This window comes from Bacillus sp. V5-8f, from assembly GCF_002863565.1.
Lineage (GTDB): Bacteria > Bacillota > Bacilli > Bacillales > DSM-1321 > Peribacillus.
The window spans coordinates 173,015-230,685 of record NZ_PGUW01000001.1; the positions used below are offsets into that span (position 1 = coordinate 173,015).

Annotated in this window: 61 protein-coding genes; 7 read left to right on the forward strand and 54 right to left on the reverse strand. The window is 43.4% G+C overall.

Translation table 11 applies throughout. From position 1 onward, the window contains the following. Positions 1–277 precede the first annotated feature (277 nt). A complete protein-coding gene (locus CUU64_RS21790) occupies positions 278–421 on the forward strand; it encodes a hypothetical protein (protein ID WP_180954415.1) in 144 nt (47 codons plus the stop codon). 153 nt (positions 422–574) lie between these two features. Here the strand turns inward: CUU64_RS21790 and CUU64_RS00695 are convergent, their stop codons facing one another. Both CUU64_RS00695 and CUU64_RS22410 read right to left on the reverse strand, forming a co-directional pair. Beyond that, the gene (locus CUU64_RS00695) at positions 575–916 is read right to left on the reverse strand and encodes a hypothetical protein (protein WP_101631355.1); all 342 of its coding nucleotides are present in this window, start codon (positions 914–916) and stop codon (positions 575–577) included. A gap of 234 nt (positions 917–1,150) precedes the next feature. Beyond that, a complete protein-coding gene (locus CUU64_RS22410) occupies positions 1,151–1,279 on the reverse strand; it encodes a hypothetical protein (protein ID WP_257985340.1) in 129 nt (42 codons plus the stop codon). A gap of 199 nt (positions 1,280–1,478) precedes the next feature. Between CUU64_RS22410 and CUU64_RS00700 the strand changes: the two genes are divergently transcribed. The 3 genes from CUU64_RS00700 to CUU64_RS00710 all read left to right on the forward strand — a co-directional run bounded on the left by CUU64_RS00700 (position 1,479) and on the right by CUU64_RS00710 (position 7,248). Further along, entirely contained in the window at positions 1,479–2,393 is a 915-nt protein-coding gene (locus tag CUU64_RS00700; RefSeq protein ID WP_101631356.1) for a helix-turn-helix domain-containing protein, read from the forward strand. A 246-nt stretch (positions 2,394–2,639) separates the two neighbouring features. Beyond that, positions 2,640–4,259: a hypothetical protein gene (locus CUU64_RS00705; RefSeq protein ID WP_101631357.1), complete on the forward strand. Its 1,620-nt coding sequence runs from the start codon at positions 2,640–2,642 to the stop codon at positions 4,257–4,259. Beyond that, on the forward strand, positions 4,252–7,248 hold the full coding sequence (locus CUU64_RS00710; RefSeq protein ID WP_101631358.1) for a DEAD/DEAH box helicase: 2,997 nt from the start codon (positions 4,252–4,254) through the stop codon (positions 7,246–7,248). Before CUU64_RS00705 ends, CUU64_RS00710 begins: the two co-directional genes overlap by 8 nt. Positions 7,249–7,331: 83 nt before the next feature. Here the strand turns inward: CUU64_RS00710 and CUU64_RS00715 are convergent, their stop codons facing one another. Beyond that, positions 7,332–7,793 (reverse strand): hypothetical protein, encoded by a 462-nt coding sequence (locus CUU64_RS00715; RefSeq protein ID WP_101631359.1) that lies wholly within the window; start codon positions 7,791–7,793, stop codon positions 7,332–7,334. 326 nt (positions 7,794–8,119) lie between these two features. Here CUU64_RS00715 and CUU64_RS00720 point away from each other — a divergent pair, with 326 nt between their 5' ends. Beyond that, positions 8,120–8,518 carry a helix-turn-helix domain-containing protein gene (locus CUU64_RS00720; RefSeq protein WP_101631360.1) on the forward strand — a complete coding sequence of 133 codons (399 nt, stop codon included), beginning with the start codon at positions 8,120–8,122 and terminating at the stop codon, positions 8,516–8,518. A 218-nt stretch (positions 8,519–8,736) separates the two neighbouring features. Here CUU64_RS00720 and CUU64_RS00725 read toward each other — a convergent pair whose 3' ends face one another. From CUU64_RS00725 to ssb, 7 genes are all read right to left on the reverse strand, one after another. After that, the gene (locus CUU64_RS00725) at positions 8,737–9,636 is read right to left on the reverse strand and encodes an ABC transporter permease (RefSeq protein ID WP_101631561.1); all 900 of its coding nucleotides are present in this window, start codon (positions 9,634–9,636) and stop codon (positions 8,737–8,739) included. A gap of 21 nt (positions 9,637–9,657) precedes the next feature. After that, positions 9,658–10,662, reverse strand: a complete 1,005-nt coding sequence (locus CUU64_RS00730; protein ID WP_101631361.1) for an ABC transporter permease — start codon at positions 10,660–10,662, stop codon at positions 9,658–9,660. A 236-nt stretch (positions 10,663–10,898) separates the two neighbouring features. Further along, on the reverse strand, positions 10,899–12,497 hold the full coding sequence (locus tag CUU64_RS00735) for an ABC transporter substrate-binding protein (RefSeq protein ID WP_101631362.1): 1,599 nt from the start codon (positions 12,495–12,497) through the stop codon (positions 10,899–10,901). Between the two features lie 56 nt (positions 12,498–12,553). Further along, positions 12,554–13,522: an ABC transporter ATP-binding protein gene (locus CUU64_RS00740; protein ID WP_101631363.1), complete on the reverse strand. Its 969-nt coding sequence runs from the start codon at positions 13,520–13,522 to the stop codon at positions 12,554–12,556. Next, a complete protein-coding gene (locus CUU64_RS00745) occupies positions 13,519–14,508 on the reverse strand; it encodes an ABC transporter ATP-binding protein (protein ID WP_101631364.1) in 990 nt (329 codons plus the stop codon). The genes CUU64_RS00740 and CUU64_RS00745 overlap by 4 nt, the downstream gene beginning before the upstream one ends. Before the next feature lie 316 nt (positions 14,509–14,824). Then, the gene (locus CUU64_RS00750) at positions 14,825–15,187 is read right to left on the reverse strand and encodes a hypothetical protein (protein ID WP_101631365.1); all 363 of its coding nucleotides are present in this window, start codon (positions 15,185–15,187) and stop codon (positions 14,825–14,827) included. A gap of 28 nt (positions 15,188–15,215) precedes the next feature. Continuing rightward, entirely contained in the window at positions 15,216–15,587 is a 372-nt protein-coding gene (gene ssb / locus CUU64_RS00755; RefSeq protein WP_101631366.1) for a single-stranded DNA-binding protein, read from the reverse strand. 343 nt (positions 15,588–15,930) lie between these two features. Here ssb and CUU64_RS00760 point away from each other — a divergent pair, with 343 nt between their 5' ends. Beyond that, positions 15,931–16,371, forward strand: coding sequence for a YwpF family protein (locus CUU64_RS00760; protein ID WP_101631367.1), 441 nt, complete (start codon positions 15,931–15,933; stop codon positions 16,369–16,371). Between the two features lie 184 nt (positions 16,372–16,555). Here the strand turns inward: CUU64_RS00760 and CUU64_RS00765 are convergent, their stop codons facing one another. From CUU64_RS00765 to spoIIQ, 8 genes are all read right to left on the reverse strand, one after another. Then, positions 16,556–16,912, reverse strand: coding sequence for a hypothetical protein (locus tag CUU64_RS00765; RefSeq protein ID WP_101631368.1), 357 nt, complete (start codon positions 16,910–16,912; stop codon positions 16,556–16,558). Between the two features lie 400 nt (positions 16,913–17,312). Further along, positions 17,313–17,738 carry a 3-hydroxyacyl-ACP dehydratase FabZ gene (gene fabZ, locus CUU64_RS00770; RefSeq protein WP_101631369.1) on the reverse strand — a complete coding sequence of 142 codons (426 nt, stop codon included), beginning with the start codon at positions 17,736–17,738 and terminating at the stop codon, positions 17,313–17,315. Positions 17,739–17,920: 182 nt separating this feature from the next. Then, entirely contained in the window at positions 17,921–18,181 is a 261-nt protein-coding gene (locus tag CUU64_RS00775) for a DNA-directed RNA polymerase subunit beta (RefSeq protein WP_101631370.1), read from the reverse strand. 76 nt (positions 18,182–18,257) lie between these two features. Beyond that, positions 18,258–19,103 carry a flagellar hook-basal body protein gene (locus CUU64_RS00780; protein WP_101631371.1) on the reverse strand — a complete coding sequence of 282 codons (846 nt, stop codon included), beginning with the start codon at positions 19,101–19,103 and terminating at the stop codon, positions 18,258–18,260. Between the two features lie 33 nt (positions 19,104–19,136). Beyond that, positions 19,137–19,973, reverse strand: coding sequence for a flagellar hook-basal body protein (locus CUU64_RS00785; protein ID WP_101631372.1), 837 nt, complete (start codon positions 19,971–19,973; stop codon positions 19,137–19,139). Positions 19,974–20,274: 301 nt separating this feature from the next. After that, positions 20,275–21,276 carry a rod shape-determining protein gene (mreB, locus tag CUU64_RS00790; protein ID WP_101631373.1) on the reverse strand — a complete coding sequence of 334 codons (1,002 nt, stop codon included), beginning with the start codon at positions 21,274–21,276 and terminating at the stop codon, positions 20,275–20,277. 364 nt (positions 21,277–21,640) lie between these two features. After that, on the reverse strand, positions 21,641–21,913 hold the full coding sequence (gene spoIIID / locus CUU64_RS00795; protein ID WP_101631374.1) for a sporulation transcriptional regulator SpoIIID: 273 nt from the start codon (positions 21,911–21,913) through the stop codon (positions 21,641–21,643). A gap of 385 nt (positions 21,914–22,298) precedes the next feature. Then, the gene (gene spoIIQ, locus CUU64_RS00800) at positions 22,299–23,264 is read right to left on the reverse strand and encodes a stage II sporulation protein SpoIIQ (protein WP_101631375.1); all 966 of its coding nucleotides are present in this window, start codon (positions 23,262–23,264) and stop codon (positions 22,299–22,301) included. A 200-nt stretch (positions 23,265–23,464) separates the two neighbouring features. Here spoIIQ and CUU64_RS00805 point away from each other — a divergent pair, with 200 nt between their 5' ends. Continuing rightward, a complete protein-coding gene (locus tag CUU64_RS00805) occupies positions 23,465–23,893 on the forward strand; it encodes a VanZ family protein (protein ID WP_101631376.1) in 429 nt (142 codons plus the stop codon). Between the two features lie 32 nt (positions 23,894–23,925). On the opposite strand, the gene spoIID is transcribed toward CUU64_RS00805, so the two are convergent. The 36 genes from spoIID to spoIIR form a co-directional block, all read right to left on the reverse strand. After that, a complete protein-coding gene (gene spoIID / locus CUU64_RS00810; RefSeq protein WP_101631377.1) occupies positions 23,926–24,963 on the reverse strand; it encodes a stage II sporulation protein D in 1,038 nt (345 codons plus the stop codon). A 308-nt stretch (positions 24,964–25,271) separates the two neighbouring features. Further along, positions 25,272–26,579, reverse strand: a complete 1,308-nt coding sequence (gene murA / locus CUU64_RS00815) for a UDP-N-acetylglucosamine 1-carboxyvinyltransferase (protein ID WP_101631378.1) — start codon at positions 26,577–26,579, stop codon at positions 25,272–25,274. A gap of 32 nt (positions 26,580–26,611) precedes the next feature. Further along, a complete protein-coding gene (locus tag CUU64_RS00820) occupies positions 26,612–27,361 on the reverse strand; it encodes a YwmB family TATA-box binding protein (RefSeq protein WP_180954416.1) in 750 nt (249 codons plus the stop codon). A 189-nt stretch (positions 27,362–27,550) separates the two neighbouring features. After that, positions 27,551–27,793: a DUF1146 family protein gene (locus tag CUU64_RS00825; protein ID WP_101631380.1), complete on the reverse strand. Its 243-nt coding sequence runs from the start codon at positions 27,791–27,793 to the stop codon at positions 27,551–27,553. Positions 27,794–28,030: 237 nt separating this feature from the next. Beyond that, entirely contained in the window at positions 28,031–29,554 is a 1,524-nt protein-coding gene (gene nuoN / locus CUU64_RS00830) for an NADH-quinone oxidoreductase subunit NuoN (RefSeq protein ID WP_101631381.1), read from the reverse strand. Positions 29,555–29,560: 6 nt separating this feature from the next. Then, positions 29,561–31,081 (reverse strand): complex I subunit 4 family protein, encoded by a 1,521-nt coding sequence (locus CUU64_RS00835; RefSeq protein WP_101631382.1) that lies wholly within the window; start codon positions 31,079–31,081, stop codon positions 29,561–29,563. Beyond that, positions 31,078–32,949: an NADH-quinone oxidoreductase subunit L gene (nuoL, locus tag CUU64_RS00840; protein ID WP_101631383.1), complete on the reverse strand. Its 1,872-nt coding sequence runs from the start codon at positions 32,947–32,949 to the stop codon at positions 31,078–31,080. The genes CUU64_RS00835 and nuoL overlap by 4 nt, the downstream gene beginning before the upstream one ends. 50 nt (positions 32,950–32,999) lie before the next feature. Then, entirely contained in the window at positions 33,000–33,314 is a 315-nt protein-coding gene (nuoK, locus tag CUU64_RS00845; RefSeq protein ID WP_101631384.1) for an NADH-quinone oxidoreductase subunit NuoK, read from the reverse strand. Further along, complete coding sequence (locus tag CUU64_RS00850; RefSeq protein WP_101631385.1) at positions 33,311–33,832, reverse strand: NADH-quinone oxidoreductase subunit J; 522 nt, start codon at positions 33,830–33,832, stop codon at positions 33,311–33,313. Before CUU64_RS00850 ends, nuoK begins: the two co-directional genes overlap by 4 nt. Beyond that, positions 33,829–34,248, reverse strand: coding sequence for an NADH-quinone oxidoreductase subunit NuoI (gene nuoI, locus CUU64_RS00855; RefSeq protein WP_101631386.1), 420 nt, complete (start codon positions 34,246–34,248; stop codon positions 33,829–33,831). The genes CUU64_RS00850 and nuoI overlap by 4 nt, the downstream gene beginning before the upstream one ends. Positions 34,249–34,350: 102 nt before the next feature. Beyond that, positions 34,351–35,358, reverse strand: coding sequence for an NADH-quinone oxidoreductase subunit NuoH (gene nuoH / locus CUU64_RS00860; RefSeq protein WP_101631387.1), 1,008 nt, complete (start codon positions 35,356–35,358; stop codon positions 34,351–34,353). After that, the gene (locus CUU64_RS00865; RefSeq protein ID WP_101631388.1) at positions 35,358–36,458 is read right to left on the reverse strand and encodes an NADH-quinone oxidoreductase subunit D; all 1,101 of its coding nucleotides are present in this window, start codon (positions 36,456–36,458) and stop codon (positions 35,358–35,360) included. Before CUU64_RS00865 ends, nuoH begins: the two co-directional genes overlap by 1 nt. A 3-nt stretch (positions 36,459–36,461) precedes the next feature. Further along, entirely contained in the window at positions 36,462–37,499 is a 1,038-nt protein-coding gene (locus CUU64_RS00870) for an NADH-quinone oxidoreductase subunit C (RefSeq protein ID WP_101631389.1), read from the reverse strand. A 2-nt stretch (positions 37,500–37,501) separates the two neighbouring features. Then, complete coding sequence (locus CUU64_RS00875) at positions 37,502–38,014, reverse strand: NuoB/complex I 20 kDa subunit family protein (RefSeq protein WP_101631390.1); 513 nt, start codon at positions 38,012–38,014, stop codon at positions 37,502–37,504. After that, a complete protein-coding gene (locus tag CUU64_RS00880) occupies positions 38,005–38,379 on the reverse strand; it encodes an NADH-quinone oxidoreductase subunit A (RefSeq protein WP_101631391.1) in 375 nt (124 codons plus the stop codon). The genes CUU64_RS00875 and CUU64_RS00880 overlap by 10 nt, the downstream gene beginning before the upstream one ends. A gap of 285 nt (positions 38,380–38,664) precedes the next feature. Continuing rightward, positions 38,665–39,069, reverse strand: a complete 405-nt coding sequence (locus CUU64_RS00885) for a F0F1 ATP synthase subunit epsilon (RefSeq protein WP_101631392.1) — start codon at positions 39,067–39,069, stop codon at positions 38,665–38,667. Positions 39,070–39,093: 24 nt separating this feature from the next. After that, on the reverse strand, positions 39,094–40,491 hold the full coding sequence (atpD, locus tag CUU64_RS00890; RefSeq protein ID WP_101631393.1) for a F0F1 ATP synthase subunit beta: 1,398 nt from the start codon (positions 40,489–40,491) through the stop codon (positions 39,094–39,096). 102 nt (positions 40,492–40,593) lie between these two features. Beyond that, positions 40,594–41,451: a F0F1 ATP synthase subunit gamma gene (locus CUU64_RS00895; protein ID WP_101631394.1), complete on the reverse strand. Its 858-nt coding sequence runs from the start codon at positions 41,449–41,451 to the stop codon at positions 40,594–40,596. Between the two features lie 36 nt (positions 41,452–41,487). Next, a complete protein-coding gene (atpA, locus tag CUU64_RS00900; RefSeq protein ID WP_101631395.1) occupies positions 41,488–42,996 on the reverse strand; it encodes a F0F1 ATP synthase subunit alpha in 1,509 nt (502 codons plus the stop codon). Positions 42,997–43,021: 25 nt separating this feature from the next. After that, a complete protein-coding gene (locus CUU64_RS00905; protein ID WP_101631396.1) occupies positions 43,022–43,558 on the reverse strand; it encodes a F0F1 ATP synthase subunit delta in 537 nt (178 codons plus the stop codon). Further along, positions 43,555–44,085, reverse strand: a complete 531-nt coding sequence (gene atpF / locus CUU64_RS00910; protein WP_101631397.1) for a F0F1 ATP synthase subunit B — start codon at positions 44,083–44,085, stop codon at positions 43,555–43,557. Before atpF ends, CUU64_RS00905 begins: the two co-directional genes overlap by 4 nt. A 178-nt stretch (positions 44,086–44,263) precedes the next feature. Then, on the reverse strand, positions 44,264–44,476 hold the full coding sequence (gene atpE / locus CUU64_RS00915) for a F0F1 ATP synthase subunit C (protein ID WP_180954423.1): 213 nt from the start codon (positions 44,474–44,476) through the stop codon (positions 44,264–44,266). A 77-nt stretch (positions 44,477–44,553) separates the two neighbouring features. Continuing rightward, positions 44,554–45,288, reverse strand: coding sequence for a F0F1 ATP synthase subunit A (gene atpB, locus CUU64_RS00920; protein WP_101631562.1), 735 nt, complete (start codon positions 45,286–45,288; stop codon positions 44,554–44,556). A gap of 3 nt (positions 45,289–45,291) precedes the next feature. Further along, the gene (locus tag CUU64_RS00925; RefSeq protein WP_101631399.1) at positions 45,292–45,678 is read right to left on the reverse strand and encodes an ATP synthase subunit I; all 387 of its coding nucleotides are present in this window, start codon (positions 45,676–45,678) and stop codon (positions 45,292–45,294) included. Positions 45,679–45,686: 8 nt separating this feature from the next. Beyond that, positions 45,687–45,908 carry an AtpZ/AtpI family protein gene (locus CUU64_RS00930; protein WP_101631400.1) on the reverse strand — a complete coding sequence of 74 codons (222 nt, stop codon included), beginning with the start codon at positions 45,906–45,908 and terminating at the stop codon, positions 45,687–45,689. A 249-nt stretch (positions 45,909–46,157) separates the two neighbouring features. Beyond that, positions 46,158–48,368 carry a S8 family serine peptidase gene (locus tag CUU64_RS00935; protein ID WP_101631401.1) on the reverse strand — a complete coding sequence of 737 codons (2,211 nt, stop codon included), beginning with the start codon at positions 48,366–48,368 and terminating at the stop codon, positions 46,158–46,160. Positions 48,369–48,555: 187 nt separating this feature from the next. Continuing rightward, a complete protein-coding gene (upp, locus tag CUU64_RS00940; RefSeq protein WP_101631402.1) occupies positions 48,556–49,185 on the reverse strand; it encodes a uracil phosphoribosyltransferase in 630 nt (209 codons plus the stop codon). Positions 49,186–49,378: 193 nt separating this feature from the next. Beyond that, on the reverse strand, positions 49,379–50,620 hold the full coding sequence (gene glyA / locus CUU64_RS00945; RefSeq protein ID WP_101631403.1) for a serine hydroxymethyltransferase: 1,242 nt from the start codon (positions 50,618–50,620) through the stop codon (positions 49,379–49,381). Between the two features lie 268 nt (positions 50,621–50,888). After that, positions 50,889–51,482: a TIGR01440 family protein gene (locus CUU64_RS00950; protein ID WP_101631404.1), complete on the reverse strand. Its 594-nt coding sequence runs from the start codon at positions 51,480–51,482 to the stop codon at positions 50,889–50,891. 25 nt (positions 51,483–51,507) lie between these two features. Then, on the reverse strand, positions 51,508–51,954 hold the full coding sequence (rpiB, locus tag CUU64_RS00955) for a ribose 5-phosphate isomerase B (protein WP_101631405.1): 447 nt from the start codon (positions 51,952–51,954) through the stop codon (positions 51,508–51,510). A gap of 174 nt (positions 51,955–52,128) precedes the next feature. Continuing rightward, on the reverse strand, positions 52,129–53,418 hold the full coding sequence (locus CUU64_RS00960; protein ID WP_101631406.1) for a methyl-accepting chemotaxis protein: 1,290 nt from the start codon (positions 53,416–53,418) through the stop codon (positions 52,129–52,131). A gap of 25 nt (positions 53,419–53,443) precedes the next feature. Next, entirely contained in the window at positions 53,444–53,887 is a 444-nt protein-coding gene (locus CUU64_RS00965) for a low molecular weight protein arginine phosphatase (RefSeq protein ID WP_483861832.1), read from the reverse strand. 171 nt (positions 53,888–54,058) lie between these two features. After that, the gene (locus tag CUU64_RS00970; protein ID WP_257985344.1) at positions 54,059–54,598 is read right to left on the reverse strand and encodes a manganese efflux pump MntP; all 540 of its coding nucleotides are present in this window, start codon (positions 54,596–54,598) and stop codon (positions 54,059–54,061) included. 318 nt (positions 54,599–54,916) lie between these two features. After that, positions 54,917–55,963 carry an L-threonylcarbamoyladenylate synthase gene (locus CUU64_RS00975; RefSeq protein WP_180954418.1) on the reverse strand — a complete coding sequence of 349 codons (1,047 nt, stop codon included), beginning with the start codon at positions 55,961–55,963 and terminating at the stop codon, positions 54,917–54,919. Between the two features lie 286 nt (positions 55,964–56,249). Continuing rightward, entirely contained in the window at positions 56,250–56,693 is a 444-nt protein-coding gene (locus tag CUU64_RS00980) for a GNAT family N-acetyltransferase (protein WP_101631408.1), read from the reverse strand. 157 nt (positions 56,694–56,850) lie between these two features. Continuing rightward, positions 56,851–57,609: a stage II sporulation protein R gene (gene spoIIR, locus CUU64_RS00985; RefSeq protein WP_101631409.1), complete on the reverse strand. Its 759-nt coding sequence runs from the start codon at positions 57,607–57,609 to the stop codon at positions 56,851–56,853. Between the last annotated feature and the right edge of the window lie 62 nt (positions 57,610–57,671).

Genomic DNA, 57,671 nt, shown 5'->3' on the forward strand with positions numbered 1-57,671 from the left:
GAAGACCATTCTGTACAAAACCCGGTAAAATGCCCTATTTCCAGATTACGAAGATTTACACACTAATTTCCCTACCATAAGGTAGGCTATTTACAAAAAATATAACTATAGGAATATTTTTAAATCCTTCCATTTAAATCATGGTATTGTGTAAAATAAACCGGAAAAATTTTTAATATTTTTTTACAAAGTGGTTTTACTTTTTACATGGTTGGGTATTTACATTCATATAGAATCAGAAATTAACTTACAAGATTACTACAAAGGGGAGACAGCATTGAGGCTAGAGAGATTTAAGCTCGATCGCCAGCTTGCCAAGAGTGATGGCAAAGCCTGGTTGGGAGCGAAAGCATCAGGAAATAATTCAAGGAAACAAATGAAGGATTTTTTGGATAAAATTAAGAAAAATAGATCACATTAAAAGACTCATATCGGGCTGTTGCTGATTTGGGTTTTTTTGCGTTACGCACTTTCTTGGCTGGGTTATTTTCAACATTAATATTTTCAGCACGATCAAGGTTTACAAAGGTAAATTCAAAAGAGGACCCTGCACCTTTTCTAATGTCCTTCTGTTTCATTTCGAAGTGATAGTTAAAGAACTGTACTCTGCTCTATTTACAAGTTTATATGCTGTGTTAGGGATGCATTTATTGATTCCAAGAATGCTTAGAAAATGTTTCATTTTTTCCATCGAGGCGTCCTTATATTCCTCCGTGATCTCGAGTTCTTTGACAAAAGCAATCTTTTCCCTGCATGGGCTATCGCTAAGCGTTGATGTAACCGATTTTTTATCCTCACAAGTGTATACGACCGCCTCTCCTACCGGGCCACTGGCAGAAACAAAAGAAAAGGAAAACACAATCGCACATTCTCCCTCATAAAAAGAAGGTCGGATTTTCATATTCACTTCAGCCATTCCCTTACACCTCTCTCCATTTTATTATTTTCACTATACCAGAAATAAAACGGGCTGTTATCCCTATTTACAAGCTAAAAAGCTAGGGAAATCGGAAATTAAGCAGGAAATCTTCTATCTTCCATAGTAAAATATAATTATAGGAATATCGTGAATATTGTCATAAAAAAAGATGTACCACCGGACTGGAAGTACATCTACTGTGACGGAGCTATTTTGTTAAGAAACTAGTGCTTAGAACTGAGTTGGTAATTCCTTAGTGCCGACAGTACTGAACTGTGTTGGTAGTTCTTTGGTTCCAATTAGTGTAAATCCAGCAACTAGAACAACGACCGCCAGTAATCCAGACAATTTCTTTTTCATGGGTAAATCCTCCTTTTTTGTACATAAAATATTGAATTTAATTAAAATATCATTCTATAGTTATATTTAACCATAATTTACCGGAACATTAATTTCCCACCTCGTGCGTTTAAACTCGTTTACCGGTAGATGAAACATGATTTCCTTATGTTTTTTTCAAAATTATAACTTTAGGAATATTTTTTAAGGGGAAATGTTTATGGACTTTTCCATAATCGGACAAAAAATTAAAGAGCTGCGCAAGCAAATCGGCCTTTCTCAGGGAGAACTGGCTAAAGGAATTTGCACCCAGGCACAGATCAGTAAGATTGAAAAAGGTGATGTTTATCCTTATGCATCCACTCTTTATCTCATATCGCAACGTCTAGGTGTAGATGTGAACTATTTCTTTGATATTGGGATGACACCAAGACTGGATTATGTCCAAGAGGTTGAGACTCAATTAAAAACCGCCCGCAAGAATATGAATTACCTGGAAATAGAGCAAATAGTTAAATCTGAAGAAAACAATCCCCTCTTTAAGCAAAATAAACGAAATTACCAGCTATTGCTCTGGCACAAAGGGATTTATCAATATATGGTTTATAAAATGACCGGGCAAGCGATCCAAACCCTAGAAGGAGCGATTGCCCTGACCCAGCCAACCGAAAAGATTCATTCGGAACGAGAAATCGAAATCCTCCTTAGTATTGGTTCCATATATTTTGAGGAAAAAGACTATGGCAAAGCTATTGAAACATACAGTTCCTGCAATAATTATTTATCGTTACTTCCCTATCTATCCGATAGTACGGTAAAAACACATATCTACTATAATATGGCCCGTACACTTACAAGGGTAAAAAGATATGCAGAATCCGTCCTGCGCTGTGAGGAAGCAATCAAATGGTGCATAGCTAAGAGCAGCCTCTTTTTACTGGGGGAGCTCCATTACCATATCGGTTATAATTTTGAGCTTTTAGGGGATTTCCACTCTGCCAAGGAGAATATGCTAAAAGCAAGGCTAATCTTTGAGTTACAGAAGGATGACCGTTTTATCACGTTTATTAATAAAAAGCTGGAAAAGTGGACAACCGAAAACAAACTCTCTACTGACGAAACCATCCCTTCATAAAGGGTTGGTTTCTTCTTTTATACTGCAAGCCTTCATCCCTGTTCATAAACCCTTACCGAACCATTCTAATTTTTTTCTAAAATGAAGTATAATAAAAAGATATAGATATTGGGGGTCAGTCCCCCACTGGATTAACGCGTTACCATGCTGGGGGACTGACCCCAGATGTGAAGGTCTCCCACGTTTCCAATATGGGTAAAATATTAAAGTCACCCGGTTTACCGGTTTTTTTAGGAGGTTCCAAGTATGAGTACGGATTTGATGTTGTTTACCGACCAGCTCGAGGATTTATTAAATCCAAAAGTCCCGGAGGATCTTGCCGTTGTTCAAAAAGGGCTGGTTCTGTACCGCCAGGAGCTTGTGTCCGATAAAAAAGAAACAGATGATTTTATATCCGCGAAGGTTCAGGATGTCGTTCCCGTCGAGGTCAAACTGGATAAGCACGAAGCTTCCTTAAGCATCTGCAGCTGCGGTTCTAAGTCCTTTTGCCGCCACCGGATGGCCGTATTCTTTTTCGCCTTTTCCGAACTTGGGAGTGTTAGCGAATGGGTTCTTCGCTTTCGGGGACGCAACATTGCTGCTAATTCGAAAAATCCTTTACCAATCCAGAGGGCCAGCGACATTTTGAAAACACAGACGAATGCCGCCCTAGAAAAAAACTACCAGGGCTGGAAGGAGTTTTTCACTTCCACGTTCAGGGAGGACATTGAAAGCAACCTTCAGCTCCCAGCTTACCTTCTGGATGATAAAATCCGGACGTATCTGCAAAAAATAAGGTCAAAAACGCCAATGGAGCGGGAATGGAAAAACCTTTATTCCTTTGTAGCCGACTTCATAACTTTATTGCTCGCTGTGGAACTCATTCAAAATAATATAGAAAAAACACAAGTGATACGCGCTTTCTATTCACTTGCGGACGATATGGCCGAGGATTTGCATGTATCCGTACAGCATGTAAGCCGACAGGCACGACCGTTTGCTTTTGATCCTTTTTTTGAAGGAATCCGGGATGATGTGGCAGGCCTACTCGATGGCAGGGAAGCATTAGAATATGAAAAAACAGATGTGTACCGTTCCATTTGGAGCTTTCTTTTGACTAATTCCTCCTGGAGGAAGGCAGAGCTGGAAAGAGTTCAGGAAAAACTCGCCGAGGGGTCGCTTCACCAGATTGAAGAAACGTCCTACAGGATTGCAGCCATTCATTTAAGCATGCTTTCCGGACACGACGAAAAGGCCGCCGCCCTCCTAAATAAGCTGGATCAAAACGCCTGCCCTTACCTTTACTATTGGCTAAAAAGGCTGTCTGATCTTGAGTCGGACCATCGTGCTGCCCCTTTCATTGAATTTCTTAATATGAATATCCGCAGCTTCTTAAAAGAATTGTCTGATTATTACAAGGCCACAGATTTTGTGAGAACCTTCTCTGGTCCGGTGAGCACCTACTGCTACAAGATGAAACGAATGGATGTACTTGAGAAATTTTACCGGGAATGCCTGCCATACAGCTACTGGAATTATGCCAATTTCCTTTTTGAGCAGGAACAGTATAAAAAATGGGTGGAAATGCACATCTATTCAGATATAAGCATCGATGTCATCGGTACCGAAAATCTAAAAAAAGTGGCTGCCCATGACCCGGCTCTTGTGCTGCCGCTATACTATCATGCCGTCCAGTATACAATCAGCCAAAAAAATCGGTCTGCTTACAAACAGGCGGTACGCTATTTGAAACGGATGAGGACGTTATACAAGAAATTGAAAGAAGAAGAAACATTCCAGGAATATTTGGAGTATATAAAAGAATCGACTAAACGGTTGCGCGCTTTCCAAGAAGAATTGCAAAGGGGTAAGCTGATCCATGATTAATAAAGGATATCTTAAGGTCTACACCACTGCACTCGAAGATGGAACCTATGCCATTGCAGTGTCAGATGAACAAAATCGCTATTTACATCCACAATCTGTCCACAAACAGCTTTTTACCTGGGATAAGGCTAGCTACTATGGGACACGGCTTGATATCGACACGGTCGATGGCGTTCCCATGTTCATTCTCGATGCCTGGGGCCTGCTAAACCTGTTTGCCACAGAAGGCTTTAATTCCTTTATCGAATGGGATTGGTCTGAGCTGTCCTCCCTTTGTTTATCGGCGGCACCTGTCCTTTATGAAACAATCATCGACGGCATGCCCGTACCCGATTTTGAAAGCCTGCAACAAGGGAAAGTAGCCTGGAGAATTCCCAGCGAAGTTGAGGATGAATTTTCCCCTTCTTTTTGGGATGAGCGCATTGAGCAGACCAGTCCCATACAAGAAGAAGAACAAATTCAGGTTAGGGAATTTATCAACAGCTGGTACAATAATGCAGCCAGCGTGTTCCTTGAAACCTATTCACCCATGAAGGAGAAGTGGCAACGCGCTCTTGGAGCATTAAAAGAGACTCGCCTTTCCCCAGACGAGCTTCAAGCGTTTTTCGACCGCGACAGCTGGCTTGCATGGCTGGGGGTATCAGAAGATGCTAAGCCGTTTACGATTGGGCTTAAGCTTCAGGAGCCATTTAACGGGGAAGGTCCTTGGAAACTTAATGTGATCCTTCGTTCCAAAAAGGATGAAAGTGAAGTAGTGAGCCTTCCTGATAAAAAGCTGCCGCGCGGTTGGAAAAAATTTAGCGGTGAAATCGATGAAATGGTCCAGAGATGGCTAACGGTAGTTCCATGGCTTGAAGAAAACAATTCCTTTAAACAAGAACTTTCAGAATTTGAGGCATGGGAATTTTTAACCGAAGCTAGTGAAAAGCTGATGTTTCTAGGGGCAGAAATCCTGTTACCGTCGTGGTGGTTAGCCCTAAGGGAGTCGTCTCTGAAAATCAAAGCCCGGGTAAAGAGCCAGTCGACCCGCGGCCCTTCCTTTGTCGGCATGCAGGCATTGATGGATTTTGACTGGCGCTTCTCCCTCAATGGCGAGGATTTATCCGAAGCGGAGTTTCAACAGCTCGTGGAGGATAAAAGGAGACTTGTATACATTCGCGGCCAATGGGTCAAGCTGGATCCATCCTTAATCAAACAAATTCAAGAACTGATGGAAGAAGCCAATAAAAAGGGGCTGCAGCTGAACGATCTGCTTCATCAGGAATTCCTTTCCGAAGTTGACGAAGATGATGAAGATGAAGGCGCTGAAATGCTGAAAATCCAATTTGAACTGAACCGGGATTTGCGAAAGATGATAGGCAGGCTCCGGGAAACAAGGAATATTCCTATTCTGGAAACGCCGGAAGCCCTGCATGGGGAATTACGCCCCTATCAGTCATTAGGAATGAGCTGGCTTTCATTCTTGCGTGAAAACGGGTTTGGCGCCTGCTTGGCAGATGATATGGGTCTAGGGAAAACCGTTCAGATTATTGCTTATCTATTGCATATAAAAGAGGAGCAGGAGCTTGATGGCGGTGAAATTGGCTTTGCTGAAAACCAGAACGCCCAGGAAGCCCACACGGTTATTGTTGAAGAGGAAGAGGACGGTTCTGACCAGCTTCCTAACGAGGAAGATACGGGTGAAGAATCCATTGCCGGCGGATACCTTGCCCATCCATTTGTGCCAGCCTCCCTCATTGTTTGTCCGACTTCCGTGCTTGGGAACTGGCAGCGGGAGCTTGAGCGCTTTGCACCGGATCTGAAGGTTCATCTCCATTACGGGTCAAGCCGGGCTAAAGGGGAAACATTTATAAGGAAAGCCTCGGGGTGCGATGTTGTGCTAACTTCATACGGTTTGACGCACCAGGATTTTGATGATCTGGCTTCCGTAAGATGGAACAGCATCATTCTAGATGAAGCGCAGAATATCAAAAATGCCCAGACCAAACAGTCGCGTGCCGTCAGAAAGCTGAAGGGCCGGCATCACGTAGCCCTTTCCGGCACACCGATGGAAAATCGTTTAAGTGAGTTGTGGGCCATTTTTGACTTTATCAATAAAGGGTATCTTGGAACGCTCGGGCAATTCCAGGAGAAATACGTTGCGAGTATTGAACGGGAAGAACAAAAAGGCAAAATAAAGGAATTACAAAGTTTAATACAGCCGTTCCTGCTTAGAAGGACGAAGCGTGACAAGGAAGTGGCGCTGAATTTGCCGGATAAACAGGAACAAAAGGAATTTGTCCCGTTAACCTCCGAACAAGCTTCCCTTTACGAACAGCTCATCCAGGATACCTTTGCCGATATTGAACAGTTATCTGCATTTGAACGCAAAGGCATCATCTTGCAGATGCTTGGAAAGTTAAAACAGCTTTGCAATCATCCGGCCCTCTACCTTAAAGAGGAAGTACCGGATATCATGGACGCACCGAAACGTTCTGGCAAGCTTGAGAAGCTTGCAGAACTCGTTGATGCCGTCCAGGAGCAGGATGAAAGCTGTCTTATATTCACCCAGTATATCGGGATGGGAAATATGATGAAGGAGTTGCTTGAAAAACGGTATGGATTTGTAGTTCCATTCTTGAATGGCAGCTCTGGTAAAAAGCAACGTGATGATATGATAGAAGGCTTCCAGAACGGAGAATTTCCGATTTTCATTCTATCACTGAAGGCAGGCGGAACAGGGCTTAATTTAACAGCAGCAAACCATGTCATCCACTTTGACCGCTGGTGGAACCCTGCAGTCGAAAACCAGGCAACTGACCGAGCTTACCGGATCGGGCAAAAACGTTTTGTCCATGTCCATAAGCTGATCTGCACCGGCACGCTTGAAGAAAAAATCGATGCTATGCTTGACAAAAAGCAAGCCCTAAACGACGAAATCATCTCAAGCGACAACTGGATTACCGAACTTTCCACCAACGAAATCAAGGAACTCGTCGCCCTTCATTAATGGGGTCAGACCCCCAGTACGGTGACGCTTTAAAGCACGAGGGGTCTGACCCCCTACACGGTGATAAGTTAAAGCGGCGGGAGTTAGTCCCCCGCTGCAGTTGTGCGGTAAAGCGGCGGGGGATTGACCGCCGCCTTTGTTTTTTTCCGTAATACGGTTAAAAATGATAGGTTATTACCTTTTATAATTCCAAAGTTTTGTAGTATATCCAGCAGGATGTAGTCTTTCTTGGCGGTTTGACCGTCTTCCTTTTGGATGATGAGTTTGTCCTGTTCTAAAGTAAAGTGGACTGTAATTGTCTCCATGCTGCATGGGGTACTGACTGTAAAGCTGATGTCTTTAACCAGGGTATATTCACGATAGTGCATTTTATTTGATGTACGGTTCTGTCTGGCTGGATCTGGGGTGTACTGCAGAATATCATAGAATGAGATAGGTGCCAGGCTTGTGGGTTGGGCGCCTTTTTGTAAAGCGCTTACAATTATGAATGGTTCTTGCCTCGTTGTCTCCCTCCCATTCATACATAACAAGATAAATTCTTTCATGTTACCTCCTTAAGCAAAATGGATGCCATTTCCGTTTTATATTCATTTTACAAAATTTCTGTCTTTTTATGTAACTGAATTTTTTGTGTCTTTCTCAATTTTGCCAGCATTTTGTCATATCTTGTTTTCTTCATTTCCATAGTAAAAATTTTTAAAAATTGAGGTTATCTTGCTTTCTTGCAGTAATTCCTAAAGCAGTGAACATTTTATCAATAAATTTTGTTCTAAATTAGAACATTATATTATGTTCATTTTTGTTTCATATCATTATTTTTCCCGTGTGTAGTTGTACGTTTAAGTAAATGTGAAAAAACGGGGAATCAGTGATGGAATTGGGCAATAAATTAAGGAATCTAAGGAAGGAGAAAGAGTGGACGCAGGAATATATCGGCGCTAAATTAAACATCAGCCGGGCGACCATCAGTAAGTTTGAAAACGGGCACCAGATTCCCAATATCGAAGTGCTTATCCGCTATGCCGAACTGTTCGATATCGATTCAGATTATTTGATTTCAGAACTCACCGGTCCTGTCCAGAGCAAAGAGAAAAGATCCTCCTATCTAGTAAATAGCAAAGATCACGACTCACTTTTGTTGCAGGACTTATTAAAAAATAACCCACGGCTAAAAAAACTTCTTCTTGAAATAGACATGCTCCCTCCAAAAAAACAGCAGCAAATCAATGAAATGCTGGAAACCTTTATCCGGGGGATAAAAAAGAAATAGATTACGATATTTAAATAAAGTAAATGAAAAAGCAGCTCCGAAACAACGGAAGCTGCATTTTTGTTTATCTTGTACCTCTACATGCTTTTATAAGCCACAGATAGAGCACTTAAATACAAATTAGACAAAAAGTATTTACAAAAGAACCGCGCCAATCTTTTTGCATGGCACGGTCATCAACGATCGTTCGTAAAGGTATGGTTATACCGTCTACCTATCTAGTTTTTCATTCGTGGATCAAGCGCATCCCGCAGTCCATCTCCCATGAGGTTGAAACCAAGCACCGTAAGCATAATGGCGAGACCTGGGAATAGAACGGTCCATGGCGCCTCGATAATAAATTCACGAGAGTCTGCCAGCATTTTGCCCCATTCAGCTGTAGGTGGTTGTGCACCCATCCCTAGGAATCCGAGCGCGGCGCACTCAATAATCGCTGTGGCAATCGCGAGCGTCCCCTGGACAATGATTGGCGCCAGGCTGTTCGGCAGGATATGATGGAGCAATATCCTTGAATCCTTCATGCCTATCGCCTTTGCTGCTGTAATATATTCTTCCTCTTTCACACTTAGTACCCTTGATCGAAGCAGCCGCCCAAAGGTAGGCACGTTAATAATTGCAATTGCAATAAGAGCGTTTCTGAGTGACGGCCCTAAAGCTGCGACTACCGCTATGGCCAGTAAAATGCTTGGGAATGCGAGAATGATATCAAATATTCTCGAAATTACTGTATCCACCCATTTTCCGTAATAACCAGCAACAATGCCAAGTAATGAGCCCACAATGACAGAGCCTGCAACAGAGAGAAAACCAACCCAGATTGAAATCCTTGCTCCATAAATGATACGAGTAAGAATATCACGCCCGAATTCATCCGTTCCAAACCAATGTTCTCCTGAAGGCGGTAGATGTTTATCCGACAGTGTTACCTTATCATATTCGTACGGAGCGATTAGTGGTGCGCATATAGCAAGCAGGATAAAGAATAAAACAAGCACTAAACCAACGATTGCCAGCTTATTCTTTTTAAAGCTTTTCCACGCCTCTTTCCATGGGGAAACAGCTTTTTCCTCTGTTGCTTGTACCTGTCCAGGCAGTAATGGAGGTGTGTTATTTGCAATTTCAGTCAACTTTTTCCCCTCCTACTTATACTTAATTCTCGGATCGATAGCTGCATAGAGCAAGTCGACGACAAGATTAATCAGAACAAAGATTGTAGCAATAACAAGAATGCCGGATTGAATCACCGGATAATCCCGGTATCCAATTGCTTCATAAATATATGTCCCAATTCCCGGCCATCCAAAAATCGTTTCTGTCAAGATCGCACCGCCAAGTAAAAGTCCCGTTTGAAGTCCAATAACCGTTACAACCGGGATAAGTGCATTTTTAAGAGAATGCTTGTACACAACCCAAAACATTTTCATTCCTTTTGCACGGGCTGTACGAATAAAGTCAGAACGCATAATCTCAAGCATTGACGAGCGCGTCATCCGCGCAATGATGGCCATCGGAATCGTACCAAGAGCAAATCCAGGCAGTATTAAATGCCTCAAGACTTCTATGAATTGATCGATTCTACCCGCCATTAGAGTATCAATTAGATAGAGACCAGTAATCGCCTCAACCGGATCCCGGATATTATCCCGTCCAGTCGTCGGCAGCAAGTCCCACTGTATGGCTACAACGTATTGTTCCATCAGACCCAGCCAGAAGACCGGCATGGAAACTCCAATCAAGGCAAGAATCATGGCAATATAATCAAACCACGAATTTTGGAACCAGGCAGAGATAATCCCTGCATTTACACCGATTATTACCGCAAACAGCATCGCGACAAACGCCAGTTCAATCGTAGCAGAAAGATATGGCCAAATCTCTTCTGAAATTGGAGTTCCTGTTCTTAGTGAAACTCCAAGATCCCCTTTAAATATACCACCCAAATATGCAAAAAACTGTGTATACCAGGGCTTGTCCAAACCAAGCTCAGCCGTAAGCGCGGCAATGGCTTCCTTCGTTGCCTGCTGCCCTAAAATAAGCTGTGCTGGATTCCCCGGAATTGCCCGGATCATCATGAATACGATGAATGTCATTCCAAGCAAAACAGGAATGAGTCCCCCTAGCCTGCGTAACGTATATGAAAACATAGTGTCACCCACTTCCTATGCTATTAATCTCTTGTTCTTTTCACTAGAACATTCAGCGGCTTACAGACCTTTTTAAACGCGAACACCAAAGGCGTTGATGAAGCCCAAAGAATAGGCGTTGCCACATTACTTAGCACACTTACTTAGCCTGTGTTCCCGCGTTGCACACTAAACTTCCCTCTGCCAAAAAACAGGGAAGTATGTAAAAAATCCATACTCCCCTGTTTGTACTTTAATTAGTTTAAAGTTGTTTCCGCGAAGGACTGTGTACCTTTTGGATGCGGAACGAACCCTTTAATTTTGCTAGAACCGGCTAATTGCGGTTTAGAGTGTACAAGCGGAACCCATGGTGCGTCTTCGTGAATGATCTGCTGCGCTTTTTTGTATAGTTCATTGCGTTTTGCTTCATCGGAAGTCGTTTGTGCTTCAATTAGTAGCGTATGGACTTCTTCATTGTTGTAACGTGAATAGTTGTTGGAACCGATTGAATCTTTATCAAGCAATGTGTAAAGGAAGTTATCGGCATCTCCATTATCTCCAGTCCATCCTAGCATGTACATAGGTGCTTCCCCGGCCTGGACTTTTTCTAGGTATGGACCCCATTCATGGGTAACGATTTTTGCTTCAATGCCAACCTCTTTAAAGCTTGCCTGAAGTGCTTCAGCCACTTTTTGTCCGTTCGGCATGTAAGGACGCGGAACAGGCATAGCCCACAGTTCCATCTCAAATCCATTTTCGTATCCGGCTTTTTTCAGCAATTCTTTTGCTTTTTCCACATTGTACTCATATTCCGGAGTGCTGTCATCGTATCCGCCAATGGATGGAGGCATTGGGTTTTTCGCAGGTTCTGCTGTGCCTTCATAGAAATTGCTGATGATTTCTTCCTTGTTTACCAAGTGGTTGATCGCCTGGCGCACTTCTTTCTTATCAAATGGTGCTTTTTCTACGTTAAAGCCAACATAGCCAACGTTCATGGAAGGACGTTCAAATAGCTGTAGGTCGCCGTTTTCCTTCACCTTGCCCATATCGCTTGGGTTCAAACCGTCCATAAGGTCGATTTCACCCTTGATTACTGCATTCAAACGTGCAGAGTTATCCTTGATAACCTTGAATGTAACACCATCAAGCTTTGGAAGTTCCTTGTTCCAATAGTCCTCATTCTTTACAACTTCGATTGTATCTCCTGCTTTCCAGGATTTGAACTTAAACGGACCGGTACCGACAGGGTTCTTCCCGAAATCCTTAGAATCAAACTTTGAAGGGCTTGCAATGGCAAACGGGCTCATCGCAAGGTTCTTTAGGAAAGGTGCCTGCGGACGCGCCAATGTAAATTCAACTGTTTTGGCGTCAACAGCCTTTACCTCTTTGATAATATGTCCTTCGTCTCCTTCAAACCCGCCAAACATGGAAGCATAATAAGCAAATTTTGCTTCATCCTTGCTCCTTGCCCAACGCTGGAAGTTCTTTACTACAGCGTCTGCATTGAAATCTTCACCATCATGGAATTTAACACCTTCACGTAAATGGAATGTATATTTTAATCCATCAGGAGAAATATCCCACTTTTCTGCAAGGGCTGGTACAATTTCAGTGCTGTCTTTTTCAAAGTCTACAAGTGTTTCAAAAATTTGCTCTGTAACAATGAAAGACTCACCATCCGTTACGATTGCCGGATCAAGCGATACCGCATCTCCGCCTTTACCATAAATAAGTACTCCTCCACCATCTTTGCCGCCATTGCCGCTGCTTCCTTTTTCGGAAGAGCCCGAACAACCGGCTAAAAACAGAGAAAGAACAAGTACACTGCTTAATAACAGCCATAATGACTTCTTCATGTTTTATGACCTCCAATATTTTGTTTAAAATTATGCCTATTTATTTGTACGCCCTATCACTCATAAAGATGACAGGCTACGTAGTGGCCTTGTTCCATTTCTTTCAGTTGCGGCTTCACCGCTGCACAAGTATCCATTGCCTTCGGGCACCTTGTGTGAAAAGGGCAGCCTTTTGGCGGATTTGATGGGCTTGGCACATCACCTTGCAAAATGATCCTTTCCTGACGATGTTCTACATCAGGTATCGGCACCGCCGATAAAAGAGCCTGTGTATACGGATGCATTGGATTTTCGTAGAGCTGTTCACTGTCGGAAAGCTCGACGATATTTCCAAGGTACATTACGCCAACACGGTCGCTTATATGGCGCACAACGCCAAGGTCATGAGCGATGAACAGATAGGTAAGCCCGTACTCTTTTTGCAGGTCCTGCATAAGGTTTAACACCTGCGATTGGATTGATACGTCCAGTGCAGAAACCGGTTCATCAGCAATAATCAGCTTCGGATTCACAGCAAGGGCCCGGGCGATGCCGATCCGCTGGCGCTGACCGCCGCTGAATTGGTGAGGGTATCGCTTAGCGTGCCAGCTGCTTAAGCCGACCACTTCAAGAAGTTCCTTTACCCGTTTTTTACGTTCTGCCTTGTTTTTGACGCCATGGACGATCAAAGGCTCCTCAAGGATTTTTTCAATCGTATGGCGCGGATTGAGCGAAGCGAACGGGTCCTGGAACACCATTTGCATCTCGCGGCGCATCTTTCTCATTTCATCGTTTGAGAGCGATGTTATATCTTTTCCTTCGAAGTGAATTTTACCGTCGCTTGGCTCCAAAAGCCTTAGCAGCATTCGCCCCGTCGTTGATTTACCACAGCCGCTCTCACCGACAAGCCCTAATGTTTCCCCTTTATTGATAAAGAATGAAACACCATCCACGGCTTTAACCGATCCGACCGTTTTTCCGAGCAGGCCGCCTTTTATCGGAAAATGTTTTTTCAAATTTTCTACCTTGACCAATGGCTCTGTCATGCTTGTTTTCTCCTTTCCGGATCTTCATAGAGCCAGCATCTTACCTGCTGTCCATGATCGAAGGTGGAAAGGCCAGGGGTTTCGCTTAAACAGCGGTCCATAGCATGGGCACAGCGCGGGGCGAACTGGCAGCCAATTTGGAGTGATCCAGGCTTTGGCACGTTGCCCGGTATAGAGTATAAGCGTTCAACCTTTTTTCTCATGTCCGGTACGGATTGAATCAGGCCGATTGTATACGGATGCTTTGGGTTTTGGAAAATGGTTTTCACATCGCCTTCCTCCACCACTTTGCCCGCATACATGACAAGAACCCGCTCGCACATTTCTGCCACGACGCCAAGATCGTGCGTAATCATCATGATAGCGGTATCAGTCTCTTTATTTAGCTTCTTCATAAGCTCAAGGATTTGAGCCTGTATGGTTACATCCAGTGCCGTAGTCGGCTCGTCCGCAATCAACAGCTTCGGCTCGCAGATCATGGCCATCGCGATCATCACCCGCTGGCGCATTCCTCCCGAGAGCTGGTGCGGGTACTCCTTCACCAATTCCTCTGCCCGTGGTAGCCCCACAAGCTTCAGCATTTCCACAGCCCTTGCCATTGCGGTTTTTTTGTTCCATTTTCGATGGATTCTTAAGGATTCAATCAGCTGCTCTCCAATTGTAAAAACTGGATTCAAGCTTGTCATCGGTTCTTGAAAAATCATAGCTATGTCATTTCCGCGAATCTGCCGCATTCTAGCTTCAGTCGCATTCACAAGGTTTTCACCTTTAAAAAGGATTTCTCCTTGTACTTTGCCTGTTGCAGTGGGTATAAGCCCCATGATCGATAGTGATGTAACACTCTTCCCGCATCCTGACTCCCCTACGATTCCCAAAACTTCACCGGGTTTAATATGAAAGTCGATATGATTTACGACCGGTATTTGGCCGCCATCTGTCAGGAAGCTTGTCTCTAATCCCTTCACATCAATAATTGGACTGCTCATGGACCACACTCCTTTCTTGCTGGTAACTTTCTCTATAGGCCAACTTAGATTATGCCATTTTCATCATATATTTACAACATAATTTCTGAAAATTATATGAATAGAGAATCTTTTTTAAAGGGAGAACAGTCATAAAAAAAAGACCGCCGTGGGCAGCCAAAAGAGGAAATAGAGGTTAATAACACTCTTCTCTGTTTATTGCGGAGGTTGTTGCGGGGAATATATAACGGGGTGCTTATTATTTTAAAGAGGCGTGTTTATATTTGGCTAAGCTAGCATGATGCAGATATGAATAGGTTGAAAATAATTTTGTTGTTTAGAGTATCGGATGACCCTGCGCCCTTCCAGCAATAATGCATGTTTTTTGCCTTCGCTGGTCCATCCGCTTTTCCAGGCTGGCCATCCTTTTGAGGAGTGAGTCATTGTTTTTTTTGAGGTACTTGTATTGTGATTCCAGGCGGGCAAGAATAATCTCCAACTCAGCAAGCTGATTCTCTCCATTTGCCGTTTTCGCATTCGTTTTTGCTATAAAACCAATAAGGTCACCGATTAACTCTTCCATCCTATCTATTTGCTTATATGATGTAGTACGATGTGCAGAAGAAATTGTAGTTCCATAATGGTCCCTTCCCAACTGGCAGATACAAGTGCAAATTTTTAAGGTCTCTTCATCTCTCATACGACGGCTCCTTACATTGCGATTATCATTATGATCTCATCATTTCTGGATTTCTTACATCCGCTTGCCTGAAACTGGATTGTTTCGGTCCAACAAATCTTACACCTTCAGCGACTACTTCTGTAACATATACCTTTTTGCCTTCATGATTATCATAGCTGCGTGTTTGGATCCTGCCTGTAATCCCGATAATCGACCCTTTCCGGCAAAATTGGACAGTATTTTCGGCCGTCTTCTTCCATAACGTGCATTGGACGAAATCCGCATCGTAGCCTCCATCCTGGTTTCGGAAATTCCTGTTTACCGCCAGCGTAATATTCGATACAGCCTTCCCTTCCGGAGTATACCTTAGATCCGGATCTTTCACGAGCCTTCCCACTAGTGTTACTTGATTGATCAAAAAACCAACCCCTTTCTAACGTGTGACCTCATCATAATGGATTCATGCGCATTAGGTAAAATCGTGAAATTTGTCATAGCAGCAAATTTTGATAAGCATAAACCCTGATAGTTATTTTGGAAGTTGTACTTTTTAAAGGGAAATCATTCTAAAAAAGCGATTTATGGATTCCTTTTCATTTTCCGACTATTTTTTTATCTATTCATAATTTAGACACATATTACCGTGTACGACTCTTTTTGCTTTCAATGGCGGTTCTTTTTCAGTTATGCTAGAAGCATATACTAACCAGAATAAGAACAGGTTTTTCGGATACTGTATCATTAGAGAGTGGAGGGATATTTTGAAGACATTTAAATTAATATCGCTGCAAATTGTCTCCGAATCCGGGAGCTTTATAGACATAGAATTGTCAGACGGACTTATCATTAATAAAGAAGATGATCATAGTACATGGATCATTGAAGCGTTTATTTCGGAGAGTGATTTTAGGACGGTAGAAAATCTTGTCCCGCCCGGCCAAAAGCTGAGTGTCCAGGCTGTCATTACAAAGAAAGACAATGATCCCGCAGCTTTTAAAACAGTCGTAAAAACCATCAAACAAGTGGATGGCCACGTAATCGTCCTTTTTGAGGGCCATCTTCAAAAAAACCGCAGCAAATATGCAGAGCTTCTGCTTAAGGATTTAATGAAGCAGGGAATTGTCGGCGATGAGTTGATTGAACAATTCAAGGAAAAATTACGTTCGCGGCCAAAGCTCATTTCAGTTAAAAAGGAATCGTAATTCTTTGAGGGCTGTAGGGTGGTGTATGTTTTCGAAGCATAGCAGTTGCACTCCGGCCAGTCTAACAAAAAAGACTGGTCCTTTAAAGTTATTGAACTGAACAAGAGAGGAAAGTGGTTTCCTTTCTTGTAGAACTCAACCTCCTTTAAAAGCCAATCTTTTTGTTTAAAACTTTTACTACATCTTATCGGTCTTTGCCGTTCCTGTCCCGATTGTTATTGTCATTATCATCGATGACACCGTTATCCTCTATAAAATTGTCATCATTTTCGTCTCCGTTATTGTTGATGTCAGCCCCATTTTTGTCATTGTCAATGCCTTCTTCACCATTTTGACCTGGATCAACATCTACGTCATTGTTTCCGTTATTATTGTCATTATCACCAGGAACCATATCGTTGTTGTTATTATCTTGCTGGTCCTCAACATTGTTATCATCAGGCGGAGCAGGATTATTATCATCATTATCGTTGTTACATCCAGCCACTAACATGAAAGACAATAAAGAACCGCCAAGCAAAGTCATTAAGCGCATTTTCATGGTCAGTTAACCTCCCTTCTTATGTAGTGGACTATATAGTGTCCTGTTCGTATTTTGCCCGGATATCTTGAATTATTACAGCGTTTTTAGATTAAGGATAAAAAAATCGGCCGGGCAATTGCCCGGCCTTCCAGAAGGGAGAATAAAAAGATGTGGTTTACCAAACCAAGTATTCATAAACATAAACATCATTTAAAATGTGTCCATGCTTAACTTCCATATACTATTTTTACACGAAATGAGGATATTTTAAACCTGTTTCATGAAAAATCCTGCTTCCTGATTACGCCTTTCCAGTCATTCCCTCATTATAATGGATGTTTTGCATGAAAAAGCTCACATTTTTCTGGGAGCACCCTTATGTATTTTTCCCTATCTGTGTAGTGAAATGGCTTAAAGATTAATCGCCAAATCCAAACATAATTTCTGTTTCGCACGCTATTTCCCCATCTACTGTAGCTACCGCTTTCCCTTTTCCAAAGGAACCTCGCAGCCGTGTCATCTCAACTTCAAGGCGAAGCTGGTCTCCAGGTTTCACTTGCCTTTTAAAACGACAATTATCGATTCCCGCAAAAAAGGCAAGACGACCTTTATATTCTTCCTGGCGAAGAATTGCCACGGCGCCTACCTGCGCCAGTGCCTCTACGATTAAAACGCCCGGCATTACCGGATAATCCGGGAAATGCCCATTGAAATATTGCTCATTAGCAGATACATTTTTAATTCCTACCGCTCGTTTTCCATCTTCCACCTCGAGTATTTTATCCACAAGCAAAAATGGATAGCGGTGTTTAATAATTTCCTTAATCTGGGTTACATCTAACATTCCTATGTCCTCCATCCTTCACTTTTTTCAATGATATCATGAAAAGCATGACGGATACTACCCAAGCTATCTTAGGCATACCTGTGTGTAGAAGCAAATAGGGCCTGACCTTCACGATCAGACCCAAACCAAAATGAACTGAGGCTCAATACCTTCATTACACACAACATATGCTTTTATATCTATATATCTTTATTCACAAGATCTACAATGTGGGTCCAGGTGGACGTTTTAAAAACATCCGAAGCTTTCCCGCCCCCAATAACACTGTAGCCAACAACAGCACCTGCCAAAACACTAAAGGCAATCAGCACACATACAATCACCAGCCTGAGCCAAATCGGCAAAAGCCTGATACGGATCCGTTCTTTCGTATTCCCTGCTTTTTCTGCCTTTTTTACCTGCTGTCTATATTCTTGTCTGGTTAATTGTTTTTCTTCCATCCCAAAGTGCGTAAGCTCCTTTGTATTTTTTTGGGGGTCCCCCGCTGCATTAATATGTTACAGTAGCACCGTTTGCTTAACGGATCCCGTTAATTAATCCAAGCATTTGGTCAGCCATCGACACAGACCTGGCATTGAATTGGTATTGCCTTTGCACATTTGTAAGATCTGTCATTTCCTTGGATAGGTCCACATTGGAGCTTTCTAAAGCGCCCTGGCGCAAGGAGATTTCCTGTCTTAGACCGCCATCCAAAGGAGTCATGATGTCTCCTCGCTCTATACCAAGTTGATCAAAATTAGCAGGAAGGCCTAAAAGGTTTTCACCAATCTGTTCCAAAAACTGTGGTTTTTTTATCGATTGGATTCCTAGATTGAAGGTTTCGACGGTTCCGTTATCCATTACCGCTTTCATTTGGCCTTCTTTGGAAAAGGTTACATTTTTCATGTTGTTACTTATTACGATGGGATTATCGAATTCATCAAGTACTGGATATCCCTTTCCGGTAACGAGCATCATTTGATCTGGATTATTGGACACCGGGGTGAGGTAAAAAGCTCCGTCTCTGGTGTATCTTGTGCTTTCCCCTTTATCGTCGGCTACGCGTACTCTGAAGAATAAGTCCTCTTTTTCAAGTGCAACATCAAGGCTGCGGTCCGTAATTTTCAAGCTGCCCTGCGAGAGAACGAGCTGCGACTGGCTGATTCTGGCGCCTGTCCCCTGTCTAATGCCGATTGGTGTCAACCGTCCCACTTCATTGCGTTGAAGTTGGTTATTGAATTCCTGGACGAGCAGATCGTTGAAGTATGATTCCTTTCGTTTATATCCGGTCGTTTGAATATTAGATATATTATGACCGATCATATCCATCTTATGCTGTAGCTGGCCCATTGTATTCGTAGCGGTTATCATCGTTCTATTCATTTATGTTCCCCCCTCTTTCGTCGGGACTATTTTCTATCCGATTCGGCCAATTTCATTTACGGCCTTTTCCATGCTCCGATCATAGGCCTGCAAAACTTTTTGATTCGCTTCAAACGATCGGTACGCCGCCATCATATCGGTCATGGTCCGGGACTGGTCCACATTGGAGCTCTCGATGAATCCTTGCTGCGTCGAGAAAGCGACTCCCTCCTGATTGTACGCGTTGCCAAGTGCGTCTGCCTCATTTCGGAATAGACCATTTCCCTCTTTTATCAGTGCATAGGGATTTTCAGCGAAGCCAATTCCAAGACGCGCAACCTGCTGTCCGTTTTCCATTACAACTCCGGTTTCGCCTATGGTAATGTTCTCGCTATTCAACTGAATCCGGTTATTATCCTCATCAAGCACATAGAAGCCCTGCGGGGTTGTTAAAAATCCCTGCCCATCCAGCGTAAAATTGCCGTTTCTCGTATACCGCAGTTCCCCGTCGGCATTCGTTACCGTAAAAAAAACAGTCCCTTTCAAGCCGTTTTCATTGCTCACGGGCATATTTCCATCCACAAGTGCTACATCGGTATTCCGATCTGTCTGTTGAATGTCGCCTTGCATGAATTTAGGTGCGGCTTCCTGCACATAGACCCCTGTTCCCAATTCCCCGACACGGGAGTGGATTGGAAGGTGGAGCCCTTTTTCAGTCGGGATCGATGCTGCACCGATCCGGTCCAGAAGCAGCTGCGGGAAAGCCCTTACGCTTGACTGGTCTGCTTTAAACCCGGGTGTATTGGCATTGGCCAGGTTATTAGTAAGCATCTCCGTCCTTCTTTGCTGGGCAATCATACCCGAGGCCGCCGTATAAAACCCTCTTAACATTTCTTTCACCTCTATTGGAAAGCGTTGCGAACCTGATTGGAACGCCGCTTAAATAACCGGATTATAAACCTAACTATGTTATCGGACAGAAGCAATCTTGTTTTTACTGTTAAATAAAGGAACTATTGTACATAGGATCATTTCAAAAACACAGGAATACTGTTAAAAAAAACGAAAGGGTCCACGGTTCAAGAAGCATTTGCCGGGCATTATTTTGCCTTCATGTCTTATTTGAACTTTAGACCCTTATAGAAACTCAGTACTACTTGTGATAACTATGATTAACCAAACTGATTGGCAATTAGCCTAATTTCCGCCTTGGCAGCTTGTCCATATTGTCAAGCATAATTCCGGTGCCAATTGCAACACAATCCATAGGCTGCTCTGCAACAAGTACAGGTACTTTCAGTTCTTCAGCAAGCAGCGTGTCAATACCGTGAAGCAAAGCCCCTCCTCCGGTCAAAATAACCCCGCGGTCAATAATATCGGCCGAAAGTTCAGGAGGCGTACGCTCCAAAACGCTTTTCGCAGCTTGTACTATCACTGTAACAGATTCGCGCAATGCTTCTTCGATCTCTTCAGAGTTAACGGTAATCGTTCTTGGCAGGCCGGAAACCATATCGCGCCCGCGGATTTCGACTTCTTCGCTGCGGGATTCAGGGAATACTGTTCCTACCTTAATCTTGATGTCTTCTGACGTGCGCTCCCCTATCAACAGCTTATATTTGCGCTTGATGTAATTCAAGATTTCGTTATCAAACTTGTCCCCAGCCATTTTAATAGAGGAGGATGTCACAATGTCACCCATCGAAAGTACCGCAACATCGGTCGTTCCGCCCCCAATATCCACAACCATATTCCCGTATGGCTGGAAAATATCCATTCCCGCTCCAATTGCGGCTACTTTAGGCTCTTCTTCAAGATAAACCTTCTTTCCGCCGCTCTTTTCAGCAGCTTCCTTGATGGCCTTTTGTTCGACGCTTGTGATGTTTGTCGGGCAGCAAATCAGGATCCGGGGCTTGGATAAAAATCCTTTTACATTCAGCTTGTTTATGAAATGCTTAAGCATCGATTCCGTAACATCAAAATCTGCGATTACCCCATCCTTCAAAGGGCGGATGGCAACGATATTCCCCGGGGTACGCCCTACCATTTTCCTGGCTTCTTCACCGACCGCAAGCACACGATTCGTATTCTTATCTATGGCTACTACCGATGGCTCATTTAACACGATTCCTTTGCCTTTGACATGTATTAAAACATTGGCCGTTCCGAGATCGATCCCAATATCTCTTGCAAACATTTTTCCTATTTCCTCCTTGAAAACCATACATAGAACCTACTTATGTCCTAATTGTTAATTTTACCATATTAAGTAGGCATGAAGTAAGGGCGAATCAAAAATAAAGTAAAGTATTACATGATTTTGTCGAAAATGCGAACTAAGGAAGTACTTACTTTTATGAAGATAAAAAGTTATGTGGCGAAAGAAGATATTATGGAGAAAGGAGGAGAATGGGCAATTGGACAAACACAGTTGTGTGTAACATATAAAAATCGGGATTTCCAGCGTTGACAGGGATTTAGGACTGATTTTAACCAGCCGCTGAACGCTGTACTCTCACTGTACTAGCCCGATTTTTTTCGTCTTTTTTGGAAGCTGCAGTTTATTTCACAACCTCTTCTTCTCGTTCTGAACGTTTATATTTCATTTTCGTCGCTTCACCGCCCCGCAAATGGCGGATTGATTTATGATAATCCAAAATATCTTTTACTTCATTTGCAAGGTCTGGATTTATTTCAGGCAGTCTTTCAGTTAGGTCTTTATGGACAGTACTTTTGGAGACACCAAACTCCTTCGCGATTACGCGAACCGTTTTCTTTGTTTCCACGATATACTTTCCTATCTTGATAGTTCTTTCTTTGATGTAATCGTGCACACCACTCGCCCTCCCTAAATTGGATGTGAGAAGTGTGAAATGAGATCCGCTCCCTGCTCTATAATTAGCGCTACCCAGACAAAATGAATAATATATCCTCAACTATATGTATGAACTGTAATAAACGATCACTCACCTCAAACACTCTCGTTAGTATGGTTTTGTACAGTTTATTAGCTTGGTTAAAAATATATGCATAAATTAGTCGAATATGGACAAGGAGTTTATCTAATTTTCTAAATATTCTTATTTCAGGGGTCAGTCCCCCACCCCTTTACCGCGTTCCCGAGGTGGGGGACCCCGACAAAAAAACCCGTCCAGGGACGGGTTTTTACCAAATTTTCAGTTGTGTTAATGGGAGTGTTACATGTGTTTTGTGTTTTGTTTAATTGTTAGATGAATTTTTGGTTTCTTCTTTTTCAATAGTGTCTGTTCCATCTTGTGAATCTTTGTTCATTTCTGAATCGGAACCTTGATCATCAGTGTTAGTGTTTTCATCTGTTTGTCCGTCGTTTTGGTCAGATGACTGCGTACTGTCGTCTTCTGATGAATTGCCAGCGCCTTCTTCTGTAGCCTTGCTATCAGGCTGTGCTGAAGAGTCTTCCTCTGTTGCGTTTTCAGGATCAACTTCGTTCTCTGTTGCTGCACCGGAGTTGTCAGATTCCTCGGTTGCTGATTCAATCGATGAAAGCTGCTTGTCAATTAAATCCACAGGATTAAGAGCTACATTGTCCTTACGGATTTCAAAGTGGACATGCACACCCGCTTCTTCATTCAACAGGCTTTGTCCAGCTTTTGCAAGAACTTGTCCCTGCTTCACTTCATCGCCAACCGCAACTTCTATATCCTTTACGGATTGATAATGAGTGACAACGCCATTATCATGCTCGATTGTAATTTCGTTTCCAAGCAATGCGTCATCCTTCACGTTCTTGACAATACCGCTTAAGGAAGCTACTACATCAAATGTTTTGCCATCCTTCATTGCGATGTCGATGCCCTTGTTTGGTTCGTATCTATTATTATAAGATACCAGTGCGGCTTCCTGCTCTTCGTTGGTTCCATTGACATCGTAGAATTCCTTTTTGATTACAGCAGTTTCAGCATCGGCTACAGGCATCTTGATGTTTTCAAGCTTGCTGTTTACCTCGATGGCAGGCTCTTTAAAATTCTTTCCTGTTTCCGTTTCTTTGGCAGGTTCTGCTGACTCTTCAAAACTGTTTTGTACGAACAAGGCTGCTGCCAAAATGATAGCTGCGCTTCCAATATAGATGGCCGGTAATGCCCAACGCTTCTTTATAATGCGTTGGAATGTAGATTTTCGAGAAGTTTTGTTTTCTTCCTCTCTCATAATTATCACCTCAGCAATCATTCTGAACAGATTGCTGAAATTATATACCTTAGATAAAAAATTTTTTGTATGTAGTTTTTGTTGCGGACGTATTTTCTATACATTTATTTTAATCGCTGGCATTATAAGAAACCTTCCGTGTCCCTTTTTCTGTTTTCCTGTTAAAATAAATTTATCTTATCGTGAAAGAAGTTGTAGGAATGAAAAAGCTCTTACGGATTATTATTATTGTTCTGCCTTTTCTTTATATGGCTGCGGTGTGGATCATGTCGAGCCTGCCGGATAACGCTGTGGTGGAATTACCGGACCGGGACACAGATCGCTTTATTAAAGAGGCATTGCACCTTGTGGAATTTGCGATTCTTTATATGCTTTTTGCTGCCGCTCTGGCCGCCTCTGGCAAATTATCTCCTCGTTTCAGCCTATTTGCAGCAGTGGTTGCAGCATTGTATGGCATGACCGATGAAATCCATCAATCATTCGTGCCATATCGCAATGCCAGCTGGATTGATTTGTTAAAAGACTGGATTGGTGTAGCTGCAGCTTACTTCCATGTTCAGTACCACTATTTCAAGCATAATCGCGGCTTCTTAACAAAAATTAGGAAGCTTAACGATGAAAAAGTTTAGAGATGGCGCCTCCAGTGCGCCATCTCTTTGTATTATTTCTTCGCGGTCAATGTGTTCAAGAGTTTGTCGGAGGACTGGATCGCTACACCCTGGTAATAATGCTTCACGATTTCTTCGGCATTCCTTCCTTCTAAAGCCATGCCATTTGCACCGTATTGGCTCATGCCCACTCCATGGCCAAAGCCTTTTGTGGTGATGACAATGTTTTTCCCTTTCCTTTCCCAACTAAAATCAGCAGACCTTAGTTCCAGCGCTTCCCGTATTTCTTTTCCAGTCAGCTTTTTGCCGTTAAACTCAACAACCCCCACCCGTTTTCCAGGAGTTCTTGATGTGATGGTACCAATCTGGTTTCCATCCGTAACCTTTACACCTAACCTTTTTTCAAAATCAGCCACAGCCATGACTTTTTTACTGAAAAATTTCTCCGATATTTCCTTATCCCAAGGGCTCGATACGCTTTTCAGGTACGGTCGCGGACTTCCCCATAGAGCCTCCGAGTTTTCTGTATAACCGTTGCTGGTTGAAAAAAAACTGGCTGTGATTGGTTTTCCATCATATGTGATGATTTGGCCTTTCGTATCATTTACTGCCTTGGCAATTTTTTTGATTTTTTCATTGTATTCCGAACCATATATTTTCTTTAATTCCTCATTATTTTTATAGACCTGATGCTGAACGGTGTCCGTTACAACGGCCCCTTTGGGCAAACCAGATGTGTCTTGGGACAATAATTGATTTACGATGTACGTGCGTGCCGTCATCGCCTGCGCCTTTAATGCCTCAATCTCAAAGTCGGCAGGCATCTCGGCTCCAACTACCCCAATTACATAAGATTCAAGCGGCAGCTTTTCAACAATCTTACTTTCTGATCGGTATACGGAAACCGGGACAGCAAGCGTTGGCTCATTTTTTGTCTGGCCAGTTTTTTTACTGGATGACTCCTCAATATTTTCTAATAATTTACCGTCAGCTTGTTCTGTCGAGAATGGAAGCACAAGCACAGCCGGAATCATAATAATGACAAATACTATGACAACAAAAAGAGCGATCATCGGTTGAAATGTTTTCAATATTCCTGGCCTCCCTTTACATTTTTCTACCGTGGTGTCGAATGGTGTGAACCAGGTAGTCTCTATAAAAATGTATGGGAGAGGACAAGCATTTATGACAGAAGAACCTGTATGAAGCTGTTATTTTACTATTGTAAAGATCAAGAGCACTTAGGAATCTGCTTTTTGAACATCGTGCCTTTATTTGCCCAAGATCATAATACTTTCAGCATTCGTTGAAACGGCTAAACCTATAGTCCGGGTGTGCTCCTAATCAAAAGGCCGGTCCCCATCATAAAAGGCGGGATACCGGCCATACTGTTTTGTTTCTATGCATTTAAATCAGCAACGATTGTATCGCGCTCTATTACAATGTCTTCTTCAGTAATCCGTTCAACATCTGCACCAAGGGCTGCCAGTTTTCCATGGAAGTTGACATAGCCTCTATCAAGGTGCTTCAGTTCCGTCACACGAGTAATACCGTCTGCCACCAACCCCGTGAGGATCAAAGCTGCAGCAGCGCGCAGGTCGGTCGCCGCTACTTCGGCTCCCTGTAAGTCAGATGGCCCGTTCATGATAACTGAACGTCCTTCAATCTTGATGTTTGCATTCATGCGGCGGAACTCTTCCACATGCATAAAACGGTTTTCAAATACCGTTTCCGTAATCATACTGGTTCCCTGGGCACGAAGCAATAAGGCCATCATTTGGGATTGCATATCCGTAGGGAAACCAGGATGCGGCATCGTTTTGATATCCACCGCCTTCAAGTTTTTCGGACCAATCACTCTTAGGCCATCTTCTTCTTCTGTAATTGAAACGCCCATTTCTTCCATCTTGGCGATTAGTGAAGTCAAATGCTCAGGAACAGCTCCCTTTACAAGAACATTTCCGCCAGTGATCGCTGCAGCAGTCATAAATGTTCCTGCCTCGATACGGTCAGGAATAATTGCATGCTCAGCACCGTATAATTTTTCTACACCTTCAATTTTCAGTGTCCCTGTGCCTGCCCCTTTTACTTTTGCTCCCATTTTATTCAGGAAGTTAGCAAGATCGACAATTTCAGGCTCTTTTGCAACATTTTCAAGGATGGTTGTTCCTTCTGCAAGTGTGGCCGCCATCATTATATTTTCGGTGGCACCAACGCTTGGGAAATCAAGGTATACCCTTGCACCTTTTAGTCTTCCTTCAACCTGTGCCTCGATAAACCCGTTTCCTACCTTTACCTTTGCGCCCATGGCTTCAAAGCCCTTTAAGTGCTGGTCAATTGGACGGGAGCCAATTGCACACCCTCCAGGCAAAGCTACACGGGCACGGCCATTTCTTGCCAATAGTGATCCCATAACAAGTACGGATGCACGCATTTTTCGGACATACTCAAATGGCGCTTCATCTAATAGCTCTTTTGATGCATCTACAATAACTGTATTATCTCGAAATACAACCTCAGTATTTAGGTTACGTAAAACTTCATTGATGGTATATACATCGGAGAGCGTTGGTACGTCATGAATGATGCTTTTTCCATCACTTGCTAATAATGTTGCAGCGATAACCGGCAAAACGGCGTTTTTTGCGCCTTCGACTTTAACTGTCCCGCTCAGCCTTCTTCCGCCGCGGACGATGATTTTTTCCAAAAGAATTCCCCTCCGCGTCCAATTTCTCTATATTAATATTCAAACGTGATGATTGGTGTGCCAACTACAAAGGTAGTCTTGCCACCCATTCCTTCTGTTCTTAAAGCAAGTTGCAAGTTCAATTGTTTATTTGTAAATGTTTGACTAAACATGGGTGTTTGCGCAGATAGGGAAATGAAGTTACTTTCTTTTATGCTTTCAATTTCCTGCGCCTTGAATAAATCTAACAATCTTGCAGTCTCAGTGCTTAAAACCGTATCAATATTATCATTGAAAACGCCTTTCACACAAGAAAAAATTGATGGATTTCCTCGAAATATGTCCTTTTTCCTGGTTTGAAATACATTTTCAAAAAAAGCTGAATACCGACTATCCCATGAATGGCCCTTTACTTCATATATGAGATATGACACCGGCTCGTTACTTTCAAGGGAAGCCATCAGACGAATTGATTCAGTCAATTCGCTGTCGGGATTCTTGATTACGGCAATCGCCTTCCGCTCATTGTTGTCCTTTACGAATGTCCACTTGGCTTTTGGAAATGCCTCTCCAATTTTCTCTACTGCTTGGTTAAACTCCTGCTCAGTCTTTATCGTGTTGTTCTTTTCCCTTGCATATACAGACCATTCTTGTATATTTACGTTCCGATCATGCTGCAAGCGCTCGGTCAATATTTCTATATCAGCCTTGCTTTTAGCCACAATCGTACTATTCCCAAACATAAACCCCATGAAACCAACAATAAGTATGTATGGCAATATTTTCTTTATTTTGTTTAGCATGTGTATCTCCTCCCCTACCTCTATTTTTTCCAGGGGAGGAAGAAGCATACTAACACTTTCTCGTCAGGAACCGACAAAATTCCTATATCCACTAGTAGTCCGGCAAGGAAAAAAGAACATTGGTTGTTATGCCCGCAAATTATTATTCGTTACAATTTTCACAAACGATTTCAATACAAAACTTAGATCCTACGGTTGATTAAACATGTAAGGAAGCTGTCCTGACCATGTTAAGTAGTCCAGGAAGAAATTGCTTACAGACGACCCAATCGCAATGGTGAGCAAGATGTAAAGAACCCTTGCCTTCACAACGGAATGAGACCTTAGCAATTTATCAAAATGCAATGCTTGAAGCGCCCACCAGGTGACGGCAATAAAAAATAGATGTGCAACAATCCCGGTTAAAGCACCCTGGCCAATGGCTGAATACATAAAATGACCCTCCTAAAAAACAACCCAAACTATATTGTACCATAAATCACTGAGGAAAATGGGATTAAAAAGGAAAAAAGTTAGAGGGTCAGTCCCCCGGTGCTTTACCGCTTCAAAGCACCGGGGGACTGACCCCGTTTTCATTTAGTTGGGAAGCAACGACAACCCTATGCCTTTGTTGCTACACTTGATCGCTACCGTTGCCTGGATATCTATAATGTTCAAAGTATACTTTTCTTAACGTGCAAAAAAGTCGGCAAAGTCTCCAATATTCGTATGCAGAAAGTCAAAGGCAAGGCTTGGCATGATTCCAAAGAGAATGGTGCCAGCTGCACAGACTGCAAGGACTATCGATATTCCCGCAGGTACTTTAAATGCCCCCTTTAAATTGGACGGCCTGAAAAACATTTGTGTCATGATGCCAAAATAATAAACGTAAGAAATGACTGTCGTACCCATCATAATAGAAGCTAACACATATTGGCCCGGTTCCGCCGTTACGGAACCAAGGATGATATTGAGCTTGCCGATAAAACCAGCAGTCCCTGGTATACCGGCAAGTGACAGAAGAAAGATTGCCATCAGAACCGCAAGCGACGGTGACCGTTTGTATAGTCCGGCAAACCCTGAGACGTCCTCCGTTTCCGACTGCTCTGTAACCAGCTGAATGACGGCAAATGCTCCTAAATTCATGAAAATATAGGCCATTAAATAAAACCAAACGGCATCAAATAGGAAGGTCCCTCCTCCAAGGGTAGCCACAGCTACCAGTACATACCCAGCCTGTGCAATGCTCGAAAAAGCAAAAAGGCGTTTGATATTCCGCTGCCTGAGCGCAATAATGTTTCCGATAATCATCGTGATTCCGGCCAGGAATGCCAGATATACCTGGTTTTTCTCAAGAAAGGTAAAGGCTCCCATGCTATCTCCTGCTGCAGTAATGTACAAACCAATCAAAATACGGTAGATAATAGCAAAACCAGCCGTTTTCGAAATGACACTTAAGAAAGCAGTGACCGGCGTTGGCGCTCCCTGGTATACATCCGGAGCCCACATATGAAAGGGAGCAGATGCAATCTTAAAGGAAAGCCCGACCAGGATCATAAAGAACGCCAGACCGAATAAATATTGAAACTGGCTGTCAAAAATACCAGTCATCCCAGCACTGATTTCTTTTAAATTCGTCGTTCCGGACAGTCCATAAAGATAGCTCATTCCAAACAAGGTGATCGCCGTTGAAATACCGCCATTGACCACATATTTCATAGCCGCTTCATTGGATTGCACATTCTTTTTTCTCATGCCGGCCAATATATAAGAAGAAATTGAAAGTAGTTCGAGGCCAACAAACAACGTGATTAAATCGCCGCTAGAAGCCATTACCATCGCACCAAGCAAGGCGGCCAGGAATAAATAATTAAATTCACCCCGGTATTCATTTATCCCATCAGGCGGATCATAGCTGTGCGCAAGCAGTATGACCAAAGCTGCGCCTATTAGTAAAATAATCTTAAAAGCGACCGCAAATGAATCCAGCTGGAAGGTATCGTGCAAAATACTGACTGATTCTTGGCCCATTAGCCCAAGCAAGGCAACGAATGCGAGGAGAATGCCTGTCAGGGCCAACCAGGCGAGTGAACGGCGGTTAAATTGCTTTGGAGCAAATAAATCAAGAATCGATAGCAGGACAGCCGTACCAAGGATGATAAACTCCGGGGCCATCGCTCCCCAATCATAAGAAAGCATTGTTTCCATATCCATCCCCCGTCACCCTCCTATCCCTAACATAATTGCATCCAATGTTCCCTTTAATGGTCCGCTTAGTACCGTTGGGTAAATCCCGATCGTTATAATTAAAGCAAGCAGTATCAAAACAGGCGCAAACTCTATTCCTTTTAACTCAGAAACACCTTCGGTAACCGTACTTTTTGCTTTACCAAAAGTCATACCAAGTACAGCCCGGAGTAAATAAACGGCCGTTAAAATAATTCCAAGCGCCCCAATCGAGGCAAGAATCGGTTCTTCTTTAAACAACCCCAAAAACGCCATGAATTCACTTATGAAACCGGACATTCCCGGCAGTCCGAGCGAGGCCATCGCCCCTGCCAGCAAAAACCCTGATGTGATAGGCATGTAGTGGGCCATCCCACCCAGCTGATCGATCATCGACGTTTTCACACGCTCATGCATGACACCAACAAGGAAGAACAGAAGTGCGGAAATCAAACCATGGGATACTACTTGGAAGATGGCTCCCTGCATGCCAGCTTCGTTCAATGCCCCCAGGCCAATTAAGACAATTCCCATATGGGAGATCGAAGAGTAGGCGAGCACCATTTTAAAATCATTCTGTATCATTGCCAAAAAAGCACCATACAGAAGGTTAATAACACCCAAAACCGCTACGAAAAAAGCAATTTCCTTAAACTGTTCGGGAAAAATCCCCATTCCAAATCGGATAAGACCAAAGGCACCGATTTTTAACAGCACACCTGCATGGAGCATGACTATCGATGGCGGCGCCTGCACATGCACCCGCAGCATCCAGGTATGCAAAGGAAAGATGGGAAGCTTGATCCCAAAAGCAACCAGCAGGCCAAACAGAAGGGTATACTTCATCGCATCCGAAACCGGTGCAAATAAAGAAACCCCGCCCACCGTCATGATATGCCTTAATGCATCAATATTTGACGTTCCTGTTCGTGCAAAAAGAACCATAATCACTATCAGGAGTATCGCTGAACCCACTCCATTAAAAAGCAGGAAACTATATGCTGCTTTCTCCTTCTCCAGAAAACCCCATTTTCCTATCAGGAAGAACATTGGAATTAACGTGATCTCAAAAAATATGAAAAATAAAATAAGATTTTGTGCGGTAAACACCCCGAGCATTCCAATTTCCAAAAGAAGAAACAGCATGAAATACCCTTTCCACTCCTTCTTGATATGGATGGAGGCAATGGATGCCATGGTTGAAAGAACAGCTGTCAAAATGACCATGATAAGCGACAAGCCATCCACGCTAAGTTCATAGTCCACTGCTAACAGATTTGGGTCATACTTCTCGAAGTTCCCAAACCGGAACCAATCTATTTTCACTGAAAACCTTGAAAGATCTGCCCCAGTAGCATACTGAACATAAAGATACAGTGAAATCAGCAATGCTGGGATAGTGCCTAAAAAGCCAAGTACCTTCAAATTCCTTTCATCTGTCTTCGGAACCAGGACCATAAGCAGGATTCCCAACACAGGGGAGAATACCAAGAGTGTCAATATCATTGAGTTCATCCAAAGTACCTCCCGGTTAAGGCAAATAACACCACAAGAACCGCCAGGCCAAAGAAGGCTATGGTCCCATAAAGCTGCGCTTGCCCATTTTGAAGCCTGGATCCAATACGGCCTAGGCTTTGGACCGCCCTCGTTATTGCATTCACTAGCCCGCCGACTATGAATCTATCTATATAGGACAGGAAAAGACTAATCCAGCGTGTAAGCGCCACAAACGAGAACTGGTACGCTTCATCGATATAGTACTTGTTATATAAGGCTGTATACACAACCGAATCTTCCTCACCCAACCAATTCCTCGAGATTACCCGTCTTCCATATATAAAATAAGCAAGAAGGATTCCTGCCGCAGAAACAGCCGTCGCAGCTAACATAATCCAGCCGGGGGCTTCTGTATGGGTATGGACCAACAAGTTGTTTCCCTCTACCAGCCAATCACCAAGGAATGTGCCAAACCAATACGTATTAACATAGCCACTGATGACCGCGAAAACTCCAAGTACTATCATAGGTACCGTCATGGTTGGAGGCGATTCGTGAACCGTTGCTAGACGATTTCTGGATTCCCCTGTAAACACCATGAAAAATAAGCGGAACATATAAAAAGCAGTGAAAAATGCTGCTATCAAGGCAACCCAGAATAATCCTTGGTTTCCGTGCTGCCAGGCAGCGACTAAGATCTCATCCTTGCTAAAGAACCCCGAAAACAACGGAACACCCGTAATAGCCAGAGTCCCAATTAAAAACAGCGGACCGGTAACCTTCATTTTCTTCCAAAGGCCGCCCATTTTTTCAATATCTTGAGTATGTACAGCATGGATGACACTGCCCGCTGCCAAAAACAGCAGTGCCTTGAAAAAGGCGTGTGTCATAAGGTGAAAAACGCCTGCTACATATCCTGCCGACCCTAATGCTAGCATCATATAGCCAAGCTGGCTGACCGTAGAGTAAGCGAGAACCCGTTTAATATCCCTTTGAACCAGACCGATAGTTGCTGCAAAAATTGCCGTAAAACCCCCCGTAACCGCTACTATGGCCAGTGCTGTCTCACTTGCCGTAAACAACGGAAACATTGCTGCTACCAAATACACACCCGCCGCTACCATGGTTGCAGCATGGATTAACGCAGATACTGGGGTTGGCCCTTCCATCGCATCAGGTAGCCAGGTATGTAGAGGGAATTGCCCTGATTTCCCGATGGCACCGATAAAAATAAGAATCGCAGTCAACGTAATCATTTCTGCAGGTATCGCCCCCGCCTCTACCGCCTGAAAAATTTCGTCATATTCAAAGCTGCCAACCTGCCAGAATAAAAGAATCATACCGACCAAGAGGCCGACATCCCCAATTCTCGTCAAAATGAAAGCCTTTTTGGCTGCTCTTTTTGCCTCATCCTTATAAAAATAAAACCCTATCAGCAAGAAGGACCCCAATCCGACGAGTTCCCAGAAAAAATACAGCTGCAGCAAATTAGGAGCCATCACAAGCCCTAGCATGGCGAAAGTAAAGAATCCAAGGTATGCGTAAAACATCGAAAACCGGGCGTTGCCCTTCATATACCCTTTTGAGTACATATGAACTAAAAAACTTACAACCGATACGATCACTAACATTAACGCATTCAATTGATTAATCTCAATTCCCGCCGTAATTTGCACCTCCCCTATAGCCAGCCAGCCGGCCTCGGCTTTATAAGTAGGAGATTGCAACCGGTCAATGAGAGTAAGTACAGACCATACGAAAGATGCAAATGTAAAAATTATGCCGACAAATGAACTGCCCGCTTCTTTTAAACGGCTGCCGAATAGAAGAAGGATCAAGCATGAAACAAGCGGGAAAAGCGGTATAAGCCACGCACTCTCCATCATCCTATCAATTCCCTTCTTAAGAAAAGCGCATACGCCTTTTCTCTCTAAAACTAGTGTTTCATCGTATCCATTTCATCAATATTAACTGTTTTGCGATTGCGGTACAACGACATCAAGATAGCCAGGCCGACCGCCACTTCTGCAGCCGCTACCGTTATGCTAAACAACGAAAAGATCTGTCCCGTAATTGACGGAGTGATCCCATATTTACTGAAAGCCACTAAATTGATATTCACGGAGTTTAGCATTAACTCGATGGAAATCAATACAATGACGGTATTTTTCTTGGTCAATGCACCGTATAGCCCAATGCAAAATAAGACGAGTGCAAGCACCAAATAAGCTGATAAAGGGACTGAAGTCACGGCCTGTCACCTTCCTTTTCATCATCCTTCTTTGCCAATATAATGGCTCCCACAAGGGCGACTAGCAAGATAACAGAGGTAATTTCAAATGGAATGATATGTTTCGAGTATAGCTCGACTCCGATTTGCTCGGTATTTGATTCATGGAGGGTTGTCGGTTTTGCGGGTATGTTGAGATTATAGATTCCGAGGTAAACCGCTAACCCGAAACCAGTAATGCCGAGAAGCAAAATGAATTTTCTCCAAAAGCTTACTTTTTGTTCTTGTTTATCATCATGCCTTGTAAGCATGATTCCAAACAGCATGATAATAGTAACGGCTCCTGAATAAATCAGGATTTGGACAAAAGCCACAAATTCAGCTGAAAGCAGCACATAAATACCTGCAATGCTCATAAACGAGAAGACTAAAGCAACCAGCATGTGCACTACTTTTGTAAAGTTCAATAAAAGAACACCGCCGATAATGGCCACAAGGGAAAGAGAAATGAATGCTAAAAATTCGCCTGAAAGGCTCATGCTTTATTCTCCTTCCGAATATTTTCATCGTTTTCGTCAAGCCAGACAAGGTCTTTAAAAAGCTCATCTCGGCTATATTCCGCCAGTTCAAAATTATTAGTCATGACAATGGCTTCGGTCGGGCAGACCTCCGTGCAAAGGTCACATAAAATACAAATCTCAAAATTAATATCATACGTATCAATAATTTTCCCTTTCTTCGCCGGATCCGGATGCTTTTTCCCTGTTAACTGAATACAGTCCGTGGGGCAAATATTCACACATTGGTTGCAGACGATGCATTTCTCAGGATAAAACTTCTGTATCCCGCGAAACCGGTCGGGTAGCGGTAGCGGCTTTTTAGGATAATCATAGGTTACTTTTTTTCGGGTCAGGTTTTTCATTGTATACCCCAACCCTTTCATTAAACCGAACATGCTCTCACCCCTTGTTTACTGGATGCCACTGGCGCATAAGCGTGTGTGATTAAATAAACTTGATCCATTTTTCCTCACGATTCCCTTGCTCAACCTTCCATATTAAAGTAGACTGAATAACTCTTTCAACAAGGCGGTCACAAATATATTGGCAAGTGCCACCGGCAGTAGGACCTTCCAGCCAAACTCCATTAGCTGGTCAGCCCGAAGACGCGGAAAGGTAACACGTATCCAGATTAAAAAATAGATGACAAGGCTAAACTTCAGGGAGAACCAGACGGCAGCCGGGATAAAGCCTAAAAACGGCAGTGGATGCCAGCCTCCTAAAAATAATATGGTAGTCAACGCTGCCATAGCAAACATATATACATACTCCGAAAGCATAAACATCGCCCAGCGAAAACCCGAATATTCGACATGGTAACCTGCGACGAGTTCAGACTCAGCCTCGGGAAGGTCAAAAGGAACCCTGTTCAACTCAGCAACCGAAGCAATCATAAACACAATAAATGCAACTGGCTGAAGGACGATAAACCACATATCCTCTTGAGCAGCCACAATCTCATTTAAATTCAGGCTTCCCGTAAGTAAAACGATCCCAACCACCGACATGACCAAAGGAATTTCATAAGAGATCATTTGAGCGGCTGCACGCATCCCTCCAAGAAGGGCATATTTGTTATTTGATGCCCATCCGGCTGTGACAACTCCCACCGTTGTGATGCCAGAAACAGCAATATAATAGAGAAGGCCCACCCCGATATCAGCGAACTGGAGCTTGTCAGTGAATGGCATCGTAGCAAGGACCATGAATGAGGGCGCAAAGGCAATGACAGGTGCAATAATATAAAGAGGCCGGTCCGCCGCTTTCGGGATTGTATCCTCCTTGATCAACAGTTTCAGTACATCTGCCACAGTTTGTAAAAGGCCCCATCTGCCCCCCACCTGATTTGGGCCGATTCTCATTTGCATGAAGGCCATAACCTTCCGTTCAGAAAGAATGCCAAAGGTAACAAAGCCAAGAACAACAAAAAGCAAGATGACGGCAAGCAGAAAAAAAATCGCAAAATGTAAAAGACCTGGTGAGGAACGCAGCAATTCTTCTATCATCAGCCGTCAACCTCCCCTAGTACAATATCGATTGCCCCTAGAATCGTTATTAAGTTGGCCATATTTTCTCCTTTTAACAGCTTGGGAAGGATTTGTAAATTATAGAAAGATGGCCTTCTGAATTTTAATCGATATGGTTCCTTTTTCCCGTCACTCGCGATATAACAACCTATTTCACCGCGAGGCGATTCAATCCTTACAAAGCCCTCTCCTTTTGGAGCTTTTATAATTTTTGGAACCTTTGCAAGGACAGCTCCCTCCTTGGGAAACTGCTGCACTGCTTGTTCGAGAATTTTTAATGATTCTAAAATCTCTTCCATACGGCAATGATAACGTGACCAAGCATCTCCATCCTCCCTGACTGGAACTTCGAAATCGAAACGATCGTAAATCGAGTAAGGTTCATCTTTTCGCAAGTCCCAGTTAACGCCTGTACACCTGAGGTTGGCACCGCTTAATGAAAAGTTAATTGCATCTTCTTTTGTATAAACACCGATTCCTTTAACGCGGTTCATAAAGATTTCATTTCCTGTAACAAGCTGGTGGTAGCCTTTCAACTGCTCCCTCATATAAGGGACAAAGTCACGGACTTTTTCAATCCAGCCTTCTGGAGCATCCCACTTTACGCCGCCAACGCGCATGTAATTGAAGGTAAGCCTGGCACCAGACAGCTCAGTTAGCAAATTAATAATCATTTCCCTTTCCCTAAAAGCGTAAAGGAATGGACTAGTTGCACCAATATCAAGTAAATAGGTCCCCCACCAAACTAAATGAGAAGCAATACGTCCCAGTTCCATGACAATGACCCTCAGATATTCCGCACGGTCAGGAACCTCAATCCCCATCATCGTTTCTACAGCATGGCATAAGACATAATTATTTGTCATCGCGGCTAGGTAATCCATTCTGTCTGTATACGGAATGATTTGTGTATACTGCAGGTTTTCAGCCAATTTTTCCGTTCCCCTGTGCAGATAGCCGATAACCGGTGTGGCTTCCCTGATGATCTCTCCATCAATTTTAATGACAAGCCTGAAAACTCCATGGGTACTCGGGTGCTGCGGACCGACATTCAATAGCATTTCTTCCGTTCGAATCATAGATTACACCTCCACATCGTACGGTTCATAATCCTTTCGAAGCGGATGCCCAATCCACTCTTCTCCTAACAAAATCCTTTTTAAGTCAGGATGGCCGAGGAATTTAATTCCAAGAAGGTCATACGCCTCGCATTCCGGCCAATTGGCTCCTTCCCACAAAGGAACGAGAGACGGAATTTCCGGATCATCCCTATTGATCTTCACCTTTAAGGCAACCGATTGCCGATTTGTAAACGAATATAAATGGACATAAATTTCCATGTGTGTTTCAAAATCACTGCCATGCAGTTCGGAAAGATAATGAAAGCTAAGCTGCTCGTTACGTTTCAATAACTCCGCTACTTTTCTGTATGTATCCTGCTTTGCGACAAGGGTGGGAACATCTTTTGAAAGTTTATTAATATATGAATCTTCGAGGACATCTTTACCCAAATGGCTGTCTATCACTTTTACATATTTATCGAGGAAATGCTGATTAGGCGATGGGATAGCTTCAGTTGTGAGTTCTTCTTCCACTTTGGATGCGGAGGCAACTTTTGCCCGGGCGGCGGCTGCGGCTTTTGCTTTTGCCGCAGCAATGGCCTTAGCTTTTGCCTTTTCGGGATCCTCTGCATCTAAATTCCCTTTAATCTTTGCCAAGGCGGCAGTTTTTGCTTTTGCAGCTGCTATTGCTTTTTTCTTTTCAAGGTCTTCTCCGCCTGCTGGCTGAGAACTAGTTGCTGCTTTTTGCTCTGTCGCTTGTTTCCTGGCGAGCGCAGCGGCTTTGGCTGCTGCGGCGGCTGCCTTTTTCTTTGCCAAATCCTCTTTCTCTGCCGGTTCCGAATCAACCTCCGAACCTCGTTCCTTCGCTTGCTTTTTGGCGAGCGCGGCCGCTTTGGCTGCTGCGGCGGCTGCCTTTTTCTTTGCCAGATCCTCTTTCTCTGCCGGTTCCGAATCAACCTCCGAGCCTTGTTCCTTCGCTAGTTTCCTAGCCAGCGCGGCGGCTTTGGCTTTAGCTGCTGCTGCTTTTTTTAATTCTTCCAGGCTTTTTTCACCGTCCATATCTACATCACCTTCTTCCCGGTTTTTGCTTCATGGCGGATTTTCTCCCTCAATTTATTAATTCCATAAATAAGGGCGGCCGGGTTTGGCGGGCAACCGGGTATGTAAACATCAACTGGAACAATTTGGTCCACCCCTTTTACGACCGAATAGGATTTAATATATGGTCCTCCGGCAGTTGCACATGAGCCCATGGCAATCACCCATTTGGGTTCAGGCATTTGATCATACAATCGCCTTAGAATAGGCGCCATTTTTTTTGTCACTGTACCGGAAACGATCATGACATCCGATTGCCTAGGAGAAGTCCTGAAAAATGAACCGAAACGGTCTAAATCGTAATGCGAAGAACCTACTCCCATCATTTCAATTGCACAACAAGCAAGTCCGAATGTCATCGGCCATAAAGAATTGCTCCTGGCCCATCCCTTTATCTGCTCGAGAGTTGATAGAAAAACACTCCGGCGCAGCTCTTCCATTTCCGATAATGAAACTCCGTCTAATGTTAAGTCCATTTTAACACCTTCTTCCTCCATGCATAGACCAACCCAATCAGTAACAAGAATACAAATATCAACATCTCAATCAATGCAAAAATCCCAAGCTTTTCATAAGCTACTGCCCATGGATACAAGAAAACCGTTTCTACATCAAAGATGACAAACATCAGCCCAAAAATATAGTAGTGTACATTAAACTGAACCCTTGAATCATGAAACGGATCAATACCGCTTTCATAAGTGGTGTATTTTTCCTCACCTGGCTTGTATGGACGAAGCAGCTTGCCAATTAAAAGAGCTACTATCGGCAAAAGTATACCTAAACAGAGAAACACAAATACTATCAGATAATTATTCTTATAAATATGCAAATCTTCCATGTACAACCTCCCTGCCTGGTTTTTGAGATCCTGATTTGCTTTTCTTCTTTGGGGGCACAAACATATCTTTTGGTAATATATAGGCGTGTAAACGTATACATTATAACATTGTGCCAGAATAAAAGGTAGGGATTCTTAGGGTGTTCAACCTTTCTTAACATTAGATAATATGTAAAGATAACCAGAATATTTCTCTTATAGCTGAGAAATACCAAATTAGTCCTAAACGAACAATAACCAAAACAGCAAAAAAAGCACTACCCATAAGATGGATAGTGCTTTTTATCAGTATTTCTTTTCTGCTATTGCAATGCGGTTGATGGCTCGTTGTAAAGCAAGTTCTGCCCTTTTAGCATCGATATTTTCTTGATTATCCTGTAACCGTTTTTCAGCTCGGGCTTTGGCTGCCTGAGCACGAGCTAAATCAATGCTTTCTGCCTGCTCAGCTGATTGGGCAAGGATAGTTACGACATCAGGGCGAACTTCAAGGAAGCCTCCGTTTACTGCGATATATTCAGTCTTTCCGTCTTTTTTTAAGCGGACGGCAGCAATTTGCAGCGGCGCAACCATAGGGATATGTCCAGCTAAAATACCAAGCTCCCCGGTTTGTGCTTTTGTGCTTACCATTTCGACTTCAGAATCGTATACAGGGCCATCGGGAGTAACAATACTGACTTTAAAGGTCTTCATTTTAATACCCTCCTTGGTCCCTTATCAAGCCATTTGCTTGGCTTTTTCAACAACTTCTTCTATTCTTCCTACGAGACGGAATGCATCTTCCGGAAGATCGTCATATTTACCCTCAAGAATTTCCTTGAAGCCTTTAACTGTTTCTTTAACTGGAACGTAAGAACCAGGCTGGCCAGTAAACTGCTCTGCAACGTGGAAGTTTTGAGACAGGAAGAACTGGATACGGCGCGCACGAGCAACAACAAGCTTGTCCTCATCTGACAATTCGTCCATACCAAGGATGGCGATGATGTCCTGAAGTTCTTTGTAGCGCTGTAATGTCTGCTGTACCTGGCGAGCAATTCCATAATGCTCTTCCCCAACAATTTCAGGAGACAATGCGCGAGATGTTGATGCAAGCGGGTCAACCGCAGGGTAAATACCCATTTCTGATAACTTACGCTCAAGGTTTGTTGTTGCATCCAAGTGGGCGAAAGTCGTAGCCGGAGCCGGGTCAGTATAGTCATCGGCAGGAACATAGATCGCCTGGATAGATGTAACGGAACCTACGTTTGTTGATGTAATACGCTCTTGCAACTGTCCCATTTCAGTAGCAAGTGTAGGCTGGTAACCAACCGCTGAAGGCATACGGCCTAAAAGGGCAGAAACCTCAGAACCTGCTTGTGTGAAACGGAAGATGTTATCGATGAAGAACAATACGTCCTGTCCTTGCTCATCACGGAAATGTTCTGCCATTGTCAAACCGGTTAAAGCCACACGCATACGAGCACCAGGCGGTTCGTTCATTTGACCGAATACCATTGCTGTTTTGCTAATAACGCCGGAATCGCTCATCTCATGGAAAAGGTCATTTCCTTCACGAGTACGCTCTCCAACGCCCGCAAACACAGAGATGCCGCCGTGTTCTTGTGCGATATTGTTGATAAGCTCCTGGATTAATACAGTTTTACCAACACCAGCACCACCGAATAGGCCGATTTTTCCACCTTTAATATATGGAGCAAGCAGGTCAACTACCTTAATACCCGTTTCGAGAATTTCTACCTCAGTAGAAAGGTTTTCAAAAGATGGTGCTTGTCTATGGATTGGATCACGACGTACGTCAGCAGCAATCGGTTGATCCAGGTCAATATTTTCTCCTAACACATTGAAAACACGACCAAGTGTAGCATCCCCAACTGGAACAGAAATTGGCGCACCTGTGTCAACCACTTCTGTTGCACGGGTCAATCCGTCAGTAGAAGACATCGCAACCGTGCGGACTGAGTCATCTCCCAAATGAAGGGCTACTTCAAGAGTTAAGCTGTCACCAGACTCGGGAAAATCTATTCTTAACGCATTATGGATTCTTGGAAGCTGGCCGCTTTCGAACTTAACGTCAACAACCGGACCCATAACTTGGATAATGCGTCCTTTATTCATCTTGTTCCCTCCTAACATTACTTATAAAAAGGTCTATAAAAAGGCTTGGGGAAGCGGTTAAGTCCTGGCTCCCCGGCAACCAATAAGTTTATCACTCTATATTTATTCCAATGCAGCAGCACCGCCGACAATTTCAGTAATCTCCTGCGTAATCGCAGCCTGGCGGGCGCGGTTATAAACAAGAGAAAGATTGTCTATCAGTTCTTTTGCATTATCTGTTGCATTCTTCATCGCAGTCATACGCGCTGCGTGTTCACTTGCTTTTCCATCTAATAAGGCACCGTAAATCAGGCTTTCTGCATATTGAGGAAGAAGAACCTCAAGAATTTCCTCAGCTGACGGCTCAAATTCATAAGATGTCAGTCTTCCGGAAACATCAATGTCAGTTAAAGGAAGCAGTTTCTTCTCAGTAACATCCTGTTGAATGGCACTGACATAGTGATTGTAGTACATGTAAAGCTCATCGAATGTTCCCTGAGAGAACAATCCGACTGCAGACTTTGCAAGGTCACTGATGTCAGAGAATGCAGGCTGGTCAGAAAGACCAATGATTTCCAATGCAACATTCATGTTTCGGCTTGTGAAGAAGTCACGCCCAACTCTTCCAATGGCGATGATTGCGTACTCATCCTGTGATTTATGGCGACTTTTAATGGTTTGCAATGTATGACGAAGAACATTGCTGTTATATGCTCCGGCAAGTCCGCGATCCGAAGTGATTACCAGGTAACCTGTTTTCTTGACCGGACGGGATACGAGCATCGGGTGTGAGACACCCTTACTGCCAGAGGCGATACTGGCTACTACCTCTTGGATTTTCTCCATATACGGAACAAATGCTTTCGCATTTGATTCTGCACGGTTCCATTTAGATGCGGAAACCATCTGCATTGCCTTTGTAATCTGGCTCGTTTTTTTCGTCGAAGTTATACGGTTTTTTATATCACGCAATGATGCCATTCATTCTCACCACCCTTTTTGCAAATTTTAGACCGGTTACACAGAAGCAACGAACGACTTTTTGAATTCGTTGACCGCAGAAACAATTTCCTCATCTTTAGGCAGGTCGCCTGTTGTGCGGATATGGTCTAAAAGCTGCTTTTGGTTGTGGTCTAACCAGCTAAGGTATTCAGCTTCAAAGCGCTGGATATCCTCAACAGGAATTGAATCTAAATGACCGCGTGTTAACGCGTAAAGGATCATAACCTGTTTTTCTACCTTAAGAGGCTTGTTCAAATCCTGCTTAAGAACTTCTACTGTACGGGCACCACGGGCAAGCTTGGCTTGGGTTGCTTTATCAAGATCGGAGCCAAACTGTGCGAATGCTTCCAATTCACGGAATGAAGCAAGGTCAAGACGCAGTGTACCTGCAACCTTTTTCATTGCCTTAATTTGTGCAGAACCACCTACACGGGATACAGAAAGTCCAGCGTTGATCGCAGGGCGAACACCTGAGAAGAACAGGTCAGACTGTAGGAAGATCTGTCCGTCCGTGATAGAAATAACGTTTGTAGGAATATAAGCGGAAATGTCACCTGCTTGAGTTTCAACGAACGGCAGAGCAGTAATAGATCCTGCACCATGAGTGTCGTTCAGTTTAGCTGCACGTTCTAGCAAACGCGAGTGCAAGTAGAAAACATCCCCTGGGAACGCTTCACGGCCTGGAGGACGACGAAGCAATAGGGAAAGTTCACGGTATGCAGATGCTTGCTTGGAAAGATCATCATAAACGATCAGAACATGCTTTCCGCTGAACATGAACTCTTCCGCCATACTTACTCCGGCATACGGTGCCAAGTAAAGAAGCGGTGCCGGCTGTGATGCAGATGCCGTTACAACGATTGTATAATCAAGCGCTCCATGCTTACGAAGGGTTTCGACAGTTCCGCGAACTGTAGATTCTTTTTGGCCAATCGCAACATAGATACAGATCATGTTTTGGTCTGCCTGGTTTAGAATTGTATCGATTGCCACTGATGTTTTACCAGTTTGACGGTCACCGATGATTAATTCACGCTGGCCTCGCCCGATTGGAACAAGAGCATCGATTGCCTTAATACCCGTTTGCAATGGCTCATGCACAGATTTACGGTCCATAACACCGGTTGCTGGGCTTTCGATAGGGCGGGTTTTAGTTGTATTGATTGGACCTAGTCCATCAACAGGCTGTCCTAGCGAGTTAACTACGCGCCCGATTAATTCTTCCCCTACTGGAACCTCCATAATACGCCCTGTACGGCGAACCTCGCTGCCTTCACGGATGTCTGAGTAAGGCCCAAGAATAACAATACCAACGTTGTTTTCTTCAAGGTTTTGCGCCATCCCCATGACACCATTAGAGAATTCTACGAGCTCTCCAGCCATAACATTATCTAAACCATGAACACGTGCGATCCCGTCACCAACAACGATTACGGTACCTACATCGCTAACTTGAATTTCTGACTGATAATTTTCAATCTGCTTTTTAATCAGCGCACTGATTTCTTCAGCTTTGATGCTCATGAATTTCACCCCTGTCTAAAGAATGTTAACCTAACAGTTCCTTTTCAAGACGCTCAAGCTTTCCTTTTACGCTTCCGTCGTAGATACGGTTGCCGATGCGAAGCTTAATTCCGCCAAGGACACTGCGGTCTACTATATTTTCAATTCTTAATGTTTTCTTTCCTATTTTAGCTGCAAATGCTGATGAAACAGCTTCACGCTCAGTTTCAGTCAGTGGGCGTACGGAATACACCGATGCCTCCGCTACCGAGCGTTCTTCATTTGCAAGCTCAATGAAATCAACAGCCATTTGAGAAATCACATCTGAACGATGGCGCTCAACCATCAGTAGCAGTGTGTTTTTCACTTGTGTTGATAGGCCTTCAAAAGCTTCATCAACGAACTTCTTCTTGGATGCTGCAGTAACTTTTGGATGCTGCAGCATCGCCAAAAATTGCTTGTTGTTTACAAACACTTCCCGAACAGTGCGAAGATCCTGTTCGAATGAATCCAGAAGATTTTGCTCTTTAGCAATCTGGAAAAGAGCTACGGCATATCGCTTTGCCACAGATATATCGCTCATCGCTTTTCTCCTGCCTCTTGAAGATACTCATTGATAAGCTTTTCCTGATCTGCTTCCGAAAGCTCTTTTTCGATTACCTTAGATGCGATCAAAACAGAAAGGGAAGCCACTTGATCGCGAAGTGCCGCGACAGCTTTTTCCTTCTCCTGCACGATTTCACGCTTGGCTGACTCTTTCAGCCGTTCGGCTTCACCACGTGCAGCCGAGATGATATCCTCACGCTGGGCTTCACCCTGCTTTTTTGCATTTTCAATGAGCTGCGCAGCTTCGGAACGTGAAGTTTTCAAAAGTTCACGCTGTTCCTCTAAGAGCTTGCTGGCCTCTGCCCGGCTTGCTTCTGCGGAGCTTATTTCATTTGCAATTAACTGCTCACGCTCTTTCATGATGCCCATTAACGGACCCCATGCAAATTTCTTAACCACAGCTAACAAAATAATGAACATGACGAGCTGGAAAATGATATCCCCACCATTAAAGTGAAGACCGCCTTCAGCAGCTGCTCCTAATACATATCCGCTTGTTAACACGCTTGGCTCACTCCCTTCAAAAGTTTCACTATATATAGTCTTTCATTTTCAAATTGGCAAATGAAAAGGGATTTCTATTGTTTAAAATGCGCATAAATATCCTGATTACTGAACATAAAGGAATGGCGAAGGTTCTCTTCGAAGCAACTTCGCCATTACCTGGGTATCCTACTTATCCTTATCTACCTAAAACGATAAATCCGATAACTACCCCAATGATTGGAAGGGCCTCAACTAACGCAACCCCGATAAACATTGTTGTTTGAAGTCTGCCTGCCGCTTCTGGCTGGCGAGCCATCCCTTCGATTGTACGACCTACGATAAGACCGTTACCGATACCAGCGCCTAGTGCACCTAAACCAACTGCGATCGCTGCCGCAATAAGACCAATAGAACCTGTCATGATTAATTTTCCTCCTTGAGAAATATAATTTTTTATTCCTGTTCAATAATGAACAAATTTTATAATTAATGGTCTTGGCTCACTTTATGTGATATGAAAACCATTGTTAACATTGTGAAAATGAAAGCTTGGATTGTTCCTACAAAGACGCTGAAGCCTTGCCATGCAAGCATTGGCACAGCTGCCCCAAGAGTACCTGCGATCCCACTGCCAAAACCATTGGCATAGCCATTGGTGGCAAGTCCTGCAAGCAAAGTTAATAGAATTTCACCCGCATAAATGTTACCGTAAAGCCGCAGGCCTAGAGTCAGGGTGTTTGCAAATTCTTCTACAATTTTCAAAGGGAACATAAACCCCATAGGTTCAAAATATCCTTTGGCATAACCCTTTGCACCCTTCATTTTGACACCATAATAATGTGTTAGCCCCATTACCATAACCGCGAGGGTCATCGTGATGACTGGATCTGCTGTTGGCGATTTCCACCAAAGATCATGGCCAACCACTACAGAAAATGGCAATCCGAGCATATTTGATACAAAGATATACATAATTAGCGTCATTCCCAATACAAGGAATCGCCCTCCTGTATTCCAGTCCATCGTACTGCCTATAATTCCTCTCACAAAATCCATAACCCATTCCATGAAGTTCTGGATTCCTGTCGGTTTTAACGCCAGCCGACGGGTGGACACCACAGCAAGTATGAAAACTATAAGACTTGCAATTGTGATCATCATGATATTGGCAAGATTAAAATACAATCCCATAAATTCCACAATAGGAGCACCATGTTCCATCAATTATTCACCTCTCTTTTGCTCTCGGCGTAAATTTTGGATAAAAAAATCTATTATAATGACCACATATGCCGTCATTAATCCAATAACCACACTAACAATATGGAAGTGCTCAGGGTACCTGAGTGCAATTACGGCGGCTAGAGCCCCAATTGCAATCCGAGTCAGCGTGCCAAGTGATTTTGCTTTCTTGTTGGCAGCTACCGCTTCAGAAAACTTCCTGTTTTTCCGGACCAATGACCAGAGATTGAACAGGCTAAAGGCTGTACCAAGTATCAGGCCGTTAAAAATGGTGTTATAGGGAGTAAATCCAGCACCTAATACATAAAGGGCCAATAGGAACATTATGTATGTCCGCTGCCTGTTAAACATAGATTCTAGTTCTGGCATTATAGATTTCATTCTCCTGAGAAATATCGTCGGACTGTACGCAGCATAGAAAATATACCTGCAGCAAGTCCTAAAAGAAGACCAACCACCAAAAACAACGGAGCAGCGCCCAGCTTTTCATCAAGCCATCTTCCAACAAAGATGCCGACTAAGAGTGATCCGGCTAATTGTGACAGAATGGTAGACATTAAAGCCATCGCTTTTAAGGGGTAGCGATTGTTCCGACGCATTATTTGCATCCTCGCGGTTGATTAGTAGATGGATATAGTATTTCCATTGTGCAAAAGTGGGAAAATAAATTGCACAAAAGATTTTGAAAACCTTCTCATTTATATCCTTTGTTAGCATACAATAGGCTTGTATCGATGTCAATGAATCACAAAGTGAATTTTGTCACAGGTTCGAAATGTTAACGAAATGTTCACATTTACTTGTAAAATAATGTTTGACAAGGGAAAAAGTCACAAAAAAGTTGTAAATTATTCAATTTGAATCATAGTATTAATCCTGTCTTCCTTTCCAGACTTTTTGGCAAATACAATCACTTTGTATACTCCTTTTGGCGGCAGTTTTTCCTTTGGGATTTCTTTCTTAAGCAATCCTCCCGTACTATTCCTTCCCCAATCCAGAAAGCCGGCGAAATGCAGGTTATCTTCATTGTATAAAGCAATTCCGTATTCCTCTGCGCCCCTCGGCAAATACATCTCATACCGGTAGCTACCTGCTTTGTCTCCCGCTCCGAAATCGAAGCCCATTACCCTGGGGTAATTCGGTTCTTCTTTTACATATAAAAACGGCAGGCTGATCCTGTTGGTGCCTTCAAGCAAGGTAAGGTAGCCATCATAAATCCCTTTATCCATTTCATTGGGGTTAACCTGCAGCCCAATGGTGATTTGCTTCTGTTCACCTGGTTTTACCGTAAACGGCGAAGGGAATTTCCAGGTAATCCCTTGTTCCCTTTTGGGGATGGCAAAAGAATAATGCTTTAAGGTTTTTCCCTCGTTTTCAATTGTGACCGTTTCTAAATGCTCGTCAATACCCTCTTTGTTTTCATATATACCAAATGATAGCGATCCTGGGACCAATAAAGAATCGGCTTTTACCGCCTTTTCGATCTGTATCCTGCCCGCTCCCTGTTCGTATGTTCGGTATAGCTCCTTGTTGTCTTTTATCAATGGTTTCGAGGTGGACATTAACGCTGATTTAACTTGCTCGGGAGTCCAGTTCGGATGCGCCTGTAAAATTAGCGCACAGGCCCCTGCTACATGGGGAGCGGCCATGCTTGTACCCTGTAATGCAAGATATCCTGAAGGAACGGTGCTTGTAATCGCCACTCCTGGGGCTAGGATGTCAGGTTTGATTCCCCAAGACACAGTTACAGGCCCTCTGGAACTGAAATCTGCGAGCTTGTCTTTTTCTTTCTTATAAACAAAACGGACGTCTTCATTTTTTTTACTTAATTCTCTTAAGGCTTCTCCTGAGTTTTTATCAATGGACACAGCAGGTATAATCTTCTGTTCTTCCAAAGAGCCGATAAATCCGCCTTTTGTATTATTATAGATAATAACACCTTTTGCCCCTGCCTTTTCTGCATTTTCTACCTTTTCATCAAAGGTTAGCTTGCCGCGTTTTAGGAGAACAATTTTACCTGAGGCATGCTTTAATTCTTTTATACGCCCTAGACCCCCATACGTCACCTCGCCGGAAAATGATAAGTTCCATTCCCTCGCGCCATGCAACGGCATCAGCCTGATTTCCTTTTTTCCTGCCCCAAGCCCTGCTACTAAATAAGGAACCTGTAGCGGAGGTGTCGATGCACCTACGGAGATTGCCTTTTCCGCTGTGCCCGGGGAACCTACCGTCCAAACATCCGGTCCTGAGTTGCCATTCGATGTAACCGCAACAATTCCCTGCTCTACCGCTTTATCTAACGCCTGTGAGATTGGTAAATCAGGCCCGTTCACATTGTTTCCTAAAGAAAGGTTCAAGACATCGACCTTGTCTTTGATCGCCGCTTCAATCGCTGCCAATACTTGTTCTGTATTGCCAACACCTCCAGGTCCGAGAGCTCGATATGCAAATAGATCGGCTTCAGGCGCTACCCCTTTCATCTTCCCGTTTGCTGCTATAATTCCTGCGACATGGGTTCCATGTAAGGTAGCTATACCATTAGGCCCTGTCGTTTCCATTGGGTCATTGTCTCCATCGACAAAATCACGGCCAAATTGATAAACTCTTTTCAAGTCAGGATGGTTGTAATCAATACCTGTATCGATTACTCCAACCTTGATGCCTTTACCTGTAATCCGCTGTTGTTTTTTATCAAACTGGTTGCGGATTTTGTCAGCTCCGATAAAAGGAATACTACCTTCCACGTCCGAATGATAGTAAGATACCTGTGACACGTAGTAAATCGGTTGTTCTTTTTTTAATTTATCTAATTCCTGCATTTTCCCTGAAACCGAAAAACCGGATAAGGCATACTGGTAGACATAGCGAACTCTTAAAGAGGGGTATTTTTCTACAATCTTGTAGATAGATGATTGTGAAGCCGGCTCCTTTAACGCGACAATGGCTGTAGTTTTTTCTAATGGAGATATTTTTGGCAGTGGCGGGATACGGATGTCCGCGCTCTTACATGTTCCCGGAATGATTAATAAAAATGATAATAGCAATACGATTTTTCTCACTATATGGGCCCCCTCTTTTTCCATAGGTTTTCACAGAAGTGATACGCTATTCACCCATGAAAAGGAATTCGCCGCAGCATCCACTTTCGATTGTTTGTCGAGGAGGTTTATAAAAAAACCGCCCTAAGTTAGGACGGTGTTTCCCTGCTATTATTTTATCTGGCAATAAATCGCCTATTGTTCCATCTTATTTCGTTCCAAACAAACGGTCGCCAGCATCACCAAGTCCAGGAACAATATATCCATGGTCATTAAGCTTTTCATCGAGTGCAGCGATGTAGATGTCAACATCTGGATGGGCTGACTGCAATGCATCCACGCCTTCAGGTGCTGCAATCAGGCACATAAATTTAATATTCACGGCCCCACGCTTTTTAATGGCTTCAATCGCTTCAATGGCTGATCCTCCGGTTGCCAGCATTGGATCTACGACAATGAATTCCCTTTCTTCTACGTCACTTGGCAGCTTCGCGTAATATTCGACCGGTTTTAATGTTTCCGGATCACGGTAAAGCCCAATATGGCCTACTTTCGCAGCAGGTATCAATTTCAAGATACCATCTACCATCCCAATTCCTGCCCGCAAAATCGGAACAACCCCAAGCTTCTTTCCTGAGAGCATTTTTACCGTCGCTTTTTGCACCGGTGTTTCGATTTCCACTTCTTCAAGGGGCAGGTCCCTTGTAATTTCAAATGCCATTAATGTGGCAACTTCATCGACAAGCTCACGGAATTCTTTTGTTCCTGTGTTGATGTCTCGTATGTAAGCCAATTTGTGTTGAATTAATGGGTGATCAAAAACATATACCTTAGCCATTGGGAGGATCTCTCCTTTTTCATATTATGACTCTCCTAGCGCATTCTCTCATACAGATTTCGTGCGTCGGTCACTTCTACCCATTTTACAGAAAAAAAAATCATACTTCAACAAAACTTAGGCACTAAAAACAGGAGCATTTGCAGAATAGGAGACGAAGAAAACCGCCCTCTAATGGGAGGGCGGTCGTGACTTAAAAGGCAGGGTATAATTCGTACTTGCCAGAAAGAGCTGCAACTCGCTGTCTTGCTTCTTCCAATTTTGTTTCATCCTCATGATTTTTTAGGACCAGACCGATAATAGATGCTATTTCATCCATATCTTCCAGGCCAAAGCCGCGTGAAGTGGCAGCTGCAGTTCCAATACGGATGCCGCTAGTTACGAACGGGCTTTCCGGGTCGAAAGGAATTGTATTTTTGTTAACAGTGATGCCGATTTCATCCAATGCTTCTTCAGCAATCTTGCCAGTCAAATTGACTGAACGAAGATCTACCAGCAGCAAATGGTTATCCGTTCCACCTGAAACAAGGTCCAGCCCTTCCTTCTTCAATGCAGCGGCAAGCCGTTGGGCATTTTCGATGATCTGCTGTGAGTACTTCTTAAAATCATCCTGGAGCGCTTCACCGAATGCAACAGCCTTTGCTGCTATTACGTGCATGAGCGGACCTCCCTGGATGCCTGGGAAGATGGATTTGTCAATTTTCTTTGCAAATTCATTTTTACAAAGAATCATGCCTCCGCGGGGACCACGAAGTGTTTTATGAGTGGTAGTTGTAACAAAGTCCGCATATGGCACCGGGCTTGGGTGATGTCCTGTTGCAACAAGCCCTGCGATGTGGGCCATATCTACCATTAAATAAGCTCCTACCTCGTCGGCGATTTCCCTGAAGCGTTTAAAATCGATCACGCGTGGATATGCGCTTGCACCGGCCACGATCAATTTTGGTTGATGCTTGCGGGCTTTTTCCAGCACATCTTCATAGTTGATTACTTGTGTTTCCTCGTCAACGCCATATTCGATAAAATTATATTGAACACCGCTGAAGTTAACCGGGCTGCCGTGAGTTAAATGGCCGCCATGCGAAAGATTCATTCCGAGAACCGTATCCCCCGCCTCAAGAATCGTAAAGTAGACCGCCATATTGGCCTGTGCACCTGAATGGGGCTGGACATTGACATGTTCCGCACTAAAAATCTGTTTTGCACGGTCCCTTGCCAAATCTTCCACGACATCAACATATTCGCAGCCGCCGTAGTAGCGCTTGCCCGGGTACCCTTCGGCATACTTGTTCGTTAATACGGAACCTTGTGCCTCCATAACAGCTTCACTTACAAAGTTTTCTGAAGCAATCAGTTCTATCTTGCTTCGTTGGCGTACTAATTCATCCTGAATAGCCTTAAATACTTGTTCATCCTGTTTCGCTAAACGGTTCATGGGAATCCTCCTCTAGGTTATCGTTCATTAGCAGACTATATGTAAAACCTCTTCCATAAGAAAAATGACGGGAAAGCATTTTTCCGAAAATTCCTTTATTATTTTAACACGTTCATTTTGCTCAAGGTAGTAGGTTTATGTATTTTTTTCGAACAATATAAAAAAAAAATGTACTATTGTTCGCTTCTCGAACGGATTTTTAATGGATATTGTGATTTTATCTTGAAATTTACCGTATAAAAGAAAAACCCTCTAAACGAGAGGGCTCTTATGAACAACTTTCATTTTCAGGTTTTTTTGTATACACAGCCCTTTCGCCGCCAATCAGCTTTGGCCGCGTTCTTGCCATTGTTACGTGGGCATGCCCTACCTCTTTCATGCTGCTCCTTACCGGGACAGCCACATGCTTTAGATGCATGCCTATAAAAGTATCTCCAATGTCAATCCCTGCATCAGCTTTTATATGTTCTACCACTGCAGCATCCTTGATATGGTTATATGCAAATGCGGCCATTGCCCCTCCTGCCGTGCGGACCGGTACGACGGATACTTCCTCATATCCATGTTTTTCAGCAACATGGCGGGGAAGCACTAGCGCCCTGTTTACATGCTCACAGCATTGGAAAGCGATTTCCACACCAGTCTCGGTTTGAAAAGCTTGTAATTCTGTAAAAATCATCTCCGCTATTTCAAGGGTACCATTCGTTCCAATGCGTTTTCCCGCAACTTCACTTGTGCTGCACCCTACTACAAACAACTTGCCGGAATCTAAACGGGCTTCGTTCTGAAAATCCTGCAAAACGGTATGGAGTTCGCTTTTCCATTGTGACAATTCATCCGTTAGTATAATTTTGTTCTCCATCGTAAAAGCCCCGCCCTTCCGTGAATTACCGGTTTTTCTCTTCGTAATCCGCAATTTTGCCAATTCGGTTCGCATGCCGTCCCGCTTCAAATTCAGAAGTCAGCCATGCTTTTGCAATTTCCCTGGCTAAACCTGGCCCTATCACACGTTCACCCATAGCCAAGATATTGCTGTCATTATGCTGTCTTGTAAGTTTAGCGCTATACACATCATGGACGAGGGCACAGCGGATCCCTTTAACCTTGTTGGCCGCAATTGACATGCCGATTCCCGTCCCACAAATCAGAATCCCTCTATCATACTCTCCATTCGCAACTTTTTCGGCGACCGGAAGTGCATAATCCGGATAATCCACTGAAGTGTCACACTCGCAGCCGAAATCTTCAAATTCAATTCCAAGATCATTCATCAAGTTCTTGATTTCTTCGCGGATATTGATACCGCCGTGATCGGATGCAATAGCTACTTTCATATTTACTCTCCTCTTTTTTCTGCCCTGTCTGATGTTTTTTCTTATTGTGTCACAAAACAGGTAAAAGATAAAGAATCAAACATAAACATAAGTTCAATTTTTAGAAACGCTCCCTATAAGTGAAGTGAAATCATTTAAAAAAGCTTCAGGAAAGTCCCGAAGCTTTTGCTACTTCTATAATTGAAAACGAGTGATGGTTTGTCTTAACTGTTCCGCCTGGGCTTTTAATTCTTCTACGAGCTTGTCCACGTTTTCGATGACCGTTGTTTGGTCGTGTGTAGACGCCGTAACCTCTTCTGCCCCAGCCGAGGTTTCCTCCGCAATAGCGGCGACTTCCTGTGATTGGCGGGAAGTTTCCTGGATACTCTCCATTTGCCTGTCAACCAAACCGGTTATATCCTCTACAGCAGCAGCTACTTTGTGGACAGTCTTGGTCATTTCCTCTATTGCTGTATTTGTTTCATTTCCTTTTTGGGCTTCTTTGTTTGCAGAATTCACCTGTTCGCTAATTTGCTTAACTACACCCTGGACATCGGATTGGATATTCTGAATGAGTGAAGAAATCCCCTGAACCGCCTTTGCACTTTCATCCGCAAGAAGCCTGACTTCCTCTGCTACAACAGCAAACCCTTTACCATGCTCTCCTGCCCGGGCAGCCTCGATTGAAGCATTGAGCGCCAGAAGGTTTGTCTGTGCTGCAATATCACCAACGAGCTGTATGATTTTTTCCACCTTTTTCGCATTTTCTTCCAGACGTTTCACCGCCTCGAGCGAATCTTGGTTTTCCCGGGCAAGCTGTTGGATGCCTGCCACTAATGAATTTATCACGTCTTTGCTTTTTTGCAGTTCCGTAACCATCTCATGGGAAATATTCGAAGAAGCATTTGCTTTATTCTGGACTTCCTTTGCAATTAAGATTACATCCTCCACCGATTCTGCGGTGTTCTGGATCGAAACGGCAGAGTTATCTGCACCTTGCGATATTTCTGCTACCGTTCCAGCTATACTTTCCGCTTGTTGGGCCGCCTCCCGTGAAGCCGCCGAGATTGAGATTACCTTTTCATTGGTTTCACGGAAATTCCCTTCAATGCTTTGTACCATTTCCCTTAAATTAAACAGCATATGGTTAAAGGCAACGCCAAGCGAACGGATTTCATCATCCGATTTTGTCACCTCGGCATCCGCTCCAATGTTTCCTTGGGCGGCCTTTAAGGCTACTGCCTCCAGCTTCTGAAGCGGCTTAATGATAAAACCTGCAGCAAAAAACGTGAGAATTCCGGACCATATAATTCCGAGCAGCAGTGTGGCACTGGTAAATAAAACCTCATTCATCCCCTTAAAGAACATAGGATAGATGACATAAATACAAAAGAAGCTTGTAGAGTATGTGATTAATGCCAGCACAGTGATAAAAACAATCAGCTTTTTCCTCAACCCAAACTTATACCTCTTTTTTTCAGCCATTCCGATTCCCCTTTAAAACCATCCCTTACGATGTTAGCTTTTTCACCAGTTTCTCTATTAAATCTGATATCTCTCGAAAGGTTTGATCGTATATTTTCTCCGAACCCCCAAAAGGATCGGAAATATCCCTATCAGTTATATCGGCAGAAATAAATTCTTTTAAGGTAAAAGTTTTTTCAATCGCGGATGGGTAGGAATCCATTATCATCGATTTATGGCCTTCCGTCATCGTCAAGATATGGGTAGCCCATTCAACCTCGCGTTCCGTAAGGGGTGTGGATGAGTGGACATGCTGGATGGAATTCTTTTCTAAGATGTTCCTGGCATGCAATGAAGCGTTTTGTCCAACAGGTGCAAAAATGCCTGCGGATTTCACTTCGACCCCAGGAATGTTCTTGTTCCTCAGTATGGCTTCCGCCATTGGGCTTCTGCACGTATTCCCTGTACAAACAAATAAAACCCGAATCATAATGTCCGCCTCCTTTATTAACATTATAATCCAAATGGTTCTTTTTAAGTAGCCCGCTTTAAGGGTTCACCCACCCTGAGATCATATTAACTATCCATAACTGCAGCAAAATGGCATTTTTGTTTGTCAAATAAAAAACCCCCAATATGGGGTTCCCATGTTTTATTGGATTTAAATAAGTAGCTTTAATCCAAAAGCAAAAAGAATGCTGCCACCTAGTACTTCACTGTATACACCGAGCACTCCCTGAACCTTTTTCCCAATCAACAGGCCAAGCCAGGTTAAAACGGTAGCAGCAAAGCCGAAGCACGCAAGCGTCACGGCCGTTTTGGCTCCAAATATCCCGAGAGTAAGCCCTACAGAAAAGCTGTCCAGGCTTACGCTTAACGCAAAGATGAATAGACCCATTCCAACAGGAGCCAGGACTGCGCCTTCTCCTCCCCGTATGCCTGAAATAAACATTTGCAGCCCGAGAATTAAAAGCAATATTCCTCCTGCATAAGCGGCAATTGTGCCAAATTGGTCTGAGAGAAATCGGCCTGCTATTATGCCAAGCAGGGGCATCCATATATGAAAAATGCCGACTGTCAACCCGATGACAAAGACTTGTTTAAGCCCCATCCTAAACATTCCCATCCCCAAGCCGATAGAGAAGGCATCCATTCCCAGCGCAAATGCCATTAGCATTAATGTTAGCAATTCCCCACCCATGAACTCAACCTCGCTTCCATTCGACGTGCTCAGTTCATGTTATGCATGTCCATTGGCAAATAGAAGCCAATTAACAAAACCCCATGGTTGAAGACGCTCACAATGGCAAAGCTACAAGCGTGGTTGTACTTTTCAAATATAAAAGTTACCTTTTTCCTACTGTAATTTTTATTTTGTTTTTGTATCATCGTACATTTATTGATAACTTTATAAAATCCATTATCAAAATAATATTTTTATATCCACCTATACAAAGCTCAGTCATTTTTCTCGAATACGAAAAAGAAGGGGGACCATCCCACCTTCTTCATTTATCCGTTATTCATGCCTGATCACCCGGTGCCCGGATGCCTTCAGCAGCCTGTTCATTACCGCTGCACCTATCCCTGTATCCGGGAACACTTCTCCATAAATGACATCCACCGGAAGCTCATCAAATTTGCGCAACGTATCATATAAGCCGGCAGCGACCGAGTTCAAGTCTTCTACACTTCCGGGAGCTAACACATAATCAGCCCTAATTTTTGTTTCGTTTTCCCTTGCCGCAAATACTCCTACCTTCAGGCCCTCTGATTGTTTTTCATCGATGATATGCTGCAGGAAGGACAGGTTTCCATCGACGAGCACAAACGGAGCTTTTGGTGCATAGTGAGTATATTTCATTCCGGGAGATTTGGGTGCGGCCTCTTTGTTCTTCAAGGAAGCATCTGCTTTTACCTCCCCGATCACATCTTCGATCTCTTCTTTTGTTATTCCACCTGGTCTTAGAATTACCGGAATTTCTTCCGTGCAATCAAGCACGGTGGATTCTACTCCTACACCCGTTGCACCTGCGTCAACAATCCCTGCGACTTTCCCGGTCAAGTCGTCCTGAACATGCCGGGCAGTTGTCGGACTCGGCCTTCCTGAAGTATTTGCACTTGGCGCGGCTATGGGCAGTCCACTTTCCTTAATGAGGGCCAATGCAACCGGATGGTCCGGCATACGAACTGCAACTGTATCGAGTCCTGCTGTTACTAGTTCCGATAAGACACCTTGCCTTTTTTTAAATATCAGCGTTAACGGCCCCGGCCAAAACACCTCCATTAACTTTTCGGCAACCTCGGGGATTTCCTCTGTTATTTCATCCAACTGGGCCCGGGAAGCGATATGTACAATCAGCGGATTATCACTTGGGCGGCCCTTCGCTTTAAAAACTTTCTCAACAGCTTTGTCACTTCTCGCATTGGCACCCAACCCGTATACTGTTTCTGTTGGAAATGCCACCACTTTATCCTGTTGCAACATTTTTGCAGGTTGCGCAACCTGTGGATAACCATTAAATATATCCACAGATTTATCCACTAACCAGACTTTCGTTTCCACATAGACACCTTCTATCCACATTCACGTTTCTTAATTTACCTGAAAACCTATATTAACACAAAACACTATTCTTATCAGAATCATTCTCGAAAAAGATACGATGAAAGTATAATAGAAGATACAAAGGAAAACAAGTTTTATCCACAATTTGTGGATAAAACTAACCAAAACGTGGATAACTTTGTGGATATGTTTATTACCTTGTTACCAACTGGTAAGGATATCCCCATCTACATCTGGTTTGACTCTGACAACCTTCACAATAGTTTTTACCAGCAATAAAACCTTAAATCGGACGGAACATAAACAGGCAGCCATCTAGAGCAGTCAATTGTTTTCCGTGCGGAGATGCGTAAAATGCGGCCGGGAGTTCTTCTGCCTCTATCAGCTTAAAGCCGAGAGCTTCAAAGAGCGGAAGCGAGCTGGGTTTATTTGTAGCTAAATAAACGCTGTGGAGCTCATGTTTTTTCGCAACCAGTAAAATTTGCTGAAGCAGGGCCGGAATTCGTTCATGCGGAAACGCCGGGCTGAAAACGAGCGATCTAAGCAGCCCAATATTTTTCATTGGTTCGAGTCCTACCGCGGCAACCATTTTCCCTTCCTTGTCCCTAGCCAGCAAATAATATTCAAACCGGTTTCTTACTCCATCACTGCTTACATTCGCTCCGGCCAAAAACTCTTCCAGGTCGCGAACATCCTTTTCTTCTGCCTGTTGAAAGCTTGCTTCCATAGCCTGTCATCCCCTCTAGTTTTTAATTCTACTATCTCTAGTAATAAATATATGAAAAAGGGTATGAGCTAGAACTAATTTTCCAGCTCTGTTGATAAATTGTGGATAAAGCAGTAAAAAAGCCATCACACAAATTGTGACAGCTCAGCCATTTCTTTTAAAACAGATCTGTAATCAATTCCATAAAGAAAGATTTCACAACAACCGGTGATTCATCCTGGCTGACGTACATTTGGCCAGGTGCTTCTACAATTTCTCCCTGCACCCTCTCAGGGATGTTGTCGCTTTCTTCCGTTTCACCAGGTATAGGCTTGTCCTCTGTTTCATCTTTTTCAATAAAGTTATCCGTTGGATTGTTTTGCTGTGTATCAAATCCGTCTTCCTCCTCATAGGGGCTCTTTGTTACCGCAGTACCGTTAGAAAAATCAAGGAAGCATAAAGGCGGGAACAGTACACACCACCAATTGGCCCCCTGCCCTTCACCGAGAGTGATTACGATCGCTTCATATTCACCAGCTGGATAGAGGTACTGGCCATATAGCTTTGTCGGGAATTTTGCTTTTTTAAAACTGACTTTCACCGTTTGATTCAGACCTTGCTTATCCATGATTTGACCTGCCGTTTCCTGAATATCAGGAAGATGGAGCTGAATTACTTTTCTCGCTTCCTCCAATGAGGTTAAATCTTCCACCCAGCCTGTGATATTTTTGTTCACTTCATCCCTGATTAGCCGCTTCACATCCTGGTCCTCTTTTTTATCGCTGTTTGCCAGGATGCGGAGGCGGATCGCTTCTTTTGGAATAATGACCGTTTCATCCGTCTTTGCCGCACTTTCAACCTTGGGCATATATATACTTAAAATCGTCCCGATTGTTAATATTAGTAGATAAACTATAGATAAATACTTTTTCTTCATGAATACTCTCCTCCCCTTATAAGAAAAGCGTAAGCTCTCTATTTGAACGAACGTCTAATTTG

Bases quoted from the DNA above. Each gene is read 5' to 3' on its own strand.
- CUU64_RS00695 (WP_101631355.1), bottom strand. From the start codon at position 916: ATGGCTGAAGTGAATATGAAAATCCGACCTTCTTTTTATGAGGGAGAA.
- CUU64_RS22410 (WP_257985340.1), bottom strand. From the start codon at position 1,279: ATGAAAAAGAAATTGTCTGGATTACTGGCGGTCGTTGTTCTAGTTGCT.
- CUU64_RS00700 (WP_101631356.1), top strand. From the start codon at position 1,479: ATGGACTTTTCCATAATCGGACAAAAAATTAAAGAGCTGCGCAAGCAA.
- CUU64_RS00705 (WP_101631357.1), top strand. From the start codon at position 2,640: ATGAGTACGGATTTGATGTTGTTTACCGACCAGCTCGAGGATTTATTA.
- CUU64_RS00710 (WP_101631358.1), top strand. From the start codon at position 4,252: ATGATTAATAAAGGATATCTTAAGGTCTACACCACTGCACTCGAAGAT.
- CUU64_RS00715 (WP_101631359.1), bottom strand. From the start codon at position 7,793: ATGAAAGAATTTATCTTGTTATGTATGAATGGGAGGGAGACAACGAGG.
- CUU64_RS00720 (WP_101631360.1), top strand. From the start codon at position 8,120: ATGGAATTGGGCAATAAATTAAGGAATCTAAGGAAGGAGAAAGAGTGG.
- CUU64_RS00730 (WP_101631361.1), bottom strand. From the start codon at position 10,662: ATGTTTTCATATACGTTACGCAGGCTAGGGGGACTCATTCCTGTTTTG.
- CUU64_RS00735 (WP_101631362.1), bottom strand. From the start codon at position 12,497: ATGAAGAAGTCATTATGGCTGTTATTAAGCAGTGTACTTGTTCTTTCT.
- CUU64_RS00740 (WP_101631363.1), bottom strand. From the start codon at position 13,522: ATGACAGAGCCATTGGTCAAGGTAGAAAATTTGAAAAAACATTTTCCG.
- CUU64_RS00745 (WP_101631364.1), bottom strand. From the start codon at position 14,508: ATGAGCAGTCCAATTATTGATGTGAAGGGATTAGAGACAAGCTTCCTG.
- CUU64_RS00750 (WP_101631365.1), bottom strand. From the start codon at position 15,187: ATGAGAGATGAAGAGACCTTAAAAATTTGCACTTGTATCTGCCAGTTG.
- CUU64_RS00765 (WP_101631368.1), bottom strand. From the start codon at position 16,912: ATGAAAATGCGCTTAATGACTTTGCTTGGCGGTTCTTTATTGTCTTTC.
- fabZ (WP_101631369.1), bottom strand. From the start codon at position 17,738: ATGTTAGATGTAACCCAGATTAAGGAAATTATTAAACACCGCTATCCA.
- CUU64_RS00775 (WP_101631370.1), bottom strand. From the start codon at position 18,181: ATGGAAGAAAAACAATTAACCAGACAAGAATATAGACAGCAGGTAAAA.
- CUU64_RS00780 (WP_101631371.1), bottom strand. From the start codon at position 19,103: ATGAATAGAACGATGATAACCGCTACGAATACAATGGGCCAGCTACAG.
- CUU64_RS00785 (WP_101631372.1), bottom strand. From the start codon at position 19,973: ATGTTAAGAGGGTTTTATACGGCGGCCTCGGGTATGATTGCCCAGCAA.
- mreB (WP_101631373.1), bottom strand. From the start codon at position 21,276: ATGTTTGCAAGAGATATTGGGATCGATCTCGGAACGGCCAATGTTTTA.
- spoIIQ (WP_101631375.1), bottom strand. From the start codon at position 23,264: ATGAGAGAGGAAGAAAACAAAACTTCTCGAAAATCTACATTCCAACGC.
- CUU64_RS00805 (WP_101631376.1), top strand. From the start codon at position 23,465: ATGAAAAAGCTCTTACGGATTATTATTATTGTTCTGCCTTTTCTTTAT.
- CUU64_RS00820 (WP_180954416.1), bottom strand. From the start codon at position 27,361: ATGCTAAACAAAATAAAGAAAATATTGCCATACATACTTATTGTTGGT.
- CUU64_RS00825 (WP_101631380.1), bottom strand. From the start codon at position 27,793: ATGTATTCAGCCATTGGCCAGGGTGCTTTAACCGGGATTGTTGCACAT.
- nuoN (WP_101631381.1), bottom strand. From the start codon at position 29,554: ATGGATATGGAAACAATGCTTTCTTATGATTGGGGAGCGATGGCCCCG.
- CUU64_RS00835 (WP_101631382.1), bottom strand. From the start codon at position 31,081: ATGAACTCAATGATATTGACACTCTTGGTATTCTCCCCTGTGTTGGGA.
- nuoL (WP_101631383.1), bottom strand. From the start codon at position 32,949: ATGATGGAGAGTGCGTGGCTTATACCGCTTTTCCCGCTTGTTTCATGC.
- CUU64_RS00850 (WP_101631385.1), bottom strand. From the start codon at position 33,832: ATGAGCCTTTCAGGCGAATTTTTAGCATTCATTTCTCTTTCCCTTGTG.
- nuoI (WP_101631386.1), bottom strand. From the start codon at position 34,248: ATGTTCGGTTTAATGAAAGGGTTGGGGTATACAATGAAAAACCTGACC.
- nuoH (WP_101631387.1), bottom strand. From the start codon at position 35,358: ATGATAGAAGAATTGCTGCGTTCCTCACCAGGTCTTTTACATTTTGCG.
- CUU64_RS00865 (WP_101631388.1), bottom strand. From the start codon at position 36,458: ATGATTCGAACGGAAGAAATGCTATTGAATGTCGGTCCGCAGCACCCG.
- CUU64_RS00870 (WP_101631389.1), bottom strand. From the start codon at position 37,499: ATGGACGGTGAAAAAAGCCTGGAAGAATTAAAAAAAGCAGCAGCAGCT.
- CUU64_RS00875 (WP_101631390.1), bottom strand. From the start codon at position 38,014: ATGGACTTAACATTAGACGGAGTTTCATTATCGGAAATGGAAGAGCTG.
- CUU64_RS00880 (WP_101631391.1), bottom strand. From the start codon at position 38,379: ATGGAAGATTTGCATATTTATAAGAATAATTATCTGATAGTATTTGTG.
- CUU64_RS00885 (WP_101631392.1), bottom strand. From the start codon at position 39,069: ATGAAGACCTTTAAAGTCAGTATTGTTACTCCCGATGGCCCTGTATAC.
- atpD (WP_101631393.1), bottom strand. From the start codon at position 40,491: ATGAATAAAGGACGCATTATCCAAGTTATGGGTCCGGTTGTTGACGTT.
- CUU64_RS00895 (WP_101631394.1), bottom strand. From the start codon at position 41,451: ATGGCATCATTGCGTGATATAAAAAACCGTATAACTTCGACGAAAAAA.
- atpA (WP_101631395.1), bottom strand. From the start codon at position 42,996: ATGAGCATCAAAGCTGAAGAAATCAGTGCGCTGATTAAAAAGCAGATT.
- CUU64_RS00905 (WP_101631396.1), bottom strand. From the start codon at position 43,558: ATGAGCGATATATCTGTGGCAAAGCGATATGCCGTAGCTCTTTTCCAG.
- atpB (WP_101631562.1), bottom strand. From the start codon at position 45,288: ATGGAACATGGTGCTCCTATTGTGGAATTTATGGGATTGTATTTTAAT.
- CUU64_RS00925 (WP_101631399.1), bottom strand. From the start codon at position 45,678: ATGCCAGAACTAGAATCTATGTTTAACAGGCAGCGGACATACATAATG.
- CUU64_RS00930 (WP_101631400.1), bottom strand. From the start codon at position 45,908: ATGCGTCGGAACAATCGCTACCCCTTAAAAGCGATGGCTTTAATGTCT.
- upp (WP_101631402.1), bottom strand. From the start codon at position 49,185: ATGGCTAAGGTATATGTTTTTGATCACCCATTAATTCAACACAAATTG.
- glyA (WP_101631403.1), bottom strand. From the start codon at position 50,620: ATGAACCGTTTAGCGAAACAGGATGAACAAGTATTTAAGGCTATTCAG.
- CUU64_RS00950 (WP_101631404.1), bottom strand. From the start codon at position 51,482: ATGGAGAACAAAATTATACTAACGGATGAATTGTCACAATGGAAAAGC.
- rpiB (WP_101631405.1), bottom strand. From the start codon at position 51,954: ATGAAAGTAGCTATTGCATCCGATCACGGCGGTATCAATATCCGCGAA.
- CUU64_RS00960 (WP_101631406.1), bottom strand. From the start codon at position 53,418: ATGGCTGAAAAAAAGAGGTATAAGTTTGGGTTGAGGAAAAAGCTGATT.
- CUU64_RS00965 (WP_483861832.1), bottom strand. From the start codon at position 53,887: ATGATTCGGGTTTTATTTGTTTGTACAGGGAATACGTGCAGAAGCCCA.
- CUU64_RS00970 (WP_257985344.1), bottom strand. From the start codon at position 54,598: ATGGGTGGGGAATTGCTAACATTAATGCTAATGGCATTTGCGCTGGGA.
- CUU64_RS00980 (WP_101631408.1), bottom strand. From the start codon at position 56,693: ATGGAAGCAAGCTTTCAACAGGCAGAAGAAAAGGATGTTCGCGACCTG.
- spoIIR (WP_101631409.1), bottom strand. From the start codon at position 57,609: ATGAAGAAAAAGTATTTATCTATAGTTTATCTACTAATATTAACAATC.